The organism is Niallia yueguangensis, from assembly GCF_052663115.1.
In genome coordinates this window covers 1-57,671 of sequence record NZ_JBQTCX010000020.1, presented here as the reverse complement: position 1 = coordinate 57,671, position 57,671 = coordinate 1, and the positions used below count along the sequence as shown (strand labels likewise).

52 protein-coding genes and 1 riboswitch (1 of these 53 running past the window's edge) are annotated in these 57,671 nt (G+C 35.1%); of the genes, 17 read left to right on the top strand and 35 right to left on the bottom strand.

The genetic code is table 11. From position 1 onward, the window contains the following. The 8 genes from ACTYA4_RS16765 to ACTYA4_RS16730 form a co-directional block, all read right to left on the bottom strand. Positions 1-320, bottom strand: the 5' end (the start) of a protein-coding gene (locus tag ACTYA4_RS16765) for a GerAB/ArcD/ProY family transporter (RefSeq protein WP_443482780.1). The gene continues 772 nt to the left of window position 1, outside the view; only the first 320 of its 1,092 coding nucleotides appear in the window; the start codon lies at positions 318-320; its stop codon lies beyond the left edge, outside the window. Positions 321-336: 16 nt separating this feature from the next. Beyond that, entirely contained in the window at positions 337-570 is a 234-nt protein-coding gene (locus ACTYA4_RS16760) for a hypothetical protein (protein WP_443482781.1), read from the bottom strand. A 55-nt stretch (positions 571-625) separates the two neighbouring features. Continuing rightward, positions 626-1,726 carry a GerAB/ArcD/ProY family transporter gene (locus ACTYA4_RS16755; RefSeq protein WP_443482782.1) on the bottom strand — a complete coding sequence of 367 codons (1,101 nt, stop codon included), beginning with the start codon at positions 1,724-1,726 and terminating at the stop codon, positions 626-628. A 181-nt stretch (positions 1,727-1,907) separates the two neighbouring features. After that, a complete protein-coding gene (locus ACTYA4_RS16750) occupies positions 1,908-3,107 on the bottom strand; it encodes a Ger(x)C family spore germination protein (RefSeq protein WP_443482783.1) in 1,200 nt (399 codons plus the stop codon). Positions 3,108-3,132: 25 nt separating this feature from the next. Further along, positions 3,133-4,722 (bottom strand): spore germination protein, encoded by a 1,590-nt coding sequence (locus ACTYA4_RS16745; protein WP_443482784.1) that lies wholly within the window; start codon positions 4,720-4,722, stop codon positions 3,133-3,135. A gap of 176 nt (positions 4,723-4,898) precedes the next feature. Further along, on the bottom strand, positions 4,899-6,110 hold the full coding sequence (locus ACTYA4_RS16740; protein WP_443482785.1) for an FtsW/RodA/SpoVE family cell cycle protein: 1,212 nt from the start codon (positions 6,108-6,110) through the stop codon (positions 4,899-4,901). A gap of 236 nt (positions 6,111-6,346) precedes the next feature. Next, a complete protein-coding gene (locus ACTYA4_RS16735; RefSeq protein WP_443482786.1) occupies positions 6,347-6,628 on the bottom strand; it encodes an Fpa/YlaN family protein in 282 nt (93 codons plus the stop codon). Between the two features lie 631 nt (positions 6,629-7,259). Continuing rightward, a complete protein-coding gene (locus tag ACTYA4_RS16730) occupies positions 7,260-8,588 on the bottom strand; it encodes a PhoH family protein (protein ID WP_443482787.1) in 1,329 nt (442 codons plus the stop codon). Positions 8,589-8,913: 325 nt separating this feature from the next. Here ACTYA4_RS16730 and ACTYA4_RS16725 point away from each other — a divergent pair, with 325 nt between their 5' ends. Both ACTYA4_RS16725 and ACTYA4_RS16720 read left to right on the top strand, forming a co-directional pair. Further along, positions 8,914-9,528 carry a YhcN/YlaJ family sporulation lipoprotein gene (locus ACTYA4_RS16725; protein WP_443482788.1) on the top strand — a complete coding sequence of 205 codons (615 nt, stop codon included), beginning with the start codon at positions 8,914-8,916 and terminating at the stop codon, positions 9,526-9,528. A gap of 77 nt (positions 9,529-9,605) precedes the next feature. After that, entirely contained in the window at positions 9,606-9,806 is a 201-nt protein-coding gene (locus tag ACTYA4_RS16720; protein WP_443482789.1) for a YlaI family protein, read from the top strand. Positions 9,807-10,298: 492 nt separating this feature from the next. Here the strand turns inward: ACTYA4_RS16720 and typA are convergent, their stop codons facing one another. Further along, on the bottom strand, positions 10,299-12,131 hold the full coding sequence (gene typA / locus ACTYA4_RS16715; protein WP_443482790.1) for a translational GTPase TypA: 1,833 nt from the start codon (positions 12,129-12,131) through the stop codon (positions 10,299-10,301). Positions 12,132-12,425: 294 nt separating this feature from the next. Here typA and ACTYA4_RS16710 point away from each other — a divergent pair, with 294 nt between their 5' ends. Further along, the gene (locus tag ACTYA4_RS16710) at positions 12,426-12,611 is read left to right on the top strand and encodes a DUF5325 family protein (protein WP_443482791.1); all 186 of its coding nucleotides are present in this window, start codon (positions 12,426-12,428) and stop codon (positions 12,609-12,611) included. 104 nt (positions 12,612-12,715) lie between these two features. Here the strand turns inward: ACTYA4_RS16710 and ACTYA4_RS16705 are convergent, their stop codons facing one another. Further along, positions 12,716-13,516 carry an inositol monophosphatase family protein gene (locus ACTYA4_RS16705; protein ID WP_443482792.1) on the bottom strand — a complete coding sequence of 267 codons (801 nt, stop codon included), beginning with the start codon at positions 13,514-13,516 and terminating at the stop codon, positions 12,716-12,718. A 291-nt stretch (positions 13,517-13,807) separates the two neighbouring features. Then, positions 13,808-14,002, bottom strand: coding sequence for a YkzI domain-containing protein (locus tag ACTYA4_RS16700; RefSeq protein WP_443482793.1), 195 nt, complete (start codon positions 14,000-14,002; stop codon positions 13,808-13,810). 434 nt (positions 14,003-14,436) lie between these two features. On the opposite strand from ACTYA4_RS16700, the gene ACTYA4_RS16695 reads away from it, so the two are divergent. Then, positions 14,437-15,072, top strand: a complete 636-nt coding sequence (locus tag ACTYA4_RS16695; protein ID WP_443482794.1) for a YktB family protein — start codon at positions 14,437-14,439, stop codon at positions 15,070-15,072. A gap of 59 nt (positions 15,073-15,131) precedes the next feature. Here the strand turns inward: ACTYA4_RS16695 and ACTYA4_RS16690 are convergent, their stop codons facing one another. Next, positions 15,132-15,404, bottom strand: a complete 273-nt coding sequence (locus ACTYA4_RS16690; RefSeq protein ID WP_443482795.1) for a UPF0223 family protein — start codon at positions 15,402-15,404, stop codon at positions 15,132-15,134. A gap of 318 nt (positions 15,405-15,722) precedes the next feature. Between ACTYA4_RS16690 and ACTYA4_RS16685 the strand changes: the two genes are divergently transcribed. Then, a complete protein-coding gene (locus ACTYA4_RS16685) occupies positions 15,723-17,192 on the top strand; it encodes an aminotransferase class I/II-fold pyridoxal phosphate-dependent enzyme (RefSeq protein ID WP_443482796.1) in 1,470 nt (489 codons plus the stop codon). Between the two features lie 98 nt (positions 17,193-17,290). Here the strand turns inward: ACTYA4_RS16685 and ACTYA4_RS16680 are convergent, their stop codons facing one another. The 6 genes from ACTYA4_RS16680 to ACTYA4_RS16655 form a co-directional block, all read right to left on the bottom strand. After that, the gene (locus ACTYA4_RS16680; protein ID WP_443482797.1) at positions 17,291-17,536 is read right to left on the bottom strand and encodes a hypothetical protein; all 246 of its coding nucleotides are present in this window, start codon (positions 17,534-17,536) and stop codon (positions 17,291-17,293) included. A gap of 395 nt (positions 17,537-17,931) precedes the next feature. After that, positions 17,932-19,341, bottom strand: coding sequence for a dihydrolipoyl dehydrogenase (lpdA, locus tag ACTYA4_RS16675; RefSeq protein ID WP_443482798.1), 1,410 nt, complete (start codon positions 19,339-19,341; stop codon positions 17,932-17,934). A gap of 4 nt (positions 19,342-19,345) precedes the next feature. Then, positions 19,346-20,650, bottom strand: a complete 1,305-nt coding sequence (locus tag ACTYA4_RS16670) for a dihydrolipoamide acetyltransferase family protein (RefSeq protein ID WP_443482799.1) — start codon at positions 20,648-20,650, stop codon at positions 19,346-19,348. 75 nt (positions 20,651-20,725) lie between these two features. Further along, positions 20,726-21,703, bottom strand: coding sequence for an alpha-ketoacid dehydrogenase subunit beta (locus ACTYA4_RS16665; protein ID WP_443482800.1), 978 nt, complete (start codon positions 21,701-21,703; stop codon positions 20,726-20,728). A 3-nt stretch (positions 21,704-21,706) separates the two neighbouring features. Then, positions 21,707-22,822, bottom strand: coding sequence for a pyruvate dehydrogenase (acetyl-transferring) E1 component subunit alpha (gene pdhA, locus ACTYA4_RS16660; protein ID WP_443482801.1), 1,116 nt, complete (start codon positions 22,820-22,822; stop codon positions 21,707-21,709). Between the two features lie 898 nt (positions 22,823-23,720). After that, on the bottom strand, positions 23,721-24,398 hold the full coding sequence (locus ACTYA4_RS16655; RefSeq protein WP_443482802.1) for a YkyA family protein: 678 nt from the start codon (positions 24,396-24,398) through the stop codon (positions 23,721-23,723). Positions 24,399-24,792: 394 nt separating this feature from the next. On the opposite strand from ACTYA4_RS16655, the gene def reads away from it, so the two are divergent. From def to rnjA, 3 genes are all read left to right on the top strand, one after another. After that, positions 24,793-25,347 carry a peptide deformylase gene (gene def, locus ACTYA4_RS16650; protein ID WP_443482803.1) on the top strand — a complete coding sequence of 185 codons (555 nt, stop codon included), beginning with the start codon at positions 24,793-24,795 and terminating at the stop codon, positions 25,345-25,347. Positions 25,348-26,615: 1,268 nt separating this feature from the next. Continuing rightward, positions 26,616-26,828: a DNA-dependent RNA polymerase subunit epsilon gene (locus tag ACTYA4_RS16645; protein WP_443482804.1), complete on the top strand. Its 213-nt coding sequence runs from the start codon at positions 26,616-26,618 to the stop codon at positions 26,826-26,828. Continuing rightward, positions 26,828-28,495, top strand: a complete 1,668-nt coding sequence (gene rnjA / locus ACTYA4_RS16640) for a ribonuclease J1 (RefSeq protein ID WP_443482805.1) — start codon at positions 26,828-26,830, stop codon at positions 28,493-28,495. The genes ACTYA4_RS16645 and rnjA overlap by 1 nt, the downstream gene beginning before the upstream one ends. Before the next feature lie 54 nt (positions 28,496-28,549). On the opposite strand, the gene ACTYA4_RS16635 is transcribed toward rnjA, so the two are convergent. The 5 genes from ACTYA4_RS16635 to ACTYA4_RS16615 form a co-directional block, all read right to left on the bottom strand. After that, complete coding sequence (locus tag ACTYA4_RS16635) at positions 28,550-29,209, bottom strand: potassium channel family protein (protein ID WP_443482806.1); 660 nt, start codon at positions 29,207-29,209, stop codon at positions 28,550-28,552. Positions 29,210-29,409: 200 nt separating this feature from the next. After that, complete coding sequence (locus ACTYA4_RS16630; protein ID WP_443482807.1) at positions 29,410-30,537, bottom strand: N-acetyldiaminopimelate deacetylase; 1,128 nt, start codon at positions 30,535-30,537, stop codon at positions 29,410-29,412. A gap of 140 nt (positions 30,538-30,677) precedes the next feature. Beyond that, positions 30,678-31,388, bottom strand: a complete 711-nt coding sequence (dapD, locus tag ACTYA4_RS16625) for a 2,3,4,5-tetrahydropyridine-2,6-dicarboxylate N-acetyltransferase (protein WP_443482808.1) — start codon at positions 31,386-31,388, stop codon at positions 30,678-30,680. Between the two features lie 153 nt (positions 31,389-31,541). Continuing rightward, a complete protein-coding gene (gene ccpC / locus ACTYA4_RS16620; protein ID WP_443482809.1) occupies positions 31,542-32,447 on the bottom strand; it encodes a transcriptional regulator CcpC in 906 nt (301 codons plus the stop codon). Between the two features lie 803 nt (positions 32,448-33,250). Then, positions 33,251-33,487: a YkuJ family protein gene (locus tag ACTYA4_RS16615; protein WP_443482810.1), complete on the bottom strand. Its 237-nt coding sequence runs from the start codon at positions 33,485-33,487 to the stop codon at positions 33,251-33,253. A 371-nt stretch (positions 33,488-33,858) separates the two neighbouring features. Here ACTYA4_RS16615 and ACTYA4_RS16610 point away from each other — a divergent pair, with 371 nt between their 5' ends. Then, positions 33,859-34,098, top strand: coding sequence for a glutaredoxin family protein (locus tag ACTYA4_RS16610; protein WP_443482811.1), 240 nt, complete (start codon positions 33,859-33,861; stop codon positions 34,096-34,098). Between the two features lie 281 nt (positions 34,099-34,379). On the opposite strand, the gene ACTYA4_RS16605 is transcribed toward ACTYA4_RS16610, so the two are convergent. Then, positions 34,380-35,597: an EAL domain-containing protein gene (locus ACTYA4_RS16605; protein WP_443482812.1), complete on the bottom strand. Its 1,218-nt coding sequence runs from the start codon at positions 35,595-35,597 to the stop codon at positions 34,380-34,382. Between the two features lie 356 nt (positions 35,598-35,953). Between ACTYA4_RS16605 and ACTYA4_RS16600 the strand changes: the two genes are divergently transcribed. Next, positions 35,954-36,688 carry a C39 family peptidase gene (locus tag ACTYA4_RS16600; protein ID WP_443482813.1) on the top strand — a complete coding sequence of 245 codons (735 nt, stop codon included), beginning with the start codon at positions 35,954-35,956 and terminating at the stop codon, positions 36,686-36,688. Positions 36,689-36,928: 240 nt separating this feature from the next. On the opposite strand, the gene ACTYA4_RS16595 is transcribed toward ACTYA4_RS16600, so the two are convergent. Continuing rightward, the gene (locus ACTYA4_RS16595) at positions 36,929-39,031 is read right to left on the bottom strand and encodes a sensor domain-containing protein (RefSeq protein ID WP_443482814.1); all 2,103 of its coding nucleotides are present in this window, start codon (positions 39,029-39,031) and stop codon (positions 36,929-36,931) included. A 368-nt stretch (positions 39,032-39,399) separates the two neighbouring features. Between ACTYA4_RS16595 and ACTYA4_RS16590 the strand changes: the two genes are divergently transcribed. Beyond that, positions 39,400-39,864 (top strand): YkyB family protein, encoded by a 465-nt coding sequence (locus ACTYA4_RS16590; protein WP_443482815.1) that lies wholly within the window; start codon positions 39,400-39,402, stop codon positions 39,862-39,864. 225 nt (positions 39,865-40,089) lie between these two features. Here the strand turns inward: ACTYA4_RS16590 and ACTYA4_RS16585 are convergent, their stop codons facing one another. The 4 genes from ACTYA4_RS16585 to ACTYA4_RS16570 all read right to left on the bottom strand — a co-directional run bounded on the left by ACTYA4_RS16585 (position 40,090) and on the right by ACTYA4_RS16570 (position 44,053). After that, positions 40,090-40,995, bottom strand: a complete 906-nt coding sequence (locus ACTYA4_RS16585) for a chemotaxis protein (RefSeq protein WP_443482816.1) — start codon at positions 40,993-40,995, stop codon at positions 40,090-40,092. A 328-nt stretch (positions 40,996-41,323) separates the two neighbouring features. Next, entirely contained in the window at positions 41,324-42,634 is a 1,311-nt protein-coding gene (locus ACTYA4_RS16580; protein WP_443482817.1) for an MFS transporter, read from the bottom strand. 32 nt (positions 42,635-42,666) lie between these two features. Beyond that, a complete protein-coding gene (locus ACTYA4_RS16575; protein ID WP_443482818.1) occupies positions 42,667-43,194 on the bottom strand; it encodes an RDD family protein in 528 nt (175 codons plus the stop codon). Between the two features lie 574 nt (positions 43,195-43,768). Further along, entirely contained in the window at positions 43,769-44,053 is a 285-nt protein-coding gene (locus ACTYA4_RS16570) for a hypothetical protein (protein ID WP_443482819.1), read from the bottom strand. A 378-nt stretch (positions 44,054-44,431) separates the two neighbouring features. Between ACTYA4_RS16570 and ACTYA4_RS16565 the strand changes: the two genes are divergently transcribed. Continuing rightward, positions 44,432-45,586, top strand: a complete 1,155-nt coding sequence (locus tag ACTYA4_RS16565) for an aminotransferase A (protein WP_443482820.1) — start codon at positions 44,432-44,434, stop codon at positions 45,584-45,586. An 80-nt stretch (positions 45,587-45,666) separates the two neighbouring features. On the opposite strand, the gene ACTYA4_RS16560 is transcribed toward ACTYA4_RS16565, so the two are convergent. From ACTYA4_RS16560 to ACTYA4_RS16550, 3 genes are all read right to left on the bottom strand, one after another. Continuing rightward, positions 45,667-46,560 (bottom strand): NAD(P)-dependent oxidoreductase, encoded by an 894-nt coding sequence (locus ACTYA4_RS16560; RefSeq protein ID WP_443482821.1) that lies wholly within the window; start codon positions 46,558-46,560, stop codon positions 45,667-45,669. 389 nt (positions 46,561-46,949) lie between these two features. Then, a complete protein-coding gene (gene ptsP / locus ACTYA4_RS16555; RefSeq protein WP_443482822.1) occupies positions 46,950-48,668 on the bottom strand; it encodes a phosphoenolpyruvate--protein phosphotransferase in 1,719 nt (572 codons plus the stop codon). Then, positions 48,668-48,934 carry a phosphocarrier protein HPr gene (locus ACTYA4_RS16550; RefSeq protein WP_443482823.1) on the bottom strand — a complete coding sequence of 89 codons (267 nt, stop codon included), beginning with the start codon at positions 48,932-48,934 and terminating at the stop codon, positions 48,668-48,670. The genes ptsP and ACTYA4_RS16550 overlap by 1 nt, the downstream gene beginning before the upstream one ends. A gap of 445 nt (positions 48,935-49,379) precedes the next feature. Here ACTYA4_RS16550 and ACTYA4_RS16545 point away from each other — a divergent pair, with 445 nt between their 5' ends. After that, the gene (locus ACTYA4_RS16545; protein WP_443482824.1) at positions 49,380-49,736 is read left to right on the top strand and encodes a PilZ domain-containing protein; all 357 of its coding nucleotides are present in this window, start codon (positions 49,380-49,382) and stop codon (positions 49,734-49,736) included. A gap of 142 nt (positions 49,737-49,878) precedes the next feature. Here ACTYA4_RS16545 and ykzS read toward each other — a convergent pair whose 3' ends face one another. Continuing rightward, positions 49,879-50,073 (bottom strand): protein YkzS, encoded by a 195-nt coding sequence (ykzS, locus tag ACTYA4_RS16540; RefSeq protein ID WP_443482825.1) that lies wholly within the window; start codon positions 50,071-50,073, stop codon positions 49,879-49,881. A 634-nt stretch (positions 50,074-50,707) separates the two neighbouring features. Here ykzS and ACTYA4_RS16535 point away from each other — a divergent pair. Then, positions 50,708-50,881: a YkvS family protein gene (locus ACTYA4_RS16535; protein WP_443482826.1), complete on the top strand. Its 174-nt coding sequence runs from the start codon at positions 50,708-50,710 to the stop codon at positions 50,879-50,881. Between the two features lie 387 nt (positions 50,882-51,268). Here ACTYA4_RS16535 and ACTYA4_RS16530 read toward each other — a convergent pair whose 3' ends face one another. Continuing rightward, positions 51,269-51,370, bottom strand: coding sequence for a DUF6254 family protein (locus tag ACTYA4_RS16530; RefSeq protein ID WP_443482827.1), 102 nt, complete (start codon positions 51,368-51,370; stop codon positions 51,269-51,271). A 245-nt stretch (positions 51,371-51,615) separates the two neighbouring features. Then, positions 51,616-51,692: riboswitch (glycine riboswitch) on the top strand. A 404-nt stretch (positions 51,693-52,096) separates the two neighbouring features. Between ACTYA4_RS16530 and ACTYA4_RS16525 the strand changes: the two genes are divergently transcribed. Both ACTYA4_RS16525 and ACTYA4_RS16520 read left to right on the top strand, forming a co-directional pair. After that, positions 52,097-52,372: an ACT domain-containing protein gene (locus ACTYA4_RS16525; RefSeq protein ID WP_443482828.1), complete on the top strand. Its 276-nt coding sequence runs from the start codon at positions 52,097-52,099 to the stop codon at positions 52,370-52,372. Between the two features lie 16 nt (positions 52,373-52,388). After that, entirely contained in the window at positions 52,389-53,750 is a 1,362-nt protein-coding gene (locus tag ACTYA4_RS16520) for a PFL family protein (protein WP_443482829.1), read from the top strand. Positions 53,751-54,039: 289 nt separating this feature from the next. On the opposite strand, the gene ACTYA4_RS16515 is transcribed toward ACTYA4_RS16520, so the two are convergent. Continuing rightward, complete coding sequence (locus tag ACTYA4_RS16515) at positions 54,040-55,083, bottom strand: YkvI family membrane protein (RefSeq protein WP_443482830.1); 1,044 nt, start codon at positions 55,081-55,083, stop codon at positions 54,040-54,042. 340 nt (positions 55,084-55,423) lie between these two features. Here ACTYA4_RS16515 and ACTYA4_RS16510 point away from each other — a divergent pair, with 340 nt between their 5' ends. Next, positions 55,424-57,571: an ATP-dependent Clp protease ATP-binding subunit gene (locus ACTYA4_RS16510; RefSeq protein WP_445505756.1), complete on the top strand. Its 2,148-nt coding sequence runs from the start codon at positions 55,424-55,426 to the stop codon at positions 57,569-57,571. Positions 57,572-57,671 lie beyond the last annotated feature (100 nt).

Sequence of the window (57,671 nt, the reverse complement as noted above, 5' to 3'; positions counted from 1 at the left end):
TCTCCTATATTGCGTAGAACTAACGCAGCAAGAAGAAACGGAAAAGTAAAGAACAGTAGAGCAATGACTTTTCCTATCCATTTTCCAAGTATTTTTTCGCTATACTCAACTAACGTCATATCAGAATATCTATTTCCTAGTGTTTGATACAACCACGTTAATAACACCCCTACTACCACTCCAAAAATAGCTGCAAGCCAAGCATCTTGTTTTGATTCAGAAGCAACCATAGATGGGGCCAATAAAAGGGAGCTTCCAGTTGTAAACATAAATACTAATACTGTAAATTGTTTACTTTCAATCTTCCCTTTTTCTAGCATTCTTTTCTCCTTCTTTCTACTTCAATAAACCGAATAGAAAATCACTAAAGGGCTTATACACAGCACCAATCCAGTTTAAAGGGTTCGGAATATTCATCTGCAAACCCTCCGCAATGCTTAAACCAGTTCCAAAAAGGAGAAGTATTGAAAATACCCAAATTTCCTTTGTTAACCCTTTTCTCAAAAGCGGCGGAACTTCGATAAGTGCAATTACGATAGATACTAGAAGAATTCCTATCGTTACTAGCATATGAATTAACTCCTTTCCTTCCTCTAAGAAGGATTGTCTTACTGTCCATACATGCCTATTTCAAAGGTAAACGGATTTTTCGAACTGCAGCTACACCCAACAAAAGCAGTGGAAGAACAAGACCATACGTTAAAGCATAAGATGTCCATATCCGAGAACTAAAAAAATAAAAATATACAATATTTTGGAATGATAAAAGTGTGAAAACAATTAAAATAATTCCAAAAGGAAAAACTAGCACTCGATAATCCTTCAGTTCTAATATTTGTGCAATCCCTAAAATAAATGCATAAAAACAGATTAGTAACTTAAAGAAAATTGAAATAAACCAAATGCCAGCCAATATGATTTCAATACGTGTTACAAAGTTGGCAAGATTAATTTTTTTAGCTAAAGAAAAAGTAGAGTAAATATTTCTAGAAGTTTGCTCCGCACCCAGTACCGAAATCGATAAAAATGTAATGAGGATCGTCACAATTCCGCCAATGAGTGTTCCTAAAAAAAGTGCTTTTCCCGCTCCTTTTTTTTGATTGATAAAAGGAAATAGCATTAAAAATATGATTAGTTCTAAATAAAGAATGCCGATAAACTGATAATTTGCCTTTAATATTGTCTTGCTATTCGCCTCCAATACCGGTTGTATATTAGCTATTTCGATTTTAGGTGAAATAGCTAGACATAAAATAAAAATACCAATCATGATCCAAGGAAAAAAAAGTTCAGCAGAGCGTGTAAATGTTTCGAGTCCAAGTCTTGTTCCCATGATAATAGTAGCCATAAAGATGATGTAGATAGCTTGTATCGGAGTTTCCGGCATAATAGCAGTTGTAAGAAAGTTTCCAATTAAATTCAGCAAAAATGGACAAATCAGAAAAAAGTAGCTCATAAAAAGTAATGATACTATTTTACCTACCCATTTCCCCAACACTTTTTCGCTTATCTGAACTAAAGTAAATTCGGGAAATAGTTTACCTAATCCATTATATAAAAGGACAAATAATAGCCCTATTGCAACTCCAAATATGCTAGCGACCCAACCATCTTGTTGTGCAGTAAAGGCAAAAGAACCTGGCGCAAGTAAAATAGTCGTTCCAATATTGAATAAGATGACAAGAACCATTAGTTGACGTGATGAAATTTTACCGTTCTCTAGCATCTTTTTTCACCTATCTTCTTATTTTCATAAATCGAATAGAATATCATGAACAGCTTATACATAACAGCGATTCCATCTAAAGAGTTCAGAATATCTTTATCTAAGCAGTCCCCTTATTCTTTTTCAAAAGAGGAGTAAGATCGAAAGTGCCAAGCGTCCCTATAATTATCTCTATACGATTTTATTCCGGTATTTCTTTCTGAAAGGATTCTCCCACTGTACCTACACGTCGTATTTTTACATCTGTCTTTACATGCACTGGAAGATCCACAAATTTCTCGTCCCAATTTTTCTCAATTTTTTTCCATAGTTTAGGATTTGTACGATGAATCTCTTCACCAAAACCAAAAATATCGACTCCGTATTCTTTTTGTGCTTTGTAAATAGCCTGTTCGATGACAAGTTTTAATCTTTCCTCTGATTTTTTTTCCAAATCAGCTATCGTTTTTGTTTTCATAAGATCAATCTTACATTCGACAGATCCTACATTGGCTTCCAAGCTCGTACTCACATTAATTTGAGGACTCCCTTTTTTAACGCTTCCTTTTACATCTGTCTTTGAACGTATCACCTCGAACGTGATGTTTCCTCCCTTTGGACAGGCAATACGACCAACCGTACTTTTGACATTATCGTTAATATAATTATATCCTTTACTCTCATTTTCATTTAACCAGCCAATCAGTTTATCATTTTTCAACACTCCGATGCCTGAATATTGCAATTGAGAAGGAGTATCGATTTCTACTACATTCTCTGGATTATCACCTTGTTCCTTCTCTCCTGTCACTTTAAGTCCTGTTAACACAGGCTGTTTTCCCTTGCTTACAATGTTGGATATCAGGTCATCTAATGTGACGCTGACAGTCGGCGCCCAATTTTTTTGCGACGTTTCAAGAGATTGAAACAATTTAGTAGCTGGTATTTTTTCTAATGGTGTTAATACCTTTAATACATTTGCAGCCGTTGTTCCCCTTGCCACCACAATGAAAAAATCCGTACGATGTTCATGATCACGCGATAAGTAATCCAAAATACCACTTATTCCTTCTTTCGCTAACTCCTCTCCAATCACAACCATCCGAATATGAGAAGCATAGATTTTTCGCGAACTAACTGTTGTCATTTTTCGTCTTGCTTCAAATGGAGTCTCTGCTACAGTTTCATAAGTAGTTACTGGTGACCGATTACCGCCGCCTCCCTTTGCGGCTACTTGTCCTGGATCTACGATTTGCGAAGTCACTCGATATTGATCTCCCGCTTTATCTATTCCCATTGCTACTTCGATTGCTATCTCATTCAATTCTCGACGGTTCCAACAGCCTGTAGCTACAGTGAGAAGAACAAGCACCATTACTAGCAAACTGAATTTTCGTTTCATAAGTGAAACTCCCCCTGTTCTATTATCATTTTGGAGGCTCCGGTTTTGAAGCGGAAGGATCTTGCTCACGTTTCACGTTTTTTTGACTAATTAAACGTGGACGGGAAAATAATCGCCATATTGGCAATCGAAACATCGCATCCTTTTGGTCAACAGGAATAAACGGAGCAAACGGACTCATATAAGGAACACCAAAGGAACGAATACTGCAAAGGTGAAGAACAATCGCAATTAACCCAACAGTAATTCCAAATAAACCAAAGGAAGCCGCCAGTCCCATTAAAATAAAGCGTAATATCCTTACTGAAATAGCCATATTAAAAGAAGGAAAAACAAAACTTGATATGGCGGTTATGGCTACGACAATGACCATCGCAGCAGATACGATTCCAGCTTCTACTGCTGCTTGACCAATAACCAAAGCACCGACAATCGATACCGCTTGACCGACTGCTTTTGGCATGCGAACTCCGGCTTCACGCAAAATCTCAAAGGTTACTTCCATCATGATTGCTTCAATAAAAGCAGGAAAGGGCACCCCTTCTCGCTGTGCTGCCAAACTAATCAAAAGCTGAGTGGGGATCATTTCTTGATGAAAAGTCGTAATTGCAACGTAGAGAGACGGACCCAATAAAGCTATGAATAAAGATAAATATCGAAGGAATCGAATAATCGTTCCGAAATCAGCACGCTGATAGTAGTCTTCTGCTGACTGATAGAATTGAGCAAAAATAACAGGTACTAAAAGGACAAACGGAGTGCCATCTACGAGAATCGCTACTCTTCCCTCCAAAAGTCCAGCAGCTACAACATCCGGGCGTTCCGTATTGTATATAGTAGGAAAGGGAGTGTATGTTTCGTCTTGAATCAACTCCTCTATGTAGCCGCTTTCCAAAATGCCATCGATTTCAATTCGATCGAGCCGAGCATTCACTTCTTTTACAATTTTGTCATTAACAATCCCATTAATATACATGATTGCTACATCTGTTTTCGTGACTTTCCCTATTTTTTTGCTTTCTAGCCAAAGATTAGGATCTTTAATTTTCCGACGGATTAACGCAGTGTTCATACGAATCGATTCTGTGAAGCCTTCCCTTGGTCCGCGAATCACTGTTTGATCAGCAGGTTCTGTTACCCCGCGGTTTTGCCACTCTCTCATTCCAATTGAAAAACCTTGTCCATATCCATCTAGCAGCAAAATAACATTTCCGGATAAAAGGGAATCAAAAAGCGTTTCAAAATCGGTTACATCTTGAATTTCTCCAACCGTCAAAACAAAATCCTTCATAACATGTAAAATATCTTGTTCAGAAGAGACTTTTTGATCCAATTCCGTTTCTCGAATATCCACCATTAAAGATTCCATGATAAAATTTTGAATAGACTTTGTATCTGTTAATCCTTCCGTATAAAAAATCCCAGCTTTGATTTTCCCTTCTTTACCAATGCGAATCTCGCGGATGATAATATCCTTGCTGTTTCCAAGCATTTCTTTAATATGATTTATATTTTCTACTAAGCTCGTTTTAAGGGCTTCCTTTTTCTTTGCCTCTTTTATTTGAGGAGTTTTTATTGATGGGGAATTTTTGTTTCTTTTTTTGAAAAAATCCATTAGTTCGACCCCCTTATTATCATTGCGTAATATAACGTCTCTGTCTCGTTAGTTTAACTCCCCATCCTTATAATTATGCGTTTATCCTTTCTATTCTAAAGCAATAGAAATACCCCACCTTCATTTCTTGAAGGTGGGGTATTTCTCGAACTTCGATTGTATAAAAATGTTAATTGCTATCTGTTATGCAAAAACCTGTTTCTCGACTGTTTTGGCAATTCTGAAACGACTTTTTCTTCTTTGTTTTTATATTTTTTTTCATATTTAACAAACATAGACACATTTACTAGAATCCCCATGCTTAGTGCCAATTGCACAAGAGAGGAACCCCCATAGCTGACAAATGGCAACGGGACACCTGTTAAAGGAATAATGCGAGAAACTCCTCCAATATTAATAAACGACTGAATGCCAATCATGCTCGATATCCCAATTGCAAGCAAACTGCCAAATGAATCTTTGCAGCGCAGCCCTATGTAAATGCCTCTAAGAACGATGTAGCTTAAACATGCTATTACAAAAACAACCCCATAAATTCCTAGTTCTTCAGCGATTACCGCTATAATAAAATCAGTATGTCCATCTGTTAAGTAACCTAGTTTTTGTACCCCTTGTCCAAGACCTAACCCCTTTAAACCGCCTCCACCAATCGCAATTAACGAGTTGGCCATTTGATAGTTTGCATCTGCTTCATTTTTAAAAGGAGAATCTAAAAACACAAAAATCCGCTCCCGTTTTTCATCTGAGAATAGGTCTTTGCTGAAAATTAAAACAAAAGGAATCAATACAACGGCAGCAATCGTTGCTAATCTTAATAAATTTCGAAAATTCATACCTGAACAGACAATGACCGTTGCTCCGATAAGAAAAATGATCGCTGCTGTCCCAAAATCAGGCTGAATGGTAACAAGACCACAAACAAGTAATAAATACACAATGGGAGGTGCAACACCTTTATTAAATTCATTAATATAAGACTGCTTTTTTGCATACACTGCTGATAAATAAATAATCACCGCAAGTTTGACAAATTCCGCCGGCTGCAACTTAGAATTCCCAATCTCATACCAGCTTTGTGCATTACCGGCAACATGCCCTAAAACAAATAATCCTAATAAACCAATTAATGATAAAAAAACCATCGGAACTAACAGGCGATTACTAAGAAATGCTTTATATGGAAAAAGAGCGGCTACTATAAACACAAATCCCGCAACAACTAAATGCGATAACTGCTTTTTATAAAAATAATCACTGCTAGGTAAATCGTAACGTTGCACAGCACTAACCATGCTTGCACTGTAAACCATAATTAATCCAAAGATTGATAGCAAAACCATCACGATAATTAAGGAATAATCATATGATTTTAATATTTTTTTTAACATTAAACCGCTTCCCTTACTATTTCTACGTTGTTTTATACATTCGCTAAATTTATCCCTTTTCCTGCCAAGCAAAAAGAAAATCAAAGACCATTTTATCAAATGAAAGCATTCTAAGCTAATTATAGGCTATCTTCTTTTGTCTGTCTCTTCTAAAGCAACGGTTCTATTTTCTTGTTCGCTTTTACAAATATGTACGGTTATCCAATAAAAAAACTCAAACAATTGTTTGAGTTTTTTTATTTTCTTATAGACGCTTCATGTAATGCAGAGAGCTCTTTTTCCAACTCATCTAATATTTTTTTGCCCACGCTTACTTCTACTAACCCAAGTCGAATGGCAAAATCTATTTCTTTGGATAAGCCGAACATTTGCGTATCCAGAACTTCTTCATATAAAGGACATTGTGGCATTGTTAAATTTTCCATCTGTACTTTAATAAGCTTTAATATTTTGTCTGCATCTGCTTTTAATAATGCATTTGCTTTTTCTTTATGATTAATAATCATGTCAGAAGTCAACCTTATCCCCCCGTTTCCGAGCGATTATCCTATCTATAAAGTTTAAACTCAACCTAGAAAAAATGCAAGACTAATAAATAGAATCTAGTGAAACTTCCTTCAGTGGGGTTTTTTGACGACAGCTCAGGCCTGATTTTTCGTCATCCCCAACTGAATTATGATGCTTTCTATGGAAAGGGGCCGGAGCCAATGTCATCAAGCTAAATTTCAAAAAACAGGAAAATAAGCAACTAATTAGGAAGTAATGGTTTCCGTTCTGTTCTCCGAGGCTTACCGCTCGCTTTCCACGGGGCGAGCGCCGAGCCTCCTCGTCGCTTTGCTCCTGTGGGGTCTCGTCTTTCTCGCTAATCCCGTAGGAGTCGAGCGGACGCCTCTCCAAACAAATTAGGTATTTCTTTTACATAAAGGGTATCTAAATCCATGATATTCCATAGTTTACATTTTATAAAATCTTAAGTTGATGACATTGGGGCCAGAGCTACGCCAATTTTAATGGAACAATACGAATGATAGTACTCCATATTTTGTTTTTTATCCTTATAATGGATGAATCACATCGCCTTTATTAGGTTAGAATCTGCCTTTTCCTTGTTAGATGTTGGAGACAAGGAACGAGTCTCATGTGAGTTTTTTAAAGAAGATCTGCTGCCAGCTGCGCCAGGCCGGATCGTTCCCCTTTTACAAGCTTTACATGCCCAGCAATTTGCTGGTCTTTAAAACGTTCTACTACATAAGATAAACCATTATTAAATGCATCGAGGTAAGGATGATCAATTTGTTCAGGATCACCCATGAGCACAATTTTGCTCCCTTCTCCTACCCTTGTTAAAATGGTTTTCACTTCATGCTTTGTTAAATTTTGCGCTTCATCTATAATAATAAATTGATCGGGAATGCTTCTGCCTCGAATATATGTTAAAGCTTCTACCTCAATCGATCCCATCCCCGCAAGAATTGCTTCTAATTCACCAGGTTTTTTTGTATTAAACAAATATTCAAGATTATCAAATATCGGCTGCATCCACGGTCTTAACTTCTCTTCCTTTTCCCCCGGAAGAAATCCTAAATCCTTCCCCATTGGTACAATCGGTCTTGCAACTAATAGTTTTTTGTAATCTCCAAAATCTTCTGTTTGCATTAATCCAGATGCTAATGCTAATAATGTTTTTCCTGTGCCTGCTTTTCCAATTAACGTAACTAAAGGCAAATCTTTTTTCAAAAGTAATTCTATCGCCATTGTTTGTTGTACATTCCGAGGTCTAATTCCCCATATATGTTCATGGTCAAAAACAAGCTTTTTCACATACTTTCTTGAAGCATCCACCATTGCTAACGCAGAAGAAGACGAACCTAATACATCTTTTAGGATTAAAAATTGATTTGGAAAAAAGGTCCCATAGCCAATTTCAGAAACAGCTAGTTTTCCTTTTTCGTAAAATTTATTTAATAGTTCTAACGTTACTTGAACATCTGTAAAACCGGAATACAAATGTTCATTTTCGACGACTCTGTCGCTTAAAAAATCTTCTGATAGCAATCCAATTGCATTTGCTTTCACTCGGACTAACGTATCTTTGCTCACTAATACGACAGTTCGTCCATTTTCTTTTTTTTGTTCTTCTATCGATAAATTCTTCGCTACTGCCAATATACGATTATCATTTGTTTTTTCCACAAATATTTCTTGGAGTTGGTGAAAGGAGCGATGATTTAATTCAATTCGCAGAGTCCCACCATTTTCAAGCGGTATTTTTTCATGTAAATTTCCTGCTTCTCTTAGTTTATCAATTAATCTGGATATTTGTCTTGCGTTCCTTCCTATTTCATCCATATAACGTTTTTTACTGTCGACTTCTTCTAAAACAACTGCCGGAATCACTACATCATTGTCTTCAAAAGAAAAAATGGAATAAGGATCTTGTAACAAGACGTTTGTATCTAAAACGTATATTTTACTCAAACCAATGCCTCCTGCTTCAACGTCGTATATTGCTTGCACTATCCGCTTAACGGAAAAAAGCCTTGGTTAAATATATGTTTTACCGCATAAAGATAGAAGATATTTTACACAATAAACAGAGGAAAGTAAGAAAAGCGGAAGCGCCTTGCTCAGCCCTGAAGAAAAATGTTCATTTGACTGAAAAGTGCTTTTTACTTTTAGAGGCAAAGGGTTATTTTTCACAAGGGCTAGGTGCTGGAGCTAGACACCCGTCAGACTTCAGAAAACTTATGCTTTCTTATCTTTAAAAAAAACGAGAAAAGAAATCTTCTTTGGAGGTATCCATATGAAAAAAGCTGTCTTAATTATGATGTTTATGTTGCTTCTTGTTGGATGTGCCAATAATGGAAATGATCATAAGAATCATAAGGAGTCTCAATCTAATCAATCAGAACAGTCTTTAATGAATGTTAAAAATTCTAATATAGAGGAGGTGGACCGAAAAACCGGGCAGGACATTGCAAAACGACTTGTCACTCTTTCAACGAGTATTCCTGGTGTAAATGATGCCTCAGCTGTAGTACTTGGTAAATACGCAATTGTTGGGATTGATATTAAGTCCAATGTTGATCGCTCTGAAGTCGGTTCTATTAAATATTCTGTCGCTGAAAGTTTAAAAAACGATCCGTATGGTGCTTATGCGATGATTATAGCAGATCCTGATGTAACAGCAAGATTGAAAGAAATGTCAGAAGATATTAGAAATGGGGAACCTGTTCAAGGGATTTTTAATGAGCTCGCTGATATGACAGGAAGATTAATGCCTGAGGTCCCTTCTGATATGATTAACCCAAATCCTAAAACGAATATAAAAGATCCAGATGAGAAGTTAAATAACAAAGAAGAAAAAGATATAAAAAGGGATCAGAACGAACAATCCAATCAGCACCTACGGGATTAAACTCGTTTTCTACAAAAGATTGTATTATAATAGCCCTATAATCGAATTTGATATATTGATGATTAGAGGTGCACAATTTGAAAGTAAAATGCGTAATATGCGATGCAATTGAAGACATAGATGAAAACTCATTTCAAGCAAAACGCCTGCGGAACCGACCAATTCATACGTATATGTGTAAAAAATGCGACACTAGAATCACCGAAAATACACAAAAACGAGTAGAGTCAGGAAATTTTGTACTATACCGAAGTAAAATAACAGAAGAAGAATGGTAAACACGAAAAGCGGAAGCGCCTTGAACAGCTCTGAAGAAAAATGTTCTCATGACTCAAAAAGTGTTTTACTTTTGGCTGTTTTCTCAAAGCTTGTTGTTTTCCACATGAAAACTTGGAGAAGTAGTACTCAGCAGACTGAATACACGTAGACTCCTGTGGGAATGCGAGAAAGACGAGACCCCACAGGAGCGTATGCGACGAGGAGGCTCGACGCTCGCCCACGGAAAGCGAAGTGTATTCAGTCTGCGAATTTAAAAGCAACAATCAATAAGAAAACAGCTAAACAGCCTTACTTTTAGAGGTATGAGGTTATTTTTCATAAGAGCTAGGCGCTGGCCGGCTAAATACGCCACGTCCTGTGGCAACGCCGGCACTTGTACTTCCTGTACGTCGGAGCTGGATCAAAGAAAGCGGAAGCGCCTTGAACAGCTCTGAAGCTAAATCAAAAAAGCTAAGCTCTCATATCAAGCTTAGCTTTTTTTCTTCAATTAATTATTCTGCTAATTTTTTCTTTTTCGTTACACGTTCACGTTCTGATTTATTTAGAATTTTTTTACGTAAACGAATTGATTCTGGTGTTACTTCGCAATACTCATCTTCGTTTAAGTATTCTAATGATTCTTCTAAAGTCATAATTTTAGGCTTTTTCATTGTTGCTGTTTGATCTTTGTTCGCTGAACGAATATTGGTAGCTTGTTTTACTTTTGTGATATTAACTGTAATGTCATTTTCACGAGTGTGCTCCCCAACGATCATTCCTTCATATATTTCCGTTCCTGATTCTACAAAGATGATTCCACGGTCTTCAACTTGCATAATACCATAAGTAGATGCTTTGCCTGTTTCCATACTTACAAGAACACCTTGGCGTCTTCCACCTACTTGACCTGAAGCCATTGGCTGATAGCTGTCAAATGTATGGTTGATGATACCATATCCGCGAGTTAATGTTAAAAACTCAGTAGTATAACCAATAAGTCCACGAGCAGGTACATTAAAGATTAAACGTACTTGACCATTTCCATTATTGATCATATCCAACATTTCCCCTTTACGAGCACCAATTGACTCCATAACAGAACCAGTATGCTCTTCTGGCACGTCAATTTGTACGCGTTCAATCGGCTCACAACGAACACCATCAATTGTTCTTACGATAACTTCCGGTTTAGAAACTTGAAGCTCATATCCTTCACGACGCATATTTTCAATTAAGATAGATAAGTGTAATTCTCCACGTCCAGATACTGTCCAAGCATCAGGTGAATCTGTATTTTCAACACGTAAGCTTACATCTGTCTCTAATTGTGCACGTAATCTTTCTTCGATTTTTCTAGATGTTAAATATTTGCCTTCTTTTCCAGCAAAAGGACTGTTGTTTACTAAGAATGTCATTTGTAATGTTGGCTCATCAATTCGTAGTACCGGAAGTGCGTCTTGGTGATCAAATGGACAAACCGTTTCCCCTACGTTGATATCTTCCATTCCAGATACTGCGATTAAATCACCTGCGTATGCTTCTTCAATTTCTTGTCTTTTTAATCCAAAGAAACCAAAGATTTTTGTTACACGGAATTGTTTTACTGATCCGTCCAGTTTCATCAATGCAACTTGTTGGCCTACCTTCATCGTTCCACGGAATACGCGGCCAACTCCAATTCTTCCTACATAATCATTGTAGTCAAGAAGTGCTACTTGGAATTGCAGAGGCTCCTCACGGTTATCAACTGGTGATGGAATATGCTCTACAACTGCATCGTATAATGATTGCATGTTCTCATCTTGTTTATCTGGATTTACACTTGCAGTACCATTGATAGCAGATGCATAAATAACAGGGAACTCTAATTGTTCTTCCGTTGCATCTAATTCAATAAATAAATCAATTACTTCATCCACTACTTCTGCAGGACGAGCAAAATCACGGTCAATTTTATTTACAACCACAATCGGCGTTAATTTTTGCTCTAATGCCTTTTTCAGCACAAAACGCGTTTGTGGCATACAGCCTTCATATGCATCAACTACAAGTAATACTCCATCAACCATTTTCATAATACGTTCTACTTCTCCGCCGAAATCAGCGTGTCCTGGTGTATCCAAAATGTTAATGCGTGTATCTTTATATTGAATCGCTGTATTTTTTGCTAAAATTGTAATACCGCGTTCTCTTTCTAAATCATTGGAATCCATTGCACGCTCTTCCACATGCTCATTTGTACGGAAAGTTCCAGACTGTTTTAACAGCTGATCTACTAACGTTGTTTTCCCATGGTCTACGTGGGCAATAATAGCAATATTACGAATATCTTCTCTAATTTTCAAGAATTTCACTCCTACCTAAATGGTCTATCTATTTTGTTTATTTTATACCTCATAACTGAGTCATTATACCATATATTATTGTAGAAACCTAAAGGGTTTTTATTGTAAAATAAAAAAAGATATATTGGAAACGTTATTTTTACCAACATTCACTAATTTTTTTACGAGAAGGTTGGATCAGGATTGTCCGAATGTGATCCACAGGACTTTTTAATAGTGTCAGAATATATATATGAAGTTAGGTTAATGTCAAGCGCCTTGCTCAACCTCTAAAACTGCTAAAGGACGGTATTTATGGAAAAAGAACATGGGCCATTTTATTTTTATAAGATATTTTCAATAGCTGCCTTTATTTGCAGCGGAATATTTCTAGTAGAACGAAGCACAAAAGGAGCACTTATTTGTTTTCTATTATTTACCATGATTATTTTTTTGGCTTTAAGGAAGAAAAAAAAATTGCGAAAAAAAGAGATAGTGTAAAATCTTGATAACCTTATTGAATCGCTTCTAGTATCTTATAAAAAAGCAATAGTGTAAGGATATAATTTACATCCCCATTCACTATTGCTGTAAGAAAATATTTTTTACCACTTTCCATTTTTTAAATATTTCTCTAATATTTCTTGATGCAATCCTGGTTTGCTTGCAAAAAAAGAATTTTGCGAAAGCATATCCAACTCTTCATTTCTTAAAGAAGTGACCATTCCACCAAGTTCTTCTATCATAATTTTTCCGGCTGCATAATCCCATGGGGATAGTCTTAACGTCATATAAGCATCCATTCTTCCTGATGCGACATAAGCTAATTCTAAACAAGCAGAACCAAATGATCTTGTCCCTCTCGCATCTTTAGCTAATGGAGCCAAAATCGACGGGTCAATCCGTTTATTTTCCATTACCCAAGTCGAATTCAACCCTATAATTCCTTTTTCAACCGTCGTTTCTTCTAATGGTGCTAATGGAATATCATCCATATAAACTCCATTTCCTTTAAAAACATGATAAAGCTCATCTGCCACCACATCATAAATTAAACCAATTTTTCCTACACCATCTTCATATATGCCGATGGATATAGCAAAATCACGCTGCATATGTACAAAGTTCATCGTGCCGTCAATCGGATCAACAATCCACACAACTCCATTTAACTCTTCTACCTTTTCTGCTAATCCTTCTTCTCCTAATATGCGATGGTCTGGATATGTTTGATTAATTTTTTTTATTAGAAAATCTTCTGTTGCTTTATCAATTTCTGTAACTAAATCATTTTTATTCGATTTTGTTTCAATAATTAGTTGTTTTGAAAAGGAATCTTTAATTCTTTCTCCAGCTTCTTTTATCCATGTTTTTGCAAATGTATCTACTTCACGCCAATTTGTCATATTTCCCATCCTTTTTGAACACGAACTTATATGTAAGACGATTCGCTTTTTTGACACTCTCTTTTATTTTAGCTTACTGCAATGATTCTAATGCATCAAGTAATTACTTACTAAAATTATTCTTTCTATAAGAGGATGTTCAAAAAGGCACCAAATGATAAGCGGCGAATCTCTTCGTTGGCTTGCTTCTAATTTGTTACCTTTTTGAACACACACTATAAATAGTAAAAATCATAAATGCTTTCGGAGAATATCCCCGGTCACATTTATGATTATCAAACGCTAATCACATTATAAAGCTTTAAGTCTCAGAAGTTCCTGTCTAATTCTTTCAAGCTTTTGCTTACTTTCTTTTTTTTGCATTTCATTCTTCTCGTTCATAGCATCAAATAAAGTAGCCAACTCATAATCCATTTCTAATCGAAGAACAGCTCTTTTTTCTCTTTCCATATCTTTCGTCTTTGCTAAATTCATTAATTGTTTCACTTGACAGTACACCCCTTCCATCGACTTAAAATTGTATATTTTTTCTTATATCATATGTTGAAATCACTTTCCTTGCAACAAATATGTGTTATCACCTAATAGAGGTTGTTTAATAATCCGCTTTTCTTTAATTAACCATCTAATTATGCTAAAATATTGGACAGTGAGTAAAAAAAGCATACGGTTTATTGTCTAGGCTGTTTTCGTATAGATTGTTACTTTTAAACTCGCAGCCTGCATATACTTCGTCCGTTTAGCGAGCGTCGAGCCTCCTCGTCGCATACGCTCCTGCGGGGTCTCGCCTTTCTCGCATTCCCACAGGAGTCTACGTGTATGCAGGCTGCTAAGAAACACTTTTTCAAATATTTTATGTAAAAAACAACAAACTTTGAGAAAACAGCCATTGTCTAAAACTTAATAAAGGAGTTTCTACTATGCAATTTGAAGGATTTAATGCAAAAGATTTTGATACGTTTAAAATAGAAGGACTCGATGAAAGAATGCAAGCTATTCAAGAGCGGATTCAACCAAAATTCCGTGCAATCGGCCAAGTATTAGCAGATGACCTTTCCACCAAATTAGGAAACGAAATGTTTTTACATATAGCAAAACATGCAAGACGAACAGTTAATCCGCCTAAAGATACATGGCTTGCACTTGCTGCAAATAAACGTGGCTACAAACAGCATCCACACTTTCAAATAGGATTATTTGATGACCATGTGTTTATCTGGCTGGCTTATATTTACGAATTGCCAACTAAAAAAGAAATTGCTGAAACGTTTTTAGAAAATATACAAACAATTAAAACTGCCATTCCAAATAATTATGTCATTTCACTCGACCATATGAAAAAAGATGCCGCTTCCATTGCAGACCTTGATTTACATAAATCACTGGAACGCTTTCGTGATGTAAAAAAAGCGGAATTTTTAGTAGGAAGGCATCTTGATGCTAATGATGCTATTTTAACGAACAGCAAGGCGTTTATAGAGCTTGTAGAAGAAACATTTGATACACTGCTGCCTTTGTATAAATTATCCTTAAATAAAGAAGCGTTACAGCCTTAACAAGGCAGCAGCGCTTCTTTTTTCTAAACTTAAGCTATTTTACTATGTACTTCCTTAAACTAAGCCATTTTGATTAAAACAGCTTCTTCTGTATCTTTTGCTTTTTTTATCGTTCGATAAGAAGAATAACCACTGCTTTCCTCAAATTCATCGCAGATTTTTTTCTCTTGTGATTTACTAGGAACAATTACTTTAAAAAGACGATAGTGATTCATTAGGACCTCTCTGTTGATTCCTTTTTCATACGCTTGTTCAATACATTCAAAAAACTTAATAACCGTTACAATTTCCTCTGTTGTCCAATCTATCTCTATCGGATATTGATATTCCATTTTAACACCCTTTTCTTCATATAATTATATGTACCTAATGCCTTCTATTGTAGAGGATGAGTCACTTATTGTAAAACTTGATGTTTTTCTTATGTATTTATTGTAAAAAACTAAATCCCCGACCATAAAAATGATATATTTTCAGGTGAAAAAGAGGGATAAAATAAATCTTTTATAGATAGTGAAAACTAATTGTATGCAAAGAATTTAAAAAGTGCTATAATTCATTTGTTTTATTGGATTTATTTTGTTAAATCGGTTAATAAAAAAACAAATTTCAACAATAACTAAACTTATAATAAAGAGGTGTGGAAATAATTGTCACAACACGAAACACCGTTATATCACGGTTTATTGGAGCATACAAAAAAAAATCCTGTTCAATTTCATATTCCTGGTCATAAAAAAGGAAATGGAATGGATCCGGAATTTCGAAATTTTATTGGGGAAAACGCCCTTTCAATCGATTTGATTAACATCGGGCCACTTGATGACCTTCATCAGCCAAAAGGAATGATTAAACAAGCACAAATGCTTGCTGCAGAAGCATTTGGTGCAGATCACACTTTTTTTTCTGTGCAAGGTACAAGTGGTGCCATTATGACAATGATTATGAGTGTTTGTGGTCCTGGAGACAAAATTATAGTCCCACGAAATGTGCATAAATCCATAATGTCCGCCATTATTTTTGCAGGGGCTATCCCTGTTTTTATACATCCTGAAATTGATAAAGATCTTGGTATTTCTCACGGAATTACGATTGAGTCTGTTCAGCATGCTTTAGAGCTTCATCCTGATGCAAAGGGATTATTAGTGATAAATCCTACTTATTTCGGCATATCTGCAGACTTAAAAAAGATTGTCGACCTGGCACATTCTTATGATATTCCAGTACTCGTTGACGAGGCGCACGGAGTTCATATCCATTTTCATGATGAATTGCCTTTATCTGCAATGCAAGCTGGTGCAGATATAGCTGCCACAAGCGTTCATAAACTTGGCGGCTCGATGACACAAAGTTCTATCCTTAATGTTAGAGGCAAACGGGTCAATTATAAAAGAGTACAAACCGTTTTAAGCATGTTGACAACGACAAGTACTTCGTATTTATTGCTTGCATCATTAGATGTGGCAAGAAAACGTTTAGCAACGGAAGGAAAACAATTGCTCGATAAAACGATTGCTCTGGCTCAAAGTATTCGTCAACAAATTAATGATATCGAACATTTATATTGTGTAGGAGCAGAAATAGTAGAAGCACATATTGCCTTTGATTTTGACCCAACAAAATTGATCATTTCTGTAAAAGATTTAGGAATAACAGGTCATGAAGCTGAAGAATGGCTGCGGAAACACCATCAAATCGAAGTGGAAATGTCAGACTTATACAATGTGCTTTGTATCATTACACCAGGTGATACAGAAAAAGAAGCAGCTATATTAATAGGTGCGTTAAAAGAGCTTTCAGAAGTATATTACACTCGAGCTGGTAAAGTAGAAGCAAAAGTAATGCTGCCAAATATTCCTGTATTAGCTCTAACACCAAGAGATGCGTTTTATTCAGAAACAGAATTGGTTGATTTTGATGATTCTGTTGGAAGAGTAATTGCTGAATTTATTATGGTATATCCACCAGGCATACCTATTTTTATCCCTGGCGAAATCATAACAGAAGATAACTTACAATATATTAAAAGAAATATGGAAGCTGGTCTGCCTGTACAAGGTCCAGAAGACTATGATTTCAAAAAACTTCGTGTCATTAAAGAACATCGGGCGATTAGGTAGCTTCTTTGTGCATAAATATAAATGGGGCTGTGTTTTTACTAGAAGCACAGCCTTCCTTTCATCATATTGTTTTTTTGCGATACTTCTTCCGTGCATAGTTACGTGATGACAACTATCGTCATAATCATTTGAAAAGAACCATAGATAGCAAGGCTAATAAAGGTAGCAAGCATCGTTTTCCTTGGCGATTTAATAATATAATTTCCAATCGTTATCGCTAAATATAAAAAAACGCCAAACATGAAGATTTTATAAATAAATAAATCATGTTTAGACAACCACTCTATGATCGAATATCCACTCCATAATATCAATTGTATAAGAATTGCTGTATAAACCTTCAAACGAATTTCACCGCCTTATATCTAGCTCCAATATAATTTATTTTGGCTGTTTTCTCAAAGTTTGTTGTTTTTCACGTAAAAAATGGGAGAAGAAGTACTCAGCAGACTGAATACACGTAGACTCCTGTGGGAATGCGAGAAAGACGAGACCCCACAGGAGCGTATGCGACGAGGAGGCTCGACGCTCGCCTACGGAAAGCGAAGTGTATTCAGTCTGCGTGTTTAAAAGCAACAATCTATACGAAAACAGCCTTTATTTTTTATCGTATTTGGATATATTAATAGTATATGATAAACACCCTTTTAATATATTTTATATTAAAAGAAACTCATGATTGTTTCCTCAAGAACGGAAAAAAACCCACTTTAAAAGTGGGTTTTTTGTATAACAATTATTACTTAATAATATGGATTGGGCTTCCAATAGCAACTTCAGCAGCTTCCATTGTAATCTCTCCAAGTGTTGGATGAGCATGGATAGTCATTGCTAAATCTTCAGCAGTCATTCCAGCTTCAATTGCTAAGCCAAGTTCTGCAATCATATCAGATGCGCTTGTTCCAGCAATTTGAGCTCCAATTACTAAGCCATCTTCTTTACGAGTGATAAGCTTCATAAAGCCTTCTGCTTGGTTTAGAGCAAGTGCACGGCCGTTCGCAGCAAATGGGAATTTAGAAGCAGTGATTTCAATTCCAGCATCTTTTGCTGATTTTTCTGTATGGCCAACTGTAGCTAATTCCGGCTCAGAGAATACAACAGCAGGAATTCCAAGATAATCAATTTCAGCAGGATGTCCAGCAATTGCTTCAGCAGCAATTTTGCCTTCATAAGAAGCTTTATGTGCAAGTGGTGGACCTTCAATTACGTCACCAATTGCAAAAATATTGCTTACAGATGTTCTGCATTGTTTATCTGTTTTAATTAATCCACGTTCAGCTAACTCAATGCCTACTTGTTCAAGACCTAATTCGTCTGTGTTTGGTTTTCTTCCAACCATTACAAATACATAATCAGCTTCAATTTTTTCTTCTTTTCCTTTAGCTTCATATGTTACAACAACGCCAGTATCAGATTCTTCGACACCTTTAGCCATTGCTTTCGTAATAATTTCAGCACCTTTTTTCTTTAAGTTACGTGTAACTAATGAAGACATTTGTTTTTCGAATCCGCCTAGGATTTCGTCAGCACCTTCTAAAATAGTAACTTGAGTTCCGAAATTAGCGTAAGCACCACCTAGCTCAGTACCTACATAACCTCCGCCGATAACAACGATTTTTTCTGGAATTTCTTGCAATGCAAGTGCTCCAGTAGAATCAAGAACTCGTTTAGAATATTTAAATGCAGGAATTTCAATTGGAGTAGATCCAGTTGCAATAATAGCATTTTTGAATGTGTATGTTTGGGATGATTTTTCATCCATTACTTTTAAAGTGTTAGCATCAACAAAATATGCTTCCCCTTTAACGATGTCTACTTTATTCCCTTTTAAAAGTCCTTCTACACCGCCAGTAAGCTTTTTAACAACACTAGCTTTCCACGCTTGAACTTTTGAAAAGTCAACTTTTACATTTTCAGCTGTAATTCCGATATCATCAGAATGTTTAGCTGTTTCATAACGATGTCCAGCAGCAATTAACGCTTTAGAAGGAATACATCCTACATTTAAGCAAACTCCGCCTAGTACATTTTTTTCTACGATTGTTACTTTTTGCCCTAATTGTGCAGCACGAATTGCAGCAACATATCCACCAGGACCTGCACCAACGACTATAGTATCTGTTTCAATAGGAAAATCTCCAACTACCATGTTCTTACGCCTCCATTAACAATAGTTCTGGATCGTTTAATAAACGTTTAATATGATTCATAGCATTTTGAGCTGTCGCTCCGTCAATCATTCTGTGGTCAAAGCTTAAAGAAAGTGCTAATACAGGAGCAGCAACAATTTCTCCATCTTTAACGATTGCTTTTTCAGCAATGCGGCCAATTCCTAAAATAGCAACTTCAGGATGGTTAATTACAGGAGTAAACCATTGTCCACCAGCAGATCCAATGTTTGAAATTGTGCAAGAAGCACCTTTCATTTCATTTGGAGCTAATTTGCCTTCTCTTGCTTTTCCAGCAAGTTCGTTAATTTCATTTGAAATATTAAAGATTCCTTTACGATCAGCATTTTTTACAACTGGAACTAATAGACCTTTTTCTGTGTCTGCAGCAATTCCAATATTGTAGTAATGCTTATGAACGATTTCACTAGTAGCATCATCTAAAGATGTGTTTAGTGCTGGGAATTCTTTTAATGCACTTGTTAATGCTTTAACAACATATGGTAAGAAAGTTAATTTAATACCTTTGCCAGCAGCAACATCTTTGAACTTTTTACGATGAGCAACTAGTTTAGATACTTCTACTTCATCCATTAATGTTACGTGTGGAGCAGTATGTTTAGAATTAACCATTGCTTTTGCAATTGCTTTTCTGATTCCGCTCATTTTTTCACGTGTTTCTGGGAAGTCGCCTTCAGGAATAGATACTGTTGCTGCCGGTGCTTCAGAAACAGGAGCTTCTGTAGTTTCAGCTGCAACTGAAGCTGCTTCAGTTGTTGTTTCTACTTTTGCACCACCGTTTAAGAATGCTTCAATATCTTCTTTTGTAATTCTTCCATTTTTGCCAGATCCTGAAACCGTACGGATATCTACACCTTTTTCACGAGCATATTTACGTACAGATGGCATCGCAATAATTCTTCTGCTAGGATCCACTTCAACCGCTTCAGCAGCAGGAGCTTCTTGAGCAGCCTCAGCAGGTGCTTCTGCTTCTGCTTTTGCCTCTTCTTCTCCGTCACCATGGTCACCTTTAAATTGAAGGTTTTCATAACCAGGTGCATCAAATGTAATTAGAACATCTCCAACTACTGCAACAGTACCTTCATCAACTAATACTTCTTCTACAGTACCCTCAACTGGAGATGGGATTTCTACTACTGCTTTGTCATTTTGTACTTCACAAAGCACATCATCTTCTTGAACTTTATCGCCAGGTTTTACAAACCATTTTACGATTTCGCCTTCATGAATTCCTTCACCGATATCAGGCAATCTAAATTGAAAAGCCAATGTAATTCAACCTCCTACAGTTGTTACGATTTTGTTATCGAATTATTTATGTTATTCCAAACGAAAGAGCTAATACTAGAAAGTTAAAACTTTTTTAGCTGTTTCAATAATATCTTTAAAGTTTGGAAGCCATACTGTTTCCGCTTGAGTGAATGCAAATACTGTATCAGGTGCTGCAACACGAAGCACTGGTGCTTCTAAGCTAAGAATTGCACGATCATTGATTTCAGCTACAACATTTGCTGCAATACCAGCTTGTTTTTGCGCTTCTTGTACAACAACTGCTCTTCCTGTTTTTTCAACAGAAGCAATAATTGTATCAATATCAAGTGGGCTAACTGTTCGTAAATCAACTACTTCTACAGAATAACCTTCTTTTTCTAATTCTTCTGCAGCTTTAATGGACTCTTGAACCATTGCTCCATAAGTAATAATAGAAAGGTCTTTACCTTCACGTTTTACATCCGCTTTTCCTAATGGAATAGTGTACTCTTCTTCCGGTACATCTTGACGGAATGAACGATATAATTTCATATGCTCTAAGAAGATAACTGGGTCATTATCACGAATTGCTGAAATTAATAAACCTTTTGCATCATAAGGAGTTGATGGAATAACCACTTTTAAACCTGGTTGTTGTGCCATTAATCCTTCTAAGCTGTCCGCATGAAGTTCTGGAGTATGAACCCCACCGCCAAATGGTGAACGAATTGTAACAGGTGAATTATAACGACCGCCTGAACGGTAGCGCATACGTGCCATTTGACCAGAAATACTATCCATTACTTCATAAACGAATCCAAAGAATTGAATTTCAGGTACTGGACGGAAGCCTTGTAAACCAAGACCAACAGCTAAACCACCAATTCCAGATTCAGCTAGTGGAGTATCAAATACACGGTCTTCTCCGAATTCTTTTTGAAGACCTTCTGTAGCACGGAAAACACCGCCGTTAACACCAACGTCTTCTCCAAATAATAATACATTCGGATCGTTGCGTAATTCTGTGCGTAACGCATCAGTGATTGCCTGAATCATAGTCATTTGCGCCATGGCTTACTTCGACTCCTTTGCTGCATAAATTTCATATTGTTCTTTTAAGTTAGCTGGTAGCTCTTCATACATAATATCCATTAGATCTGTTACTTTTTGCTTTGGAGCTGCATCAGCAAGTTTAATTGCTTCTTTAATTTCTTCTTTAGCACGTTCGATTACTTCATTTTCTTTTTCTTCATTCCAAATACCTTTGTTCTCAAGGAATTTACGGAAACGTACTAATGGATCTTTCTTTTCCCACTCGCTGTCTAAATCTGCTGTACGGTAGCGAGTTGGATCATCACCAGCCATTGTGTGTGGACCATAACGGTATGTTAATGTTTCAATTAATGTAGGACCTTCACCGTTTACTGCTCTTTCACGTGCTTCACGAGTTGCAGCATAAACTGCTAATGGATCCATTCCGTCAACTTGAATTCCTGGGATACCTGCAGCAACTGCTTTTTGTGCAATTGTTCTTGCAGCAGATTGTTTTTCAACAGGTGTAGAAATTGCAAAACGGTTGTTTTGAACGATAAAGATTGCAGGAGCTTTAAATGCGCCAGCAAAGTTAATTCCTTCGTAGAAATCACCTTGTGAAGCACCGCCATCACCTGTGTAAGTAATTGCAACTGCTTGTGCGCCGCGTTTTTTCATACCTAATGCAACACCAGCTGCTTGAATAATTTGAGCACCAATAATAATTTGTGGTGAAATTACGTTTAATCCTTCTGGCATTTTGTTTCCTAAGAAATGACCACGAGAGAATAAAAATGCTTGATGTAATGGTAGTCCGTGCCAAATTAACTGAGGAACATCACGATATCCTGGAAGAATAAAATCTTCTTTTTCTAAAGCGAATTGTGAAGCTAATTGTGAAGCTTCTTGACCTGCTGTTGGTGCATAGAAACCTAGGCGACCTTGTCTGTTTAAAGAAATCGAACGTTGATCAAGAATACGAGTATAAACCATGCGAGTCATAAGCTCTTGTAGTTGCTCGTCACTTAAGTCAGGCATTGCAGATTCATTTACAACTTCGCCCTCTTCATTTAAAATCTGAAGCGTTTGGAATTGATTTTCCACTTGTTCAAGCTGTGCTTTCACATCTAATTGTGCCTTCTGTGTTTTAGAAGCCATTTAAGCCACCCTTTCCTTTCTTATTAAAAGACTTATTACCCCTCTAACGAAAAAACATTGTGTTATACTAACTAAGTAATAGAGAACGCTTTCTTCATTCCCTTTACTACTTAAATCAATATAGATAGCCATACCTATACAGTTTTCCACAAAATCTGCTAGAAAAAACGTCTTATAAATAATTCAATATCCGTATATTCTGTATCAATAAACATATGTTAATTATTAATACAACTTTTCAATACAAATATAAGTTTAATATAGATAATTATTATCCGTCAATCTTTAAGTGCTATGTTTTTTTAGTTAAATTTCTTTTTTTATTTTTCTAAAATTACTATCTGTACTATTAAATTATATGCATCTGTATCATTCACTTGTTACTATTAATAACTGTTTTATAATAATAAAGTTATTTGTATGTTTTTACAAATCATGTCGAATGTTGTTTTGACGCAATTCCCAACCATTTTGTGATTATTTTATTCCCCCTCTAAAACCATCCATTTATCTTTCCCCCCTTTTTTACTGACGTTTTTTTCTTGCAAACCAATGAATCAATGCAAAAAAAAGGATTCTGTAAAACCAACAATTACAAGACAGTATTGAAAGATTTCCTTCTTCCACATACTTCTGTTTTACATGTCAGCATTTTCGAATACCTTTTTATTTCATTATTTTTTATTTTGGCTGTTTTCTCAAAGATTGTTGTTTTTTACGAAAAAAAATGGAGGAAGAAGAACTCAGCAGACTGACTACACGTAGACTCCTGTGGGAATGCGAGAAAGACGAGACCCCAAAGGAGCGTATGCGACGAGGAGGCTCGACGCTCGCCCACGGAAAGCGGAGTGTATTCAGGCTGCGAGTTTAAAAGCAACAATCTTTACGAAAACAGTCTTTATTTTTTATTTTTTTCCTCTACCTTAATCTCAATTCCTGCTTGTTGATAAAACGCTACTTTCATGTCATTGTACTCCTTTGTTAACGTATTAAACTGTTCATTATTTTGAAGAACCTTTGCATATACACCATTTATTTTTTTAATTTGTGCTTCTAAATCGTCTATATTTAAATCTTTTTCTTTAAACATCTTATATAATTGCTCATCATTTTTAAGGCCTTCGGAATAATTTTTATAAAGCTCTTCATGCACTTCATAGCGGTCCATCATTTTTTTATACAATTCATTTGCTTTTGACTTTAATTCTTTATCCTTTAAATCTTCTATTTCTGTTTTGACTGTTTCAAAGGTTTCCTTCGATTTTTTAATACTTTCTTCTTCCTTATTCATGTATTCTTTTCTTTTTGCTATCGAAGCTAGCGCTTGATCAGAAAGCTTTTTTATTTCATTCATTTTATCTAAATCAAGGGCAATGATTTGAGTATATATTTCTTGTTCTTTTTTCTCTAATGTAACTAACGGCTCTTGTTGCGCTTCAAATTGTTTTTCTGCTGTGACAACTTTTTCTAACTTTTCATACATTTTTTCACTCGGGGGTTGAAAATGAAAACAGCCCGATAAAAAAATTGTTACGATTACTATGATAGAAATTGGTATAACTTTTTTTTGTTTCAAACTTTTTCCTCCTCACTCTCTCACTATATCTAGTCTAAAAAATTTTTACAAATCCTTATTTTTTCATGGATATATTTAACACAGTAGAAAACAGGCCATTTCCTTCCTGTTGAAATACTCTCAAATCTTCTATTAAATACTAGTAAAGCTATTTAATCTAATTTATTAACTCGTCCTCATTTATATTACTAATTCTAGTAATTGTTGTATAAATGCTGTAGCACCTGCAGAAAAAACTTTTCTGTTTAACTTTTCAGCATTTGTCTGTTAGACTTAAGAAAAGCGGTAGCGGCTTGCTTCTGTACGTCCACGCTAGACAGTTTTCAAATTTTAACATTTATTTTTATCTTAATTTAATACTAGTTGCAATGTATGTGTAAAGGAAGTGATTAGTTTGTTGACGATGAAGGATATTATTCGTGACGGACACCCGACATTACGGAAAGTGGCAGAAGAGGTAACTCTTCCGGCAAGTGAAGAAGATAAAAAAACACTTGAAAGCATGATGGAATTTCTTATTAATAGTCAGAACCCTGAAACCGCAGAAAAATATGGGCTTAGAGGAGGAGTAGGGCTTGCTGCTCCACAAATAAATATATCCAAACGAATGATTGCTGTTCATGTGAAAGATGAAACAGGAAAAGAATATAGCTACGGCCTTTTTAATCCAAAAATAATAAGTCATTCTGTGGAAAAATCATATTTAACATCTGGTGAAGGCTGTTTATCTGTTGATGAGTCAATTCCAGGTTTTGTTCCCCGCTATGCAAGAATTGCACTAAAAGGAACAGACCTTCAAAACAAAGAAGTCAAAATAAGACTTAAAGGCCTGCCAGCTATCGTTTTTCAACATGAAATTGACCACCTAAATGGTGTAATGTTTTATGATCATATCGACAAACAATTCCCGCTAAATCCTATTAAAGATGCCATAGCTATCGAAAGATAATACGGAATTTTTTTCAGGAGAGGAAGGCATGCTGCTTTTTTATTAAGATTAAGACAGTAGTTTGAACCATACATATTACATGTATGGTTCCTATTTTCTTACAAAGTGGGATAAAGCCTGCTTATCCATTACTAATAACTGCCCCTCCCTCCAACTTCTAAATTTTCCCATGAAAATTTTTTCTATTTCTTCATATAATAATATTAAATTATTCAATCATTGAATATGATACTTAAACTAAAGGCTCTGTTAAACGATACTGTTGATTTTGGAAGGAAATTTGCGAGACTCCTGTGGGATTAGCGAGACAAGTGAAACCTCGTAGGAGCGTCGTTACGAGGAGGCTCGGCGCTCGCCCCTCGGAAAGCGAGCGATAAGCTTTGGAACCCCCCTTTTAACAAAGCTTATTTTCAGGGTAAACACCCATGCTAATAAAATTCGCACCATGGCACATGGAAAGAAGTAGTCTCCACATTTATAGCGCAGAGCAGCGTGAATACACGAAGACTCCTGCGGGAAAGCGAGACAGACGAGACCCTGCAGGAGCGTAGCGACGAAGCGGCTCGGCGCTCGCCCGCGGAAAGCATAGTGTATTCACGCTGCGGAACTTCTTTTCAGGGTAGCGAAACTTAAAAAACTCCACGCGAATAAACTATTTTTGGACAAAATGATGGATTATTTAAGTGAGAACACTTTACATTGGACAATAATGGTTTAAAATAAAAGTAAGGAGATGATCCACTATGTTGAAGAAGCTAAGAAAAAAGCTCTTAAAACAGTGGAAAGATTTATTAAGAAAAAAAACAATTGCTTAAACATTGCAGAAAGATTTTATTAAGGTCAGGCCCCACATGCCACCATAATAATAATAGTGTGTGCCAACATTATTATTATTAATTTTTGTGGCTGGGGGTCAGACCTTTTATTTTCTCAAAAAATCGATTGCTTTCAACCAAATTAACTCTCTTTTACCTTTGCTTTTACACCCAATCTACTATTGTAATATACATTCTTATCATTTGAATAACAGTACATTGTCAAAATAGAAAATCGGGCGTTTACATATTCTACATAACGAAGAAAGTGCTTTCTAACTTTATTATAATATAGTATAAAAGCAAATAATTTGTCCTTTTTATGCTTATCAGCATTGATATGTTTTTATAACGCTGATTTGCGGACAATCTCTATTTAAAAGAAAAAACATGAAAAACATGTTAACTTTTTATATAATATAATTAGATAATAATATTAAGGAGCGATTCATCATGATTTTTAAAGTATACTATCAAGACTCAAAAGCAGAAGTACCAGTAAGAGAAAAAACTAGAACTATTTATATGGAAGGTGTATCTGAAAGAGACATTAGAACAAAACTTGCAGAAAAACCATATAATATTGAGTTTATTACTGCTGTCGAAGGTGCATTCTTAGAATATGAAAAACAAAATGAAGATTTTACAGTATTGGAGATTGAATAATGAAATTTGTTAAAAATGATCAAACAGCTGTATTTGCTCTAGGAGGTCTAGGGGAAATCGGTAAGAACACATACGGTGTTCAATTTCAAGATGAGATTATTCTTATTGATGCGGGAATTAAATTCCCAGAGGACGAGCTTTTAGGAATTGATTATGTTATTCCGGATTACAGCTTTCTTGTGAAGAATGTAGACAAAATTAAAGGCTTATTTATCACACATGGTCACGAAGACCATATAGGTGGTATCCCTTACCTTTTAAGACAAGTTAACATTCCTATTTATGGAGGAAAATTAGCACTTGCACTAGTAAGAAATAAACTAGAAGAGCACGGTCTATTACGTCAGACAACTTTACATGAAATACAGGAAGAGGATGTTATTAAATTCAGAAAGACTTCTGTATCTTTTTTTAGAACGACACATAGTATCCCTGATTCCTATGGTATCGTTGTCAAAACCCCGCCAGGACAAATCGTTCATACTGGAGATTTTAAGTTCGACTTTACACCTGTTGGTGAACCAGCAAACTTAACAAAAATGGCGGAAATAGGTAAAGAAGGAGTGCTCTGTCTACTTTCTGACAGTACAAATGCTGAAGTTCCAAACTTTACGATGTCAGAAAGACTTGTCGGTGACAGCATTCAAGATATTTTTAGAAAAGCAGATGGCAGACTTATTTTTGCTACCTTTGCCTCTAATATTTATCGCCTTCAACAAGTTACAGATGCTGCTGTGGAATACGGAAGAAAAGTGGCTGTATTCGGAAGAAGTATGGAAGCAGCTATCAATATAGGATTAGAGTTAGGGTTTATTCAAGCGCCAAAGGAAACATTTATTGAACCACAGCAAATAAATCGCCTGCCTGCTAATCAAGTAACAATCCTTTGTACAGGAAGTCAAGGAGAACCGATGGCTGCCATGTCAAGAATTGCAAATGGAACACATCGTCAGATTCAAATAATTCCTGGTGATACAGTCGTATTCTCTTCTTCACCAATTCCAGGGAACACAATTAGTGTAAACAGAACGATTAATATGCTATATCGTGCAGGAGCAGAAGTTATTCATGGACCGTTAAATAATATCCATACATCAGGTCATGGTGGACAGCAGGAACAAAAATTAATGCTGCGTTTAATGAAACCCAAATTCTTTATGCCTATTCACGGAGAATACAGAATGCAAAAAATGCATTCTGAGCTTGCGATTGACTGTGGTGTAAACGAAGAAGACTGCTTTATTATGGATAATGGTGAAGTTCTTGCTCTTTCCAATGATACTGCACATATTGCCGGCAAAATTCCTTCTGGCTCCGTTTATATTGACGGCAGCGGAATTGGCGATATCGGAAATATCGTGTTAAGAGATCGCCGCATTCTTTCAGAAGAAGGTTTAGTTGTTGTTGTTGTTAGCATCAATATGAAAGATTTTAAAATCTCAGCAGGTCCAGATCTTATTTCAAGAGGATTTGTATATATGCGTGAATCTGGTGATTTAATAAATGATGCGCAAAACTTAATAAATAAACATCTAAATAAGGTAATGGAACGTAAAACAACACAATGGTCAGAAATAAAAAATGAGATTATCGAAACATTGTCTCCTTTCTTATATGAAAAAACAAAACGTAGACCAATGATCCTTCCAATCATTATGGAAGTTTAAAAAGAACCGCTACACAAAAAGCACGCAAAATAAATGCGTGCTTTTTACTTATTTTTAAGACATCACTTTTTTCTCAAAACGATTAATATCCGAGTCTGCACCAATTACGATTAAAACATCATTTTCTTTTATTGGCTCTGAAGCCTGTGGAGATACAATAATGTCATTATTCCGTTTGATAGCAACAATTGTTATTCCATAACGGGCACGGATGTCTAAATCAACCATTGTATAACCATCTAATCTATTGCTTGCCTTTATTTCAACAATGCTATGTTCATCTGATAATTCTAAATAATCTAGTACATTATTGGAAACAATATTATGGGCAATCCTTTTTCCCATATCCCGTTCAGGATGTACGATGGAGTCTGCTCCAATTTTATTTAACACCTTTTCGTGATAATCATTTTGCGCTTTAACGGTAATATTACTTACACCCAACTCTTTTAAAATAAGGGTAGTAAGAATGCTTGCCTGAATATCATCTCCAATTGCGACTATAACATGTTCGAAGTTTCGAATCCCTAAACTTTTTAAAACATTTTCATCAACCGAATTCCCTACGACCGCATGGGAAACAATATTTGCATACTCATTTATGCGCTCTTCGTTTTTATCTATTACCATTACTTCCATTCCAAGTTCTACTAATTCGCGACAAATACTGCCTCCAAATCTTCCTAATCCGATAACTGCAAATTCTTTCTTCAAACTAGAATCCTCCATACAACTGTTCAATAGTAATTACTACGATAAAGTAGTTATTTTCTTTGAATACTTTCTAATATTATCATATTTCCAACCTTGTAGAGAAACAATAACCTATTCCTTCTATTCATTTTCTCCTTTTTATAAGACAGAAAACACTGTAAAACGAGCAAAAGTATTTTCCGCTTGTTTTACAGTGTTATTTAGTTTCCTTTGTATTGCAAATATTTTGTTAACATCGATATAGCAGATCCAATGGCCTCTTCGTTTGCATTTAGTTTGTTATGATGCAATCCGTACGGGGAATCCACTCCAAGCCAAAACATAAAGCCTGGGATATCCTTTAACATATAGCCAAAATCCTCGCCTGTCATCGCTTCCCTACACTCTATAACGTTTACTTCCGTTTGATTTTCTACAAATGCCATAAATTCTTTTGTCAGCTGCTCTTCATTATACACTTGATAATAGCCACAGCCAAAATCAATGGTACATTCACAGTTAAAACCAACTTCCACCCCTTTAACAAGAGATTGGACGCGCTGTTTAACCAATTCCATAGATTCACTGGAAAGCGTTCGCATCGTCCCTTCCAACCTTGCTGTTTCTGCAATAACATTTTGAACCGTGCCGCCAGTGATTTTTCCAATTGTAACAACTGCACTGTCAAGTGGATTAATATTTCTTGCAACAATCGATTGAAGCTGAGTGACAAGACTGCATGCTGCAATGACCATATCATTTGTTTGATGAGGATAAGCAGCATGTCCCCCTTTTCCTTTTAAATCAATAAATAGTTCTGATGTATTGGCAAACAGCAGGCCTGGCTTTAATGCAATGGTGCCAACCGGATATTCTGGTGCGATATGTAAAGCAATCACCATGTCTGGCATCCACTCTTGCATGATATCGCTTTTAAGCATCGGCTCTGCCCCCCCAGGGCCTTCCTCTGCTGGCTGAAAGATAAACAGGACATCATCTTTAATAGGGTTGTTAACTATCTCTGTTAATACACCAAGCGCAATGCTCATATGCAAATCATGTCCGCATGCATGCATGTTGCCTTGATGCTCAGACTGAAATGCAAGCCCTGTTTCTTCTTTCATAGGCAAGCCGTCCATATCGGCACGATAGCCAATTAGTTTGGATGAATCAAATCCAGACACTTTAACGAAAATGCCTGTTTCCCATGTTTTTATTTCCATTCTGTCCGTTTGTAATGTACGGATATATTGAAGCAAATATGCTTGTGTTTTAAATTCTTGAAATCCCAATTCAGGAATTTGATGTAGATCTCTGCGAATTTTTATAAAATCTGCACTCTCTCCCATTAGAATACCTCCATCATATATAAAACTTTCATTTACTTTTCCGTCGCAGCGTAATATGGAAATAAGACTTTACAAGTAGCTTTATTTCCCTTTAACACAAAAAAAGCGTGGACGACTTATCCACGCTTTTTATTTCAAAATTATAGCTGACGAAGTTCGTGCATAATTTCAGTTTTTGATTTTGTTTTTTCGTCAATTTCTTTAACAACACGAGCTGGTGCTCCTGCTACTAATGTATTTGCAGGTACATCTTCCAGTACAATCGCTCCAGCAGCTACAACGGATCCTTTACCAATTGTAACACCTTCTACTACCACTGCGTTTGCTCCAATTAGTACATCGTCTTCTACGATTACAGGTTTTGCAGATGGCGGTTCAATTACTCCCGCTAAAACAGCTCCTGCTCCAACATGACAGTTCTTACCTACAGTAGCTCTTCCACCAAGTACCGCTCCCATATCAATCATAGAACCTTCTCCAATTACAGCGCCGATATTAATAACTGCACCCATCATGATAACAGCATTGTTGCCGATTTCTACTTGATCGCGAATGAATGCACCTGGCTCAATACGAGCATTGATATTTTTCAAATCTAAAAGTGGAATTGCCGAATTTCTACGGTCGTTTTCTACAACAAAATCGGTAATTTTCCCTTTGTTTGCTTCGAATGCTGCGTTGATTTCTGTCCATTCGCCAAAAACAACTCCTGCATCTCCGCTAATAAAAGCTTGTACATTCTCGCCAAAATTTACATCAGCTAAATCACCTTTTACATAAACTTTTACAGGTGTTGATTTTTTACTATTTTGAATAAATGAAATAATTTCATTTGCATCCATCATTTTCATTGCTTCTACCTCCATTATGTATAAATCATACTCGAAATTACTTTACCAAACAAAAGAAGTGAAAACAAGCAAAAAATCACTGTCTCTTATTTAATAGGCAAACTTTTTTCCAATAATCATGGAAAATGGGGCAATTCACTTTAATCATTTTCCTTATTTTAGGTTGTAACCGTTATGGAATGGACAATCTATTAAATATTCTTTGACAATTTCTATAAATGCTTGTACTTGTTTCAATTGAAAAGATGCTTCATATCCCATAAGCCATGTTTCCCTTTTTATTGGCTCATTTTTTTCGTTAAACAATGGAATTTTTAATACATTTTGTTCTGCATCTTTTAATGCAATGGAAGGTAGAATACTATAACCTATACCGTTAAAACATAATTGTTTACATGTTTCAATCTGATCTACCACAATTGTTTTCTTTGGTGGTATTTGAAACTGCCTGTGCCACCATAAATCAATTTCTTCATAATAATTTGAATCACTTTTAAACTGTATAAATGGTCTATCCGTTTGCAGTAATTGATCTAAGCTTGAGATTTCCGTATCAACAAGATACAAAGGATCATCAAATAAATGCATTTTAGTACCTTTCCAGTCAGAATATCCACGAACAATGCCAAGATGGATATTATCTTTGTAAATCGATTTTAATATCTCACTGCTCCATCCTGTAACAAGAGATACTTTTGCTTGAGGATATTTAGCGACAAACCGTTTTAAAACAGCAGGAAGCCAATTTTGTCCAACAATGCTTGCTACGGCAATTTTTAACGTTCCATGTACTTCCTCTTCCAAAGCAAAGATTTCTTCACGCACTCTTTCTTCTTTGTTTATCGTTTCTGCTGCAAATTTTGTAACTATTTCTCCTGCAGCTGTTAACGAAAGGCCTTTTTGCGAGCGGATAAACAATTGAGCCCCCCATTCTTTTTCAATTGTTTGAAGACGTTGGGATAATGCAGGCTGTGATACAAAAAGTCTTTCTGCAGCTTTTCTCATATTCATTTCTTGTGCTAATACAGTTAGCAACTGTAGTTCAGACATAGTAGACATCTTTTTCCTCTTTACTGTTTTCTTATTAGTAGAGCTCAATTCTAAAAGTCACTTCTTGTACATTTTATAATATGATCCATGCTAAAAAACGCTCTTTTCAAATAGGTTGTTGTTATTTAATCCGCAGCCTGAATACACTTCGCTTTCCGCGGGCGAGTGCCGAGCCTCCTCGTCGCTTTGCTCCTGTGGGGTCTCGTCTTTCTCGCTTTTCCCGCAGGAGTCTACGTGTATTCAGGCTGCTCAGTGCTTCAGACATGTTTATTATGTTATTAAAAAAAACAAACTTTTAGAAAAAAGCCTTAAGAATCTTTTTATACCTTTGCTATGATTCTCTTTTTACCCTTTACTTGTTTGAATATTTCTGACTGTATAATTACAACTTGGGCATTGGTAAATAATATTTTGATTAGATTGAGCTGTTAATACATGCTCCAACGTTTCTTTTTTTAAACATTGGGGACAGATTACATTAGGAATCATTTCATTCACCTCATTTGTTAGCATAAGTCATTTTTCAAAAATATATGCTACTAAAAGTGTGTATTCTTTACAGAAAAAATAAGGCTTGTTTTCGTATAAAATGTTGCTTTTAAACGTGCAGCTTGAATACACTTCGTCCGTTTAGCGAGCGTCGAGCCTCCTGAGCCGCATATGCTCCTGTGGGGTCTCGTCTTTCTCGCATTCCCACAGGAGTCTACGTGTATTCAGGCTGCTGAGTATCTCTTCTCCCATTTTTCCGCGTAAAAAACAACTAACTTTGAGAAAACAATAAAAAGGAGCTATAGCAGCTCCAAAGTTAAGTTTTATTGAATTAAATCAAAGATTTCAATCGTAATCATATCAACATTATCAAATTGATATCTTTTCGGTTTTTCTTTATCCTGATACACTTCTAACTCAAACGTTTCGGTTTTAGGATGAAATGTAACTTGACATTTCCTTTCACCATTCACTTCAAAAAATCGTTGGGTTGGTTCTCCCCCTGTTGATTGTTCTTGTAAATTTTTTAATCTTGTTAATATGCCTTGAAGTTGTGACATGCTCTCTCTCCTTTCAAACAAACCTATATATTACCAATAGGTTTCACTATTAGCACGTTTCTATACACTTTCCAATTAAATTTGAAGGTATTTCTACTTATGTGTAAATGCCAATAATAACAGAATAAAAGATTGTACGTGGTTTGTCCAAGTAAAAGTGAAAAATTTGCTAATCTTTTTTTAAAAGGCAAGAAAGTAAAAAAATTTTTTCAACTTTGACGAGTGTCGCTTTAGGGCACTGACAGGCAGACGCCTTACGCTTTTCTTATTATATATGTACTGTGAGTGAATATTCAAAACGTTTATTAATTGAAATTAAGCACATGAATGAGTATGATGAAACTATACTCAGCAATTGGAGGATTACTATTTTGAAAAAAATCACTATCTATACTCAACCAGATTGCCCGCCTTGTGAATTTGCAAAATTATTTTTACAAGATAAGGGTTTTCCATATGAATTAAAAGATATTCAAAAAGATGCTAATGCTAAAAAAGAACTAATAAACAAATATCAATCATACACTACGCCTACATTTGTAATAGAAGGTAAAGTTATTACTGGTTTTGACTTGGAACAGCTTCAACAAGCATTAGGTTTTACTAATTAACAAAGGCTGTTTTCTAAAAGTTTGTTGTTTTTTACATAAGACATTTGGAAAAGCGTTTCTTAGCAGCCTGCATACACGTAGACTCCTGTGGGAATGCGAGAAAGACGAGACCCCGCAGGAGCGTATGCGACGAGGAGGCTCGACGCTCGCTAAACGGACGAAGTGTATGCAGGCTGCGCGTTTAAAAGCAACACTCTATACGAAAACAGCCTAACAAAAAAACACCTCCTGTAACCCCCCCTTAAAAAGGAATAATTTAACAGAAAGTATTTTCCTCTCATTTAATTTAATAATACATCCATTTTATCTAAAAAATTGTATGATAAATCAATGAATAAATAATCATGACTATTCAACGGAAAAGAATATGTTCTAACCGTTTCACCTGTTTCTATATCACTGTATAAGTCCGAAAGAATCCCTCTTTTTTCATTCCTCATTCGAATAATATTTTCTAGGAAATAAGGACGCCAGCTCCAGTTTTTATGTTTATAATCTGATTGTAGTATCCAGTCTGAATCTTCCTTGAATATATTGGAAGATTTTTGAAAACCATCTTCATCACAAACATACATTCTAAAGGCAATATCAGATAAATCATTTGATAAAAATTTAAGTAGTTCTTCGTAAGAGTTATGCTTCCGATATTTCCCTATTAATTCTTGGATTTGCACTTGAAATGTTTCTGAAAATTGAAAAATGCCAGTTAATTTCTTTTTTTCATAAGAAATAAATTCATGAATTTCATCTCTTAATGTTGTTTTTCGAAAATGTCGATCTACAAACTTTTCCTCTGGATAATGTAAATAATACCCTTGATAAAATCTGCCTCCATTTTTCCAGGCAAACTGCAGTTGATACACCATCTCAATGTTTTCAAACAATAATGTTGCGCCAATCTTACGAGCAAGCATGGAGAGTGAATATAAAACATTTTGATAAGTATGGGAAGTAGACGTGGAGCGGAGTGCTAATAAATCGATTTTTAAAATATCTGGAGCTAAATCTCCAATTCGATCCAAGTAACTGCTGTCACTCCCCATTTTATCAATGGCAACTTTAATTCCATATGTTCGATAATAAATGAGTAGATGATCCAAGTGATCAGATTGTCCTTTATAGTTTCTTTCTGAAATTTCTAAAACGATTCTATTTAATGAGATTCCTCTTTCCTCAAAAGATAACAGCATTTGCAGAAACGCTTCCCCATCATCTTGCATAAGCAAATCAGCATCCCTATTTATAAAAAGCAATACATCTTTATCAAGATCTACTGCTTTTTCCAAAGCTTTTGTCAGAACAACATGATCAACTTCTTGTTTATATTCTTCTGGTATTCCTTCATCCATAAAAAAGGGCCCTAAACTTTCTATAGCCCCTTTTGTTTTATACCGTCCTAATATTTCATAACCAATCACCTTGTGTTCATCTGCACTGAATATCGCTTGAAAATAAGGGATGACATTATCTAAATCTGTCAAAATATCCAAAGCATCCATATTTTGAAAGCCTCCCTCTAAATAATGATTTATTATAACATAAAAAAACTCATATTTATGTGATATTGATGTATTATATGCAATATTTATTCCATTTTCTGAATACCTTTTTAGGCTGCCGAAGATCGCTAATTTTCTGTTGTTTACATTTTCACAGATATCATTCCTACCTTGCTAAATTTGCTCCTTACAAGCCTGCTCAAGTTGATATTAAGTGTTTTCTAAACGACTAAACACTCACTTTCTTCGTTCTTCCTCCTTCTCTACCACATATACATGGAAATAATGTCTTATCATAAAAGATTGATATTCGTTAACATTAATAGTGGGAGTCGGCATTTGAAAGAAGGAAATAAATGCATCAGTTTAAGATAATCATTTTCTCCCTTTCATTACTTCCATTACACATACCATCATCACTAATGCAGACTTTTGATTTGCACAGCATTTCTAATAAAATGCATACGATCCAAAAGCAAGCATTAATGACCGGAAATCAAACAATTATATTAGATGTACCACTAGTTAAACAAAATCCTGAATTAAAGTATGGATGTGAAGTGACTAGTTTAACGATGGTTCTAAATTATGCAGGATTAAAAGTAACGAAAATGGATTTATTTAATCAAATCAGATTAGACAAAGATCCCTTAGTAAAAAAACGAGGAAATATTTTGAAATGGGGAGATCCTTCTGTCGGATTTGTTGGGGATATGACTGGAAAAAAAGCTGGCTATGCGGTTTTCGATAAACCAATGGAGGAATTAGTAAATCATTATCTACCTAATCAAGCCCTTAATTTAACAAATCAAGACTTTTCTGTCCTCGAAAATCATGTAAGAAAAGGTTTCCCTATAGTAGTCTGGACAACGGGCGACTATCGACTTCCCGATAGATGGGAGGAATGGGAACATAATGGACATATCATTAAAACACCTTTAGATTTACATGCAGTTGTATTAGTAGGCTTTAATAAAGAGTATGTTTTTTTAAACGACCCTTTATTAGGAAAAAAGAATGTAAAAGTCAACAAAAAACGCTTTATTCAATCCTGGATTGCGTTAAAATCAAGGGCTATCACTTACCAATAGCTTCATGATCGAGTGGGGAAGTCCTTCCCCACTGATGCTATCGAAAACAGCTCCTTTTTTTCTTGATTTGGTATCTCTTCTTCTTAAACAAGTAGATGGAACGTCTTCTATTGAAACTCCATCCCTTCACTTTTTACCGTTCCTTATAAATACAACTAAATGAAGCAAAGAATGGATAACAAAACATATAAGAGTATACTTAATTTATCTTTATGTACTTTTACAAAAATAATACATACCCTATAAAAAAAACTGAATGATTTCTTTATTTGAAAGTGGTTTTGAAAAATAAAAACCTTGAGCTTTATGACAATTTGCACGAATTAAAAAGTCAGCCTGTTCTTTTTTTTCTACTCCTTCGGCAATTACTTCCATGCCTAAATTTTGCCCTAAATGAATAATAGTTGTTGTAATAGCAGCATCTTTAGCATTTATCAGCACATCTTTTACAAACGATTGATCTATTTTTAAAACATCAATTGGAAATTGTTTAATATAACTTAATGATGAATAACCTGTTCCAAAATCATCAACCGAAATAATAACGCCCAATTCTTTTAGTTTTCGCAATACAGGGATTGCTTCCATCGTATTTTGCATGGCACCTTCTGTTATTTCAATTTCTAGTGCAGATGGATCAATACCGTATCTACAAATTGCCTCTTTAATTATTTCGATTAAATTCGGCTGTTGAAATTGCTTTGGTGAAAAATTAATCGCGATACGAAAATCTTTTTTATAAAATAATTTCCACTCTCGAATTTGTTTGCACGCTGTATCGATAACCCAATTACCTATTGGCACAATTAATCCAGTGTCCTCCGCTAACGGAATAAATTCACCTGGTGAAATAAAGCCAAGATTTGGGCTATTCCATCTTAAAAGAGCTTCAAAACTGTTGCATGTATTATCTGTTAAGTTTATTTGTGGTTGATAAAATAACTCTAATTCTTTATTTTGAATTGCTTTTCTTAAATTTGTTTCGAGTGAAACAATATTTGTATTTTTTAATGTACTGTTCATTTCTGCACAATAAAACTCATAATGCGCTTTTCCCCGTTCTTTCACACGAAAAAGTGCTTCGTCTGCTGTTTTAATTAATGTTTCTTCACTGTTTCCATCAATAGGATACATACTGATGCCGATACTTGGCGTAATATAATATTCTTGGGAACTAAGGTAAAAGGAAGTTGCAAACCTCGAGAGAATACTTTGAGCAAATCTGCGTGTATGCTCTCTTGTTGTATTTGCAAGCAGAATATTAAACTCATCGCCACCCTGTCTGTACACATGACAATTACTATTATGAAATTCTAATAACCTTTCTGCCACTTTTATTAATATTTGATCGCCCACAATGTGGCCAAATGTATCATTAATATATTTAAATCTGTCTAAATCAATGGTTAATAAGGCAAATTGTATTTCAGATCCCTTTAATTTTTCTATTTCTAGATTTATATCTGCTAATAAGGCTCTACGATTATAAAGACCTGTTAATTGATCATGAAATGCTAAATAATGAATTTTTTCAGCTGTTTTTGTTTTTTCAGACATATCTCTCATAATGATGTACATCCCTTGCATTACTTGATGTACGAGAATAGGAACGATTTTTATATGAACAGGTAAATGTCGATCATTTTCACTTTTTAATGATGCATTTAATGACTGTGAAGCATTCGTTAATTTACATTTATTTAGCAGGTTTTTAAAAACAGGTTGATGGTTTCCTCCAATTATTTCAAAGATGGAGTTAGGTTTCTCTTCTTTACAAGCTGCTTGTAGTAGCGTCTCACCTGCAGGATTAATTTCTTGTATTTCACCGTGTAAGTTTACAGAAATTATCGCATCCAAATTAGTATCTACTAGAGAACGAAATTGCTGTTCACTTTCGATCAATTGTTTCTTTTCTTTTAAAGATTTTGTTACATCTTTTGTAATTGCTACAATATATTTTACATTGCCCAAATCATCAAAAATAGGTGTTAAAACCGATTCACTATTCCATCTGCTGCCATCGTCCATTTTCTTTTGGCTAGTAAATAAACGAGTTTTTTTCGTAAAAAAGACACTAGCATACTCACCTTGTAAAAACTGATACATATCCTTTGTAAGTACGTCTTTAAATGTTTTACCAATAAGTTCTTTAGGTAATGCACATTTATTATGACATGCTTCATTAACAAAAAGATAACGAAAAATAGGTCCTTCTTCTACTTTCATAATAAAAACCATATCCTTCATATGACTATTTATTATTTCAAAACTAATTTCTTTCAGATTATCGTTCTCGTTATCATTCTTACTCAGCTTATTTAATTGCTTATTGTCTATATTCATTTTAATCATCCTTATATTTGATGCTAATTTCTCTAGTATGTATGATTCCTATCTACTTATAGCTATTGAAGATCCCTTATCATCTCGATACGAAACAGAAATACTTACTATTCTATAATACCTCAGCAATTACTGTAATTTATACAATAAATTTACAATGGAATTCTTCCTTATCACGTCTAATTAATGTAAAAATCTCCTTTACTGGTTCTTCCATCTCCCAAAAGGCAGCTTGGATTTTGTGGATCACAAAACATTCCCCCTAAATGGACTTTTTACGGAATAAATTACTTCTTCCATTTCCTTTCTGCCGTAAAAATAGTATAATAGCTTGTATTCTACATACAATTGAAAGGAGTATAAAGGTAATGAATAGGTATCATCACTACCCATCCCATTTAAATCCAACTATTGAAAACCTCTCTCAAGCAATTTTTGTTGTAAATCGCCATGCGAAAACAGCAACTGATCCAAGATTTTTATATAAATTAAAACATAATAGTCTGAAAAAACTAATAGAAGAAGGAAAAGCTAAAAAAATCGGTCTTCATTTTTCCAATAATCCAAAAAACAGTCAACAGCAATCAGATATATTAATTGAATGCGGTAAGTATTTATTCCATTTACCTCCCACAAAAAAAGATTTTGAAGAATTACCCCATTTAGGTTCATTAAGCAATGATGTCCGAAATCCTAAATCAACTCTTTCCTTAAATCAAGCGAAAAAACTCCTAATCCATTACACTGGATTAAAAGAACCTGATCAGCATAATGACTTAAGAAAAAAGAAATATGTAAAACCCGTTTTCAAAAGGCTTGGAGAAAGTTATTAACAGCCTACAGCCAAAGCGGCATAATGCCGCAAGGGTCGGATCCACAATGATAGTATATTTTTCGCATCAAATATACTATCTATAGTGCGAAATCAGACCCTAGTAAATTGGTTTCTATAAGCTAACTTCGGGGAATTAATTGAGGATCCTCTTTACCTGTTTAATAACTCCCACCTGCGATCCTCTAAAAAATGCCGATCGTCCCCCTAAAAAGGAAGAGATAAATTATAAGATATGTTCATCAACTATTAGTATTAACTCCGCTATCTCTGGCTTGCTCACTTGTCCATCAGCGCCAACCATTTGACCTTTATGTCTTAAATCTTCTGTTATTAAAGAAGAGAAAATAATAATTGGCAAATGTGCTAATTCCGGATTTTCCTTTACTCTTTTTGTGAAATGATGTCCATCCATTTGCGGCATTTCAATATCAGTAATAATTAACTGCACCTTATCTTCTATCTTGATGCCTGAGTTTATTATCCCTTGTAAAAAGTTTAGCGCTTCAAGACCATTCTCAAAAAATTCTATTTGTTGAAACCCAGCTTCCGTTAACGTGTCCAATAATAGTTTTCGTAATAACGGCGAATCTTCAACAACAATTAATTGTTTATTGCTCCGTTCTCTTTTTCCTAATTTCTTTACTTGTTGTACATTGATGCCTGAGCTAGGATTAATGTCTACCACGATTTTCTCAAAGTCCAATAATAAAATCATGTTTCCGTTTTGTTTTATGACACCAATAATTTGGCTGTCAGATCCTTGATACATATCTGAAGGTTTTTCAATATCTTCCCACGAAATACGATGAATTTGTGTAACATTATGTACATGAAAAATTATTTTCGTTTTATTAAACTCTGAAACGATAAATTTATCTTTTTCCGGTGTGTCAGACGGAGTAAAACCAAGTGCATTAGCTAAATTTACAACTGGCAGTACTTCCCCTCTTAATTCCATGATCCCTTCTACATTCGGGTGAGAATGAGGAATTTGAATAATAGGGACTGGATTAATAATTTCCTTTACTTTAATCACATTAATACCAAATTTATTGTTTCCAATCGAAAATTCAACGATTTCTAATTCATTTGTGCCACTTTCTAATAAAATTCCTTTATCGTTATTCATATTCTTTCCCCTTCTTCCATTAAGTACAAGAATTGAGATCTTTTGCCGCATGTAAACATAACCTATCTACTTAAAAATAACCTTATATTCTAAATAAGTTTTACAAATACATGAACAGAAAAATTTTCTACTGAATATTCTAATCTTTTTATCGACCATTCTTTTGTAAACTAAAGAGATTCGATTTATTTTTATAAAAAAAAGCAGGATTTCCTGCTTTTTGAACAAATTATTCCACATCTCTATAATGTTGGGATATTAATAGTGAAAGTATGAATTAAACTTCTCTACTAAAGGTTTTCTATTTATATGTAACAATTAGATGCTCTTAAACTACCTTTTTCTCTTGAATAGAAGCGTGAATAAACAGCCCTATTACGGTTAAAATTAGTAACGATCCAAGAGCCATTCTGCTTGCTACATTACCTAGATCCGCGAATAATAACGTGATGCTTCCGTATAAAAGCGGACCGATAATAGAAGAAACCTTTCCAGAAAAAGCAAACAATCCAAAAAACTGCCCTCTTTTATCTTCAGGCGTTATCTCCACAATATAGCTTCTTGTCGTTACCCACATACTGCCTAATGCAACGCCAAACATACTGCCTGCAATCCAAAATATAAGCTCATTCCACGCAATAGTTGCCATAAGCAGGGCAATAACTAATAAAACTCCTACATATTTAATGGCTTGGTAGGAACCTTTTGCTTTTGCTATAAGTCCAAATACAAAGGAACCAATAATACTTGATATGGTAGATACTAAATAAAGGATGATAAATTTCCCCGTACTAAAACCAACTATTGCTTTGGCATAAATAGCCATCATAGCAATTGTCGTTGCTAATGCATCATTTAGAAAAAAATAAGCTAGCATAAAAATAAAAATTTTACGATACGATTTTAATTGTTTAAACGTATCATATATTTCTTTATATCCCGAAAAAAAAGATTGTTTTTTTACATTTTCTTTTGGTGTATCTTTCATAAATACGAATAATGGCAAGGAAAAAAACGCAAATAAAACAGCAGTAGGTATAAAAGCTTGCTGAAACGCGCCGTTCTCTATAAATAAATAAACTGTTAATCCGATAAGAGTCCCAATATATCCTACCGCAACACCAAATCCTGAAATGACTGGCAATTGCTCCTTTGTTCCTAAATCTGAAATCATATTATCATAAAACACCAGACTTGACTGATAAAAAAACTTTGCTAAAACAAATAAAATAATCACGAATAATAATGACATTGGGATAGAAACGATCGTTTTTGGCAATGTCATTTGTGCAAATACCCCCATGGCAAATGTACAAAGTATCGTTAATATAGTAAAAACTACGATATATTTCTTTTTCCTTCCCGTGCGATCCATTATGACACCGAATAACGGGGAAAATAGTACTAATAAAAAGCTTGCAATAGCATTTGCATAGGAAATAAACGTACTGGCAATTTGACTTTGCACCTCATTTGATCCAACTACTTCTTGTAAATACATCGGGAAAAAGATCGTATTGATATTAGACGAAAAGATTGTATTTGCCGCATCATAAATTGCCCATGATAAAACGGGTAAAGAAAAATACAAAGCTAAACCTTCATTTTTTCGTAGATGATTCTTTTTAGTACGTTCCATTCAGCAGCTCCCTTCAAGCTGATTGATACCAATTATTTCGACTTCACTACAATAGTTCCTGCAATCAAATCATGAAGCGCCTGTTTCTTTTCTGTAAATGCAGCCATTATATACCCGATATAAAATATACCCGATAGAAAGCCCAATACTAAATACCTTGCAAGACTTCTCCAAAAGGAAATTTTATCTCCATTCAGCGTCATTACTTTTAATCCTAATAGCTTTTTCCCGATTGTTGCTTGCCATTTAGATGATTGTAAAATAACATAATACAATGAACTAATCAGAATACAAACAACCGCAGTACCAAAAGCAGCACCAAGAAAAGGTCCTATAAAAGCCATCAATTCTTCCTCTGTTGGTTCTTGTTCAAACATTACCGGATTACTTAATAATGCTTCTTCAGAAGATCCTAAAAATAAAGCAAATAAAAAATTGGATAAAATAAGCAGTGGTATTGCTAAAATAATCGAATCAATAACACTTGCTCCAAATCGAATCCAAAACCCTGCATAATTTTTCTCTTCTAGTTGTGTTTCTTGTTTCATATTTATATCCATTTTATTCCCTCCCATTGTAAATAATAAATGGAAATCATTAATCAAACAACCTTTTTTTGTAGTAAAGGGGACGGAGCCAATGTCATCAATCTAACCTTCAAAATACAGGAAAATAAGTAACTAAATAGGAAGTAAGGGTTTCCGTTCTGTTCTCCGAGGCTTACCGCTCGCTTTCCACGGGGCGAGCGCCGAGCCTCCTCGTCGCTTTGCTCCTGTGGGGTCTCGTCTTTCTCGCTAATCCCGTAGGAGTCGAGCGGACACCTCTCCAAACAAATGGGATATTTCTTTTAAATAAAGGGTATCCCATAAATAGGATCATAAAAAAGGCAATAGAATGCCCGGGCGGATGAAATGTAATTTTTTTCACCCTCCCTTGGCACCCTATTGTCATGAATAAAAACTTTAGAAAGCGGACTTTTGGATCAATCCATTTCTATTAGCTCGTAATCCTTTTACACGTTTAAAGCTCCTGCCTGGTCTTATAGGAATTCGATTCCTTTGAATTTCATTGAGTATTTTTTTATACAGCTTATTACGCCTTCTGACGCTTTTTTCTAACAATAATTGAATGAAATTATCTTTTAGCTTTCCTATTAAAAGTCGTTGATTTGGCGGTATATTCATATTTCAATTCCTTTCCATTCTGTTCTTTGGCAATTATTTCATCGGCTTCTTGTTTTACAAGTGCGGCCATGTTTGCGAGAAACATGGTCGCATAAAAATCCTGTTCAATAGATAAAACCGTATCGCCAGTGAATTTTTGGATATGAAATAGTGCTGATAAAATCCAACTTATTTTTTCCTTGTCGTGTAAAATAGGTTGGTTTTGAACGAGATTCACACATAAAAATAAAATCATGCAGCACGTTTTTGGTTACTTCTACTGCCTCTAAAAACTTACTTTTCACCATAAAAAATCACCACACGTCATTGATATACCAAAAAAGGTATCCAAATCGATTATTGTGGTGATTTTGAAAAGTCAAGTATTTTTATGCTTGAATTCTAACTATTCCATGACATTTTTAAAGTTTGAAATTTATGGAATCTTAAGTTGATGACATTGGGGACGGAGCTGCGACTCTACCTTAAAGAGACTGGCTGCTTTGTATGTTGGTTTTTATTCGTATGCAGGAAGGAGTAGCTTCGCTTGCGCCGCCTTAACTCCTCTATTTTTATTTCTCTTTCTTCATGCATTTGATATGATTAACTAATAGATTTATATTAGGAGGCTACTATGGAACATTTGCTAAATAAACGAGTTACAAATATTGAAATATCAGGAATTAGAAAATTTTCTAATTTAGTTGCTGGCAATACAGAGGTCCTTTCTTTAACCATTGGACAACCAGATTTCCCAACACCAAATCATATTAAAGAAGCAGCTAAATCTGCTATTGATAACAACCTCACTACGTATACACATAACGCAGGAGATATTAATGTCCGCAAAGCAGCAGTTCAGTTTGTCGAAAAAAAATATAATCTTCATTATGCTCCTGAATCCGAAGTAATTGTAACTACAGGTGCCAGTGAAGCAATTGATATTGCATTTCGAACAATCCTAGAAAGTGGTGTAGAAGTAATTCTTCCCGGACCAGTTTATCCAGGGTATGAACCAATCATCAAATTATGCGGAGCAAAACCTGTTTACGTCGATATACGGGAAAATGACTTTCGTTTTACAGCAGAATTAATAAAAGATTACATCACCGACCAAACGAGATGTATTGTTTTACCATATCCCTCTAATCCAACTGGGGTAAGTTTAACGAAAGAAGAGCTGCAAGATATTGCAAATTTATTAGCAGATAAAGATATTTTTATTTTAGCTGATGAAATATACAGTGAACTAGTATATGATCAAAACCATATTTCGATTGCAAGTATGCTTCGTGATAAAACCATTGTAATTAATGGTCTTTCCAAATCTCATAGTATGACTGGCTGGAGAATTGGTTTGCTATTCGCCCCTGAAGCTATATGCAAAGAAATATTAAAAGTACATCAATATAATGTAACATGCGCTTCCTCTATTTCACAGATGGCAGCATTACAAGCACTGACGGTTGGGATAAATGATGCTGTACCAATGAAGGAAGAATATAAAAATAGAAGAAATTATTTATTTAACCGCCTGAAAAACATGGGCCTTCATGTTATTATGCCAGATGGGGCCTTTTATTTTCTTATTAAGGTTCCCTTTGCTGATATGAATTCATTTGAGTTTTGTTTGGATTTAGTGGATAAAGCGAAGATAGCAACAGTTCCAGGGAGTGCATTCTCTTCTCTAGGGGAAGGATTCTTTCGAATATCATTTGCCTACTCAATGGAAACATTAGAAGAAGCATGCAACAGATTAGAGAACTATTTACGCAGTATAAATAAATAATTTTAGTTAATAAAAAGGGAGTGGATAGTAAAGCTTGTTATTATTCAACTTTGCTACCCACTCCTTTTCCCCCTGCAATATTACATTGTATGGCTGTATTGATGAAAATATTTGTATAATGCCTGTGTTCCACTTTCAGCTTCTCCAAGTGCCGAAAGTCGGCTATATAGACTTTCTGCTAATTGTAGGCCTGGCGTTTCCATTCCCATTGCTTTTGCTTCTTCTAAAGCAATTTTCATATCCTTGATAAAATGCTTAATATAAAACCCTGGCGCAAAGTCGCCTTTCGTCATTCTTGGAGCAAGATTGCTTAAGGAGAAGCTTCCTGCAGCACCAGAAGAAATACTTTGTAATACAGTATCAGGATTTAAGCCTGCTTTTTCAGCATATACGATTGCTTCACAAACACCTATCATATTAGACGCAATGGCGATTTGATTACACATTTTCGTATGTTGGCCAGCACCAGCAGCACCTTGATAAACAATATTTGTACCCAAAATTTCAAAAACAGGTTTTAAATCAGTAAATGCTTCCATTTCTCCTCCAACCATAATGGAAAGCTTTGCCTCTTTTGCTCCGATATCTCCACCAGAAACAGGTGCATCTAATACATGTATTTGGTGTTTTTTTCCTTCCTCAAATAATCTTTTAGCTAAACTTGGAGTAGAGGTTGTCATATCAATGGTATAACTATTTTCTTTAGCATTTGCGATGATGCCATCTTTACCAAGATAAACTTCTTCAACATCTGCTGGATAACCGACAATCGTAATGATTATATTTGCTTTTTGAGCAACTTCTTTTGGTGTATTTGCCCATTCAGCCCCTAGTGAGAGCAATTCATCCGCCTTTTGTTTTGTTCTGTTATAAACTAAACAAGCGTAACCGCTTTTTAATAAGTTTTTTGCCATACTTTTACCCATAACACCTGTTCCGATAAACCCAATTGTACTATTTTCTTGTGATATCATGCTTAATCTCACTCTCCATATAGTAATTATTAATTATGTATCTTATTTAATCATAGCATAAATTACCATTCATTAGGTAAATATTATGAATATTCATAAATATGATTTGTCCAACATTTTGTTCCTAACAATTAATATAGAATGATCAATTCTTTTCAGCATGAATAGAATTTTCTTCAAATGAAGGGAGTCTTTACTTTTAATATGGAAGACATAAAGCCAAAGTTTGAGGAATGAAAAAAGAGACTGTCCAAGGGGTCTGATTTTCCTCCTATTATTCGACAAATGGGAGGAATTTTGACCTTATCCTATTGGACAATCTCTTAAAATAAGAATAGCTTAAGCAACTTATATAGCTAAAGTGCCTGTACTTATACTAAATATTTTTTTTAAGAAAGTTTTGCTGCAGCTTTTACTGCTTCCATTACTTCTTCTGTTGTAGACATTTGTAATGCTTTTGATGCTAACTCTTCCATTTCTGCTTTTGAAAGGTTTAAGATTTGTGATCTTGCTTTTAAAATAGAAGTTGCACTCATAGAGAACTCATCTAAGCCTAAACCTAATAATAATGGAATTGCTGTTTCATCTCCAGCCATTTCTCCACACATACCAGCCCATTTTCCTTCTTTATGTGCTGCGTCAATTACCATTTTAATTAAACGCAAAATTGATGGGTTATACGGTTGGTATAAATAAGAAACTCTTTCGTTCATTCTGTCTGCAGCCATTGTGTATTGAATCAAATCATTTGTTCCAATACTAAAGAAGTCAACTTCTTTCGCAAATTGATCTGCAAGAACTGCTGTAGAAGGAATCTCTACCATAATTCCAAGTTCAATTTTTTCTGCAACTTTTGTACCGTTTGCAACTAAGTTTGCTTTTTCTTCTTCTAAAAGCGCTTTAGCAGCACGGAACTCATTTAGTGTTGCAATCATCGGGAACATAATTTTTAAATTTCCGTAGGAACTAGCACGAAGCAACGCTCTTAATTGTGTACGGAAAATGCCTTGTTCTTCTAAACATAAACGTATCGCACGGAAACCAAGGAATGGATTCATTTCTTTTGGCAAGTCCAAGTATGGAAGCTCTTTATCTCCACCAATGTCCAATGTACGAACAACTACTGGGTTCCCTTTCATTCCTTCAAGAACTGCTTTATACGATTCGAACTGCTCATCTTCTGTTGGAAGCTGATCTCTTCCCATATACAAGAATTCTGTACGGTATAAACCTACAGCTTCTCCACCATTATTAACAACACCTTCTAAATCATTAGGTGTTCCAATATTTGCTGCTAATTCAACATGAACGCCATCAGCGCTTACAGTTTTTTCATTCACTAATTTAGCCCATTCAGCTTTTTGCTGTTCATATTGTTCAGCTGTTTTTTTGTAGCTTTCTACTACTTCAGGTGTTGGATTAATATGAATTTCTCCTTTTAATCCATCTACAATAACTAAATCCCCGTTTTTAATTTCTTCTGTTGCTTTTTTTGTACCAACAACAGCAGGAATTTCTAATGAACGAGCCATAATCGCAGAGTGAGAAGTTCTTCCACCGATATCTGTTGTAAACCCTTTAACAAATTGGCGATTTAATTGTGCTGTGTCAGAAGGTGTTAAATCTTCAGCAACCACAACTACTTCTTCAGAAATCATGCTAGGGTTTGCTAAATGTACTCCTAATAAATGTGAAAGTACACGCTTCGTTACATCACGAATGTCAGCAGCACGTTCTTGCATATATTCATTATCCATAGATTCGAACATTGCAATAAACATATCTGTTGTTTCTTTTAATGCAAATTCTGCATTAATTCCGTCTGTTTTAATTTTATCTTCAATAGGTGCGATTAATTCAGGATCACTTAAAACTAATAAATGTGCTTCAAAAATAGCTGCTTTGTCAGCACCAAGCTCTTGATTTGCTTTATCGCGAATAGCCCCTAATTCTTCTTTTGATTTCGCTAACGCTGATTGAAAACGGTTAATTTCATTTTCAGCATTATCTATTGAAGCCTTTTCAAAAGAAAGATCTGGTTCAACTAAACGATATGCTTTTGCAATGGCAATTCCGCTGGATGCTGCAATTCCATTTAAAAAACTCATTACTCTGCTAAACCTTCGCTTTTCAAAGTATCAGCTAAACCATTAATTGCATCCTGTTCATCGCTACCTTCAGCACTGATCTTAATTTCCGCACCTTGACCAATACCTAAAGACATTACACCCATAATTGACTTAAGGTTAACTTTTTTCTCTTTAAATTCTAAATGAATTTCAGAATCAAACTTGCTTGCTGCTTGTACTAAAAGTGTAGCAGGACGAGCATGAATCCCTGTATCAGCAATAACTTTAAATTGTTTTTCTACCATAAAAAATCAAACTCCTTTAAAAAAAATTAAATAAGATGTATTACTTTACACTAGCTTTTAAAACTTAAACAACCTTTTATAATAGTCAAGAATTGTTTAACCCATAACTAATATATAATTTAATAGTTACAATTGTAAACCGTAAGCTAAAAAGATGTGAAATTTTCGTGAAATTTGCCTCGTCACATCTTTCATTTGACTATCATATTTTCTTCAAAATAATCTAAATAATGTAAGGAAATGAAAATAAGTATGTAGGCGCTTAAGTTTTACAAAAAGACATCTCAAAAAAAGGATAGCATTTCTTCCTTGTGGAGACAATGAAAAATTCTTGTTAAACAGAAAATATTCCATTAAAATTTAACGAAGTTGTCATATAATGATAGACATATCATTTATTGCTGAGCGGTTTACATAAATATTTAAAAAAGCTGTGGTGGAAAAAATGAGATATAAACGTGATGAACCATTCCGATTCCAATTTAAAGAACCAATTGAGGCAACATTTACATTCCATACAACGGATAATACATCCTTATCTAAACCTGGAAATGCAGAGATCATTGATCTTAGCCCAAATGGCTTAAAATTTATTTCTGAATTAGATTTGCCTGTTAATAATGAACACCTATTATTCTGTTTTACATTTAAATTAAATAATAAGGAGTTTATTATTCCTGGAAATATCATTTGGAAAAAACCAAGATTAAATCAGTTTTTATATGGGTATGAAGGAAAAAATGATGAAGGTACAAAAAAAAGAATTGTAGAAATGTTAAAAGAATATGTTAAATATAATTAATTTTACCTATTCAAAATTACTGACTAAATAATGCAAAACGTTTCAGACTGATTGAAATACTTGTTTCAAATAGATATTATTTGGATAAATATGTAAGCCAAATGAGTGAGATCAAGCTATTGTCAACAGTCTGAATTCCACTTTAACTTCTCGGTTCTTTTAGATAGCGATACGTAACATCTCCTCCACGTTCTGCTATACCAAAATAATGTTTAAAATCATCCCTTTTCACAAGATGTTCACGGAACGATAAAAATTCTTGTTTTCCAATGGTGATTTCTTCTATATCACCACTTTTTAATTGCTCAAGAATCTCCTTCACCTTAGCTTCTACCATTTATGTACCCTCTCCTCTCTAGTTGAATACTATAAAGATTGTCGAACGAATACTGTTATATTTAAATTGAAAACAGCCTTTAAAAACAATAGCCCCGACAAAGGACGACTTCTTTTAAAGAATGGTCTTTCCGATATTAAAACGATCATCTAATGAATGATAACATTTGTCAACAGCATACATTAGTATGATATACTATTTTTCAATATGATTTCAGAGGATGTTCAAAAAGGCACCAAATGATAAGCGGCGAATCTCTTCGTTGGCTTGCTTTTCCGCTACTCACGTATCCTAAATAGAGGATCTTCAACGTTGCTCACGTCCTGTGAGCAACGTTGAAGTCACCACATCCTGTGGAAGTCAGTTGCTCAAAGCTACGCCTCCTCGACCTACTTGCTTCTAATTTGTTACCTTTTTGAACACACTTCTTCAGCACCTTCATTCTCACCTGAATTCCCAGACTATTCAGATGAAAATGTATGCATCATTTAATGCTAGTAAACATACTATACATAAATTCTACTTATTTATTAATTATAGACAAATATCATATTTCTTTACGAATAAATTCTAATAGTGCAAACTATAACTACAGAATTTATATAAAATTTGGAAAATTAAGGAGTGGATGTCAGTGAAAAGAGCCGAGATTGGGAATATAATTGAATTTAGAGGGTTGCAAGGTATAGTCGAAAAAGTAAATGAAAACTCTGTAATTGTCGATTTAACATATATGAACAATTATCGTGATCTTGAATTAGAACAAAGAACCGTCGTAAATCATAAAAACTACAAAATTATTAAATAGAAAAGCGGAAGCGCCTTGGTCAGCCCTGAAGAAAAATGTTCATTTAACTCGAAAAGCGCTTTTAACTTTTAGAGGACAAAGGGTTATTTTTCACAAGGGCTAGGCGCTGGAGCTAGACATCTGTCAGACTTCAGAAAAATTTCTTTCTTATCTTTTAAAAAACTTGTTTCAGTATGCTGAAACTTCGGAGAATCGGGGCTGTCCAATAAGTCATTTTCCGGCTATTGGATGCCCCTTTTTATGTTCAAGAATACTGATATATCAACATTCTTGATTTTCAATTTTCAATAGATTTACCCTTTTGGGACAGCCCCGATGAAGTCTCCCATGCGAAACTTTCATATCTAACAAATGTGTTTGATGATTGATTATCGATTCTATTCTGATTTATTCAGAAAGCTCTTTTTTTGTTTTCACTTTCCCATGAGGTTTTTGTTTTTGTTTTCTTACAGTCCACTCTCGTTCTTTTTCTCTTTGTGATTTTGACATAATAGCCTCCTTTCTCTTTACGTAGGTTAATCTTTTTTCCGTTTTTTATCCTCGCCTTTTATCTTTTTTTGCTTATCCTTTCTTCTTAAAATTTGACTGTTTTCATAGAGATTGTTGCTTTTAAAAATTTCATTCACAAAATGTTCTTTTTTTAGTTATTGACCGTAAGCAGAAAAACTGTTACCATCACAATATATTTCATATATGAATGGCACGCGATGAACGTTATGGATCAAACTATAACAGGAGCAGCTTCTGGAGAGACCGTACAATGCGGCACCGAAGGATTCACAATCTCAGGTAAAAGGACAGGAGGGTAACTAATACATACTTTACGTAATGATTCGTTATTCTAGCTGATAATTGACCAGGAAGATTGGAGAAATCCAGTCTTTTTTTTCATTTTCTTCATACTACCAAAATGGATGTCTATTCCTCTACGTGTCGGAAAAAAGTCATTTCCTAAATGTGCATGCTCAAAAAGAAGGACAATCAAAGCAGAAAAGGTCGAAATGCAGAAGTCACGAAACGCAAAGGCATAAACGGTGCTGTGCGAAGACTGACGTTCGACCGCTATGGCTCTCGGACTTTTTGAACACCCTCTATATGAAAAAAAAATGTTCTTATTAAACTATCCTATTTTGTTAAAGCTATGGTGGCAGGTGCATTATGCACAAGCTCAACATATTCTGTTAACAAAGCAATTATTTAAATGAGGTGACAAATATGCAACAACGACGTGCTGTTGTAAGCGTAATAGGTAAGGATCAAGTTGGTATAATAAGTAAAGTAACAACCGTAATATCCAATAATCACATTAATATTTTGGATATTAGTCAAACGATTCTCCAAGATTTTTTTACAATGATGATGTTAGTTGATATTTCAAAAAATGAAAATCTTGATGAATTGCGTAATCAATTTGAAGAACTCGGAAATGAGCTTCATTTAAAAATAAACATTCAATTAGAAGAAATCTTCCAGTCTATGCATCGGGTTTAAGAAAGAAGGGAATAATATGAAAATCGCATTAAACGAAATGATGGAAACCATTAATATGGTTCAAATGGAAAATCTTGATATCCGAACAGTAACGATGGGAATTAGTTTATATGATTGTGCAAATTCAGATTTTGATAAACTAAACGATGCTGTCTATAAAAAAATTACTTCTTATGCAAGCAAGCTGACAGAAGTTGCAACCGCAGTGGAACAGGAATACGGCATTCCCATTATCAATAAACGTATTTCCATTACTCCAATTGCAGAAATTTTAGGAAATGCAACGGTAGAACAAGCAGTTACATTAGCCAAAACATTAGATAAAGCAGCAAAAACGCTTAATGTTGATTTTATCGGCGGCTATTCTGCCCTTGTACATAAAGGAATTACAAAAGGAGATCAAACACTGCTAGATGCATTGCCAGAAGCATTAACTGTTACAGATCGTGTATGCTCTTCTGTTTCTGTTGCTACAACTAGAACAGGAATTAATATGGATGCCGTTAAACAAATGGGCAATATTATTAAAGAAGCTGCCGAAAAAACAAAGGATAAAAATGGACTTGCCTGCGCAAAGCTTGTTGTGTTCTGCAATCCTGTAGAAGATAACCCATTTATGGCTGGTGCATTTCATGGCGCTGGTGAAGGCGAAGTTGTTATTAATGTAGGTGTAAGTGGTCCTGGCGTTGTCTTAAATGCCCTAAAAAAATACCCTGAAGCAGATCTTGGGGAAGTGTCAGACATCATTAAAAAAACAACCTTTAAAATTACTCGTGCCGGAGAATTAATCGGACGTGTTGTAGCAGATCGTCTTGGCGTTCCTTTTGGCATTATGGATCTTTCCCTTGCGCCAACAAACGCAATCAATGATAGTGTTGCCGAAATACTAGAAGAAATCGGTTTAGAGCGTGTTGGTACACATGGTACTATCGCTGCACTTGCATTAATGAATGATGCGGTAAAAAAAGGCGGAGCCATGGCTAGTTCTTACGTTGGAGGCTTAAGCGGTGCATTTATTCCTGTAAGTGAAGATAATGGCATGATTCGTGGAATTTTAGATGATAGTTTAAGTTTATCTAAACTAGAAGCAATGACTTGTGTATGTTCCGTTGGCCTAGATATGATTGCATTAACTGGAGAAGTATCACCAGCCACTTTATCTGCCATTATTGCTGATGAAGCAGCAATTGGTATGATTAACAAAAAAACAACAGCAGTCCGTGTTATACCAGTACCAGGTAAAAAAGAAGGAGAGATTGTTGAATTTGGCGGTTTGTTAGGAAGAGCTCCTGTTATGGGTGTCAATCCATTCAGTTCTGCAAAACTAATTGATCGAGGCGGCCGTATTCCATCTCCATTACAAGCACTAATAAACTAAATATCAAGTCTTTTCAGTGCCATAAAAGCAAGGTCCCCCTTCTTTTGTAGAAAAAGTAATAATTGCAGAAACTTCAGGCTGACCGAAAACGTTTATCGCATCACAGCGTGAAGCCTTGGGAGGAGCGGCGGGCAACAGGATGTTGGTCAGAACGACGTTGTCACAGGACGTGACGTACTTAGTCGTTCATCCTCTGTTACCCAGTAATGAGCATCCAAGCAAGGTGAACAACGAAGAAAGCGAGCGTTTCTCGACAGCCTGAGGATATACCCCTTCTTTTATGTCGCTTTTAATTCGCTTTATCTTTCGGAATTGGTTTTATCCAAAGCAGCAATAAAAAGAGCAAACTGATGTATCCAAATAAAGGATACAGCCATGATAACAGTTTCCCGTAATGGATAAAGCTAATCACATACGAAACGAAAAAAATACAGGCAATAATAAGAATGCTCGGAAGTTTTATATAACTGCTTACTTGTCTTTCCAAACCATACACATTTCCAATAACAGATGTAAATATCTCTCCATAAATAACCAAAATATAAATCCAAGAAAGCTCTGGTGCTAAGCTTTTCATAATTGTTGCCATTGGTATTGCATAACTGTTTACATCTTGCAGCATCATTAGCGTAAAGTGACTGGATATTAATATGAACATTAAAGCAATACCGCCAATTAACCCTCCCCATTTAACCGTTTCATCATCTCCAATTTCAGAAGCAGCTGGAACCAGGACTGCAATGGCTAACGATAAATTAAGAGCCGTGTAAGAAAACGGTGCAGCAAAAGCCTTCCACCCACTATTGGAAAAAGTAAATATATGAAGAAAAAAATCTGGAAGCTGAACGGATAAAAAAAATAACATAAAACTAAAACTAATCATGATCGGAACAACAAATGTATTTACAGCAAATAATCCTTTCATCCCTACCATCATAACAAGCACGGATAAGCCAATGGTAAAGATCACTCCAATTCCTTTACTTATTCCCAATTGTTCTTCGAAAACGGCCCCAGCACCTGAAAGCATGACTGCACAAACCCCTACTAACATAATTAACATGATACTATTTATACATGTTCCTATTACTTTTCCAAATAAAAAAATAGTAAACTCTTGATAAGAATTTGCTTTTATTTTCACAGAAATTCTCATAAGTTTCGAACCTAAAAAGGCAAATATCGTGCCGCTGATTAAGATGCCGATTAAACCGATCACGCCAAATTGTGAAAAGAATTCTACAATCTCTTTTCCTGTTGCAAAACCGGCACCAACGACGGTTCCAACATAAACAGCAGCTAACTGAAAGGCTGCACTCCATTTGTTTTTCACATATTCTCCTCCCCTTACTTACACTATATGTATAAAAGGACAAACAAAGACGAGCTTTTTTATTGATTTATTCTGCTTATTTTTACATAATAGAGCAAAGCTTTGTTGTAAGCTGCCAACAATTGATCTTTTTTTCAATACTCCCCTACATCTGACTTCCCTAAAGCCATTTTGCTACTGGTAGTAATGCTACAATCTAGAAGAAAAATTTGCTCGATTTAGCCTTTTCTATCTATTTCCATCTTTTTCTTAAGCAAAAATATTGAAGATCAAAAAAGGTCAAAGTATAATAAGTATATCAAAGGTCAAAAATGATCAAATCCAAAAGGAGGAAATTTATATGAAATGTCAAATTTGTCAAGAAAATAACGCAAATGTAAGTGTACGATTTGTATGGAACAATGAAGAACACCAATTTAACCTTTGTCAAAGCTGTTACCAAAAAGAAAAACAAAAATTGACATCTAATCCTAATTCATTGTTTTCCGACTCTTCCCCTTTTGATGATATATTTAAGTCGTTTAATCAAACAGGGGCAATGAAGTCAACGAACCAAAATCCTACTAGAAATAGTACGAATGGCATCCTTGAAAAATTCGGGAAAAATTTAAATAATCTTGCAAAAGCAGGCTTGATTGATCCGGTAATTGGAAGAGAAAATGAAATAGAACGTGTTATAGAAATTTTAAATAGAAGAAATAAAAATAATCCTGTTTTAATTGGAGAGCCAGGCGTTGGAAAAACAGCCATTGCAGAAGGTTTAGCATTAAAAATTGTAGAAGGCTCTGTACCAAAAAAATTAAAAAATAAAAAAATTATTTTATTAGATGTAGCTTCACTTGTCACAAATACTGGAATTCGCGGGCAATTTGAAGAACGTATGAAACAGATAATCCAAGAAATTCAAAATAGAAAAAATGTTATTGTCTTTATCGATGAAATTCATCAGCTAGTCGGCGCAGGATCTGCTGAAGGTTCGATGGACGCAGGGAATATTTTAAAACCAGCATTAGCACGAGGAGAACTTCATATAATTGGTGCTACTACTTTAAAAGAATACCGTCAGATAGAAAAGGATGCAGCACTTGAGAGAAGATTCCAGCCTATACAAGTTTCAGAACCATCTGTTGATGCAGCCATTTCCATCTTAAATGGTATTAAAGATAAATACGAGCAATTCCATGAAGTGAAGTTTACAGAGGAAGCAATAAAAGCTTGTGTAGAATTGTCACATCGTTATATTCAAGATCGTTATTTACCAGATAAAGCGATTGATTTATTAGATGAAGCAGGGTCAAAAATGAACCTTTCATCCAATTACACAAATACAGAAGAAATCGAAAACAGATTAGCTGAAATTGCAAAAGAAAAAGAGCTTGCATTAAAAGAAGAAAATTACGAACAAGCAGCGGTTATCCGCGAAGAAGAACAACGATTAGAAAAAGCGTTAAATCAGCCAAATATCGAAGAAAAACCTATCGTAGACCTATCGTTAATCCAACAATTAATTGAGAAGAAAACAGGTATCCCTGTGGGGAAACTGCAACAAGATGAACAGCTTAAAATGAAAAATTTAGCGGATCATTTAGCTACAAAAGTAATTGGTCAAGATGAAGCTGTTAGAAAAGTAGCTAAAGCAATAAAAAGAAGCAGAGCAGGCTTAAAAGCGAAAAACAGACCAATTGGAAGCTTCCTATTTGTCGGACCTACTGGAGTCGGAAAAACAGAATTAACGAAAACATTGGCAGAAGAATTGTTTGGCAGCAAAGACAGCATGATCCGCTTGGATATGAGTGAATACATGGAAAAGCACAGTATTAGTAAAATCATCGGTTCACCTCCAGGATATGTTGGGCATGAAGAAGCAGGCCAATTAACAGAGCAAATAAGAAGAAATCCGTACAGCATTATATTGTTAGATGAAATCGAAAAAGCACATCCTGATATTCAATCGATTTTTCTGCAAATTCTAGAAGACGGACGCCTAACAGACAGCCATGGCCGAACAGTCAGCTTTAAAGATGCTGTTATTATTACGACAAGCAATGCAAGTGTTGGCACGAAAAGAATCGTCGTAGGATTTGAGAATAATGCAGCATTGGAAGAAAGCAATTTATTACAATCTTTAGGAAATTTCTTTAAACCAGAGTTTCTGAACCGTTTTGATGCTATCATTGAATTCAAATCGTTAGAAAAACAACATCTACTTCGCATTACAGATCTATTATTAGAAGAGTTGGCCATTACGTTAAAAGACCAAAATATCACGCTTTTTGTTACAGATGAGGTAAAAGATAAGTTAGTAGAATTGGGAACGCACCCTAGTTTTGGCGCACGCCCATTAAGAAGAGTAATTCAAGAACATTTGGAAGATAATTTAGCAGACTTTATTTTAGAAGAACCGGACACAAATCATTTAACAGCAGTAATAAAAGATGAAAACATTGTAGTCGAAGCTGTAAAAATACAACAAAACCTTAATAAATAGTAGCATATGTATGGAATCAGCTACTTTGGAGCACATACTTCTATTCAGGATATAGAAACTTTTGAATAGTTATCATCTAAAAGAAGAGGGAACCACTTTG

Bases quoted from the DNA above. Each gene is read 5' to 3' on its own strand.
- ACTYA4_RS16525 (WP_443482828.1), top strand. From the start codon at position 52,097: ATGCAACAACGACGTGCTGTTGTAAGCGTAATAGGTAAGGATCAAGTT.
- ACTYA4_RS16615 (WP_443482810.1), bottom strand. From the start codon at position 33,487: ATGTCACAACTTCAAGGCATATTAACAAGATTAAAAAATTTACAAGAA.
- ACTYA4_RS16690 (WP_443482795.1), bottom strand. From the start codon at position 15,404: ATGGAATATCAATATCCGATAGAGATAGATTGGACAACAGAGGAAATT.
- ccpC (WP_443482809.1), bottom strand. From the start codon at position 32,447: ATGTCTACTATGTCTGAACTACAGTTGCTAACTGTATTAGCACAAGAA.
- ACTYA4_RS16695 (WP_443482794.1), top strand. From the start codon at position 14,437: ATGCAATTTGAAGGATTTAATGCAAAAGATTTTGATACGTTTAAAATA.
- ACTYA4_RS16560 (WP_443482821.1), bottom strand. From the start codon at position 46,560: ATGATATCACAAGAAAATAGTACAATTGGGTTTATCGGAACAGGTGTT.
- ACTYA4_RS16595 (WP_443482814.1), bottom strand. From the start codon at position 39,031: ATGAATATAGACAATAAGCAATTAAATAAGCTGAGTAAGAATGATAAC.
- ACTYA4_RS16750 (WP_443482783.1), bottom strand. From the start codon at position 3,107: ATGAAACGAAAATTCAGTTTGCTAGTAATGGTGCTTGTTCTTCTCACT.
- ACTYA4_RS16630 (WP_443482807.1), bottom strand. From the start codon at position 30,537: ATGGGAGAGAGTGCAGATTTTATAAAAATTCGCAGAGATCTACATCAA.
- ACTYA4_RS16600 (WP_443482813.1), top strand. From the start codon at position 35,954: ATGCATCAGTTTAAGATAATCATTTTCTCCCTTTCATTACTTCCATTA.
- rnjA (WP_443482805.1), top strand. From the start codon at position 26,828: ATGAAATTTGTTAAAAATGATCAAACAGCTGTATTTGCTCTAGGAGGT.
- ACTYA4_RS16575 (WP_443482818.1), bottom strand. From the start codon at position 43,194: ATGGATATAAATATGAAACAAGAAACACAACTAGAAGAGAAAAATTAT.
- ykzS (WP_443482825.1), bottom strand. From the start codon at position 50,073: ATGGTAGAAGCTAAGGTGAAGGAGATTCTTGAGCAATTAAAAAGTGGT.
- ACTYA4_RS16755 (WP_443482782.1), bottom strand. From the start codon at position 1,726: ATGCTAGAGAACGGTAAAATTTCATCACGTCAACTAATGGTTCTTGTC.
- ACTYA4_RS16760 (WP_443482781.1), bottom strand. From the start codon at position 570: ATGCTAGTAACGATAGGAATTCTTCTAGTATCTATCGTAATTGCACTT.
- ACTYA4_RS16570 (WP_443482819.1), bottom strand. From the start codon at position 44,053: ATGATTTTATTTTTATGTGTGAATCTCGTTCAAAACCAACCTATTTTA.
- ACTYA4_RS16580 (WP_443482817.1), bottom strand. From the start codon at position 42,634: ATGGAACGTACTAAAAAGAATCATCTACGAAAAAATGAAGGTTTAGCT.
- lpdA (WP_443482798.1), bottom strand. From the start codon at position 19,341: ATGGTAGTTGGAGATTTTCCTATTGAAACAGATACTATAGTCGTTGGT.
- ACTYA4_RS16745 (WP_443482784.1), bottom strand. From the start codon at position 4,722: ATGGATTTTTTCAAAAAAAGAAACAAAAATTCCCCATCAATAAAAACT.
- ACTYA4_RS16705 (WP_443482792.1), bottom strand. From the start codon at position 13,516: ATGACAAATTGGCGTGAAGTAGATACATTTGCAAAAACATGGATAAAA.
- ACTYA4_RS16520 (WP_443482829.1), top strand. From the start codon at position 52,389: ATGAAAATCGCATTAAACGAAATGATGGAAACCATTAATATGGTTCAA.
- ACTYA4_RS16530 (WP_443482827.1), bottom strand. From the start codon at position 51,370: ATGTCAAAATCACAAAGAGAAAAAGAACGAGAGTGGACTGTAAGAAAA.
- dapD (WP_443482808.1), bottom strand. From the start codon at position 31,388: ATGAAAATGATGGATGCAAATGAAATTATTTCATTTATTCAAAATAGT.
- ACTYA4_RS16585 (WP_443482816.1), bottom strand. From the start codon at position 40,995: ATGAATAACGATAAAGGAATTTTATTAGAAAGTGGCACAAATGAATTA.
- ACTYA4_RS16725 (WP_443482788.1), top strand. From the start codon at position 8,914: ATGAAAAAAGCTGTCTTAATTATGATGTTTATGTTGCTTCTTGTTGGA.
- ACTYA4_RS16510 (WP_445505756.1), top strand. From the start codon at position 55,424: ATGAAATGTCAAATTTGTCAAGAAAATAACGCAAATGTAAGTGTACGA.
- pdhA (WP_443482801.1), bottom strand. From the start codon at position 22,822: ATGGCTTCTAAAACACAGAAGGCACAATTAGATGTGAAAGCACAGCTT.
- ptsP (WP_443482822.1), bottom strand. From the start codon at position 48,668: ATGAGTTTTTTAAATGGAATTGCAGCATCCAGCGGAATTGCCATTGCA.
- ACTYA4_RS16565 (WP_443482820.1), top strand. From the start codon at position 44,432: ATGGAACATTTGCTAAATAAACGAGTTACAAATATTGAAATATCAGGA.
- ACTYA4_RS16645 (WP_443482804.1), top strand. From the start codon at position 26,616: ATGATTTTTAAAGTATACTATCAAGACTCAAAAGCAGAAGTACCAGTA.
- ACTYA4_RS16710 (WP_443482791.1), top strand. From the start codon at position 12,426: ATGGAAAAAGAACATGGGCCATTTTATTTTTATAAGATATTTTCAATA.
- ACTYA4_RS16665 (WP_443482800.1), bottom strand. From the start codon at position 21,703: ATGGCGCAAATGACTATGATTCAGGCAATCACTGATGCGTTACGCACA.
- ACTYA4_RS16590 (WP_443482815.1), top strand. From the start codon at position 39,400: ATGAATAGGTATCATCACTACCCATCCCATTTAAATCCAACTATTGAA.
- ACTYA4_RS16550 (WP_443482823.1), bottom strand. From the start codon at position 48,934: ATGGTAGAAAAACAATTTAAAGTTATTGCTGATACAGGGATTCATGCT.
- ACTYA4_RS16605 (WP_443482812.1), bottom strand. From the start codon at position 35,597: ATGGATGCTTTGGATATTTTGACAGATTTAGATAATGTCATCCCTTAT.
- ACTYA4_RS16740 (WP_443482785.1), bottom strand. From the start codon at position 6,110: ATGTTAAAAAAAATATTAAAATCATATGATTATTCCTTAATTATCGTG.
- ACTYA4_RS16545 (WP_443482824.1), top strand. From the start codon at position 49,380: ATGAGATATAAACGTGATGAACCATTCCGATTCCAATTTAAAGAACCA.